Consider the following 51798-nt stretch of genomic DNA (forward strand, 5'->3'; position numbering starts at 1 on the left):
CCACCGGCGCAGCCGGTTAGTTCAACGCCCGCCTGCGGAAAGCGTGCCCCCCATCCCGGTAGCGAGATCGGAGGGCCGAACCCTGACTACTAAACAAAAAAGCCTGTCGACAAAGTCGACAGGCTGAAACATACTAAGATTAGTATGTTTCTTTTGTTGTTGATAACGAGTCACTTTTTCTCGATTTCCACATATTTTCATTGAACACCACTTTCGTCTACCACGAGTATCTATAAATAACAAGACACATTCTGGATTAGCGCAGCGGTGTATATAGCTTAATTGACCTGATTTAAAAAGGGTTAAGGCATCTAATGCAATCAAGGAAACTAAAGCTTTTTCGGGCTCTCCAATTGGAATAAGAATTAATTTATCGTTTAGCAATTGATAAGTAAAGGGGGCTTGTTTAATGAATAATTCTAGATGAGTGCTCCAATCAGATGAAAGGATTTTCTCGTCTGCCATTTTTTCATAATTCTCACGAAGAAGTGAACGTACTTTACGTAAAAGTGGTAATGCATCCTCCGCCCAATGGTTGATATCCTTATTAAATTGTTGATTAATGATGATGCTTTTTTTGGTTAAAGTATGAAACCATGCTATAACATGCTCTGGTTGAGTAAGCAAATCATGCCGAGTGCCGTGGCGGACGACTTCAGTGTTAATCAAATCGATTGAGATAATCCCTGATAGGAGTGGGAAAGTTACTTCATTTGTCACGTGAATTACCCTCCTTTAATCATTAACCTTTTGTAACATATTTGACAGGTTAAAGAAAATGAGCTATGTTATTAACTATTAAAAGTATATTTTAGAGGTTAATTTATGGGGTGGGTTAATAAATAGAAAGGGTGAATTATAAAATGAGTCATTATCTATTTCAACAGTTGAAATTTGTACGTAAGGCTACAATCGATTACGTGAAAGGTGTGAATGAAAGCAGAATGGAAGTTGTACCTGCAGGAGTGAATAATAATATCAAATGGAATTTAGGTCATATATACGTGGTAACTGAAAAATTTGCTTTGCAACTTACAGGTGAAAAAGTTACCGTACCTGATAAATTCCCCGAGCTTTTTAATCCATGTACATCTCCGAAAGATTGGTCGTCTATCGACACACCAATGAAAGAAGAATTAATTATTTTACTAAATGAACAAATCGTGAATGTGGAATCATTATTATCAGAGAGAATAGGAGAACCAATTAAACAAATATATAATACTTCTACAGGACTACAAATAAGCAATGTTGCTGAATGTCTAAGCTTTTGTCTATATCATGAAGGAATGCATTTTGGTGCAATAAAAGGTATCAATCAACAATTACAAAATAAAGAATCATAAAGTGGAATCGATCGATTTTATAAAACGAACCAATTCTTTAGAATATACACAAGCTCATTTTGATCAATTTTTCTTCAAAATGAGCTTTTCTCCATTGTTGACAAAGGTCCTGAATGGAATGTTTTTATGTCTAAACTTCTTAAGAGTCTAAAGTATGATTGGACTCAATAAAAACATTTTTAGCAGCAATGAGAAACTCTTTTACAGCTGGAGATGCTTCAGAAATGGCAGAACAAGCTAGTGCAACATCGCGATAATTTGTTGAATGTAGCTTTCCTATTTTGATGTTTTGTTGTGTTTTCAAAAATAACTCTGGACCTATGGTGACACCAAGCCCCTCTTGTACCATGTTAGCAATAGTAGTGCAATCGTGTACTTCAAAACGGATAGTCGGTTTGATTTGTGCTTCTTCAAATAACTCCTCTACATGTGATTGGTACATTCCAGTTGGCATGATGAAATGCTCTTTTTCTAAATCCTGCATATCGATCGTTTCTTTGTGGAGAAATTTGTGCTCGGGATGGAAAGCTACAACCATTTTGTCTTTTATGAGAGGTACTAGATCAAAGCCAGGATTTGATTTGCCTTTTACAACAAACCCAATGTCTATAATTCCAGATTGTAGCCATTCCGTAATTTCCTCATATGTCCCTTCATAAAACTTAAACTCTATTTTAGGATGTTTTCTCTGAAATTTTGCAAGTAATTTAGGTAATAAGCAGGAAGACGCGCTTGCAAAAGTACCAATACGAATAATCCCTGTTTCTAAGTTCGTCGCTAACGCAATTTCTTGGTTAATTGCTTCAATTCTTTTCAACACTTCTCTTATATGAGGTAGTGTTTTTTGCCCTATTTCTGTGAGTGTTATTCCCTTTCTACGATCCCGAATTAATAATGGGACTCCCCATTCTGTTTCTAAACTAGAAATAGCATGACTAACAGCTGATTGAGTCATACTTAATTTTTCAGCGGCTTTTGTAAAACTCCCTAACTCTATTACTCTAGATAAAATCTCGAAACGAATGATACTCATGAGTGATTACTCATCTCCTTGATTAAAAATATCAATTTTACTTATGTTAACACGCCGTTTAAAATGAAATCAACTAATAGTAAAGGAGATGTACAAGTTGGCAAAGAAGGTCAATCCATTTATGATTATACTCTTAGCTTTAGGAGCTTTTGTTACAGGGACAGCAGAGTTTGTTGTTTCTGGAATATTAGAAATCATTTCTTTTGATTTAAATGTATCGATCTCATCAGCGGGGCAGTTGGTAGCCGTTTATTCGTTATCATATGCAATAGGGGCATTGGTACTGGTTTTGTTAACAGCGAAGTATGAGCGAAAAAAAGTATTATTATATGCTATTTTTACTTTTATTTTAGGTAATCTCATAGCTGTTTTCAGCTATAATTACATCTTACTTATGTTGTCAAGAGTCATTATGGGAATGAGTGGTGGGCTTTACATTGTCGTTGCAACAAATTATGCTGCTCAAATTGCCACTGCAGAAAAACGGGGTAGTGCCATGGCAACGGTTATTACTGGCTTTACTGTCTCATTAGTTCTAGGTGTGCCTATCGGGACATTTTTAGCTGCTCATTTGAATTGGCGTTTCATTTTTCTGATCATTGCTTTCGTTACAATCATTCTTTTCCTTCTACTTCACAAATTATTACCTAGAATAAAGGGAAATGATCCCGTACCATTTAAACAACAAATACAAATAATCAAAGATAAACGAGTAATCACTGTATTAACAACTACTATCTTCTGGATATTAGGTTACACCATGGTGTTTGCTTATATTTCTCCCTTGTTAAGTAATTCTGCAGGTTTTTCAATAGAAATGACTAGTATCGCCTTGTTTGTTTTAGGTACTTTTGCTTTTATTGGCTCACGTTTTGGTGGATATACTGTAGACAAGTGGGGACCAAATCGAACGATATCCATTAGTTTATTCGTTCATGCAGTTGCTTTACTTGTATTCACATTTACACAGTATTCGGTAATAGGTGTATTTATAACGTTGGCAGTTTGGGGAGCAGCGACTTGGACAACAACACCTGCAAAGCAATTTTATTTAATTTCACTAAAACCACAATCATCTGAAACGGTACTAAGTTTTAATACAGCATTAATGAATATTGGGATGATGCTAGGTTCGGCTTTAGGAGGTATCATTATACAATATACTAACATTTTAAATTTAAGTTGGATCGGTAGTTTATTTGTTATTCTTGCTCTCGTTTTTATCAAATACTCGTTTCATCTAAATGAATCAGATTCTAGGAATATTGAAATGAGACGACAAACTAGTCAAAAGAAAGATATTTGAATGGAATTTAACCATCACTAATACCAGTTGATTATCCTCTAATACAGCCTTTTATTTAATTTCTGTCAATAAGCTCTTGAATTTGTATCTGACTTCCTTTATATTAAAAGAGACTGAATGGTATCTTTTGGGAGGGTATAAATGAAAAAAGGTGAATTAACAAGGCGTAAAATTATTCGGAAATCTGCTCTAGTTTTTAACCAAAAAGGTTATATGACAACATCGATGAGTGACATTATTCAGGAAACGAATATTCAAAAAGGGGGGATCTATCGACATTTTAAGGATAAAGAGCAGCTAATGGTTGAGTCTTTTCATTTTTCTATCGAAATCATGCGAAATCATTTAATGACGAGTGTTTCACAACACGACAATGCACCGGACAAATTAATCGCATTTGTAGAGGCTTTTTTACAATTAAGTGAAGGAGAGCCGATAGTAGGTGGGTGTCCTATTTTTAACGCAGCGATAGAAATGGATGATTTAGAAGGAAGTGGGTTGCTGCCATCGATTAATGAAGCAGTGGATATGATGGTAACATGGTTGGTGAAAATCATAGAGGAGGGTATTAGGCATCAAGAGTTGAAGCAGTCCATACAGCCATATGACACTGCGATATATATTGTATCAACACTTGAAGGTGGGCTCGTATTAGACCGATTAAAGCAAGATGGGCAAATAACGAAGATCATCATAAATAATTTGAAGCAATATATTTCAATGATTGCTACCTGAGCGGCATTAAAGCCGTCTTTTTTATAATCAAAAAGAGACTGTTTGGTATCTTTTATGGAGGGGTTATGATGAAATATGTATTATTCATTTCTTTCGTAGTCGTTGTTTTACTTTTGAGGAGCTATATCATTCGTTATATTTTCACACCGAAACAGAAAGAGGATAAAAAGTACCCGAATGCGACTTATGAAAACATTGAAATTGAGCGGGGTATTGGGAAAATTCGAGGATGGCTTATTAAAAGTGAGAGAGCAAGAGGATGTTTTCTGCTTGTACACGGATGGGGCTCTAATAAATCAGACATGTTACGATATGTCGATCCCCTATTAGCTAGCGGTTATGACGTAATAATTGTCGATGTTCTTGGTCATGGGCAAAGTGATTCATTACAAAAGCAAGTGAGTATTGAATCGTTTGTCCAAAGTATCACATCAATGATTGACTATGTGTCGGAGAGGTCAGATATGAATAGTCATGCAATCTATGTTTTAGGGCATTCAATGGGTGGGGTAGCTGCAAGTATTGTGAATGCTACTGATTTAAGGATACAAGCACTCATTACCGATTCAATGCCTACATCATTAGAGAATATTAGCAAATCAATGGCTGGAAAAGTAACACTACCTTATATTCCCTTTGGTTGGCTATTGATCAGTTGGTTTTTATTACGAGGAGGTGTTTTTTTAAAAGCTAGAAGAGAATGGTGTCTAGAAAAAATATTGAAAAACCAACAGTCGCCTGCTCTTGCCATACACTCTATTCAGGATCAAAGAGTGCCGATTTCAAATGTCGATGTTCTATTAAATGATAGCAACTTTAAACAAGTCATTAAAGTTGAAACAAAAGGTCATCACAATTGTGTGAAGGATCAATATTTTTGGGAGAATGTTTTTCATTTTATAGCAAGTAATGAGGGGGGAGATAGTAGATGAAGTATATTGATACACTAGTGATTGGTGCAGGTCCGGGAGGATATGTGGCGGCTATTCGCGCTACTCAAATGGGGCAAAACGTAACGATTGTAGAGAGAGAGTATTTAGGAGGAGTTTGCTCAAATGTCGGTTGTATTCCATCAAAAGTGATGATTTCAGTAGGTCATCGCTTTGAGCAAGCAAAGCATTCAGGTGATATGGGTGTTGTTGCACAAGAAGTACAACTTAACTGGACAAACGTGCAACAATTTAAAAAAGGCGTTGTTTCTAAATTAGTAGACGGTGTTGAACGTCTATTAATAGGCAATAAAATCGATATTGTAAACGGTGAAGCACACTTCGTAAATGCAAACACTGTACGTGTACTTGACGGTGCTAACAGTCAAACTTACACATACAAAAATGTCATCCTTGCAACGGGTTCTCGTCCGGTTGAAATTCCAACATTCACATTCACTGAACGCGTAATTAACTCAAATGGTGCACTTTCTTTAACAGAAGTACCAGAAAAATTAGTAGTCATCGGTGGTGGTTACATCGGGACGGAGCTAGGTTCTGCTTACGCTAACTTAGGTTCTCAAGTAACAATCATTGAAGGTGGTAAAGACATATTAGCTGGTTTCGAAGAGCAAATGACACATATTGTGAAAAAAGGCTTAAAGAAAAAAGGCGTAGAAGTCGTTGTTGGCGCATTAGCTAAAGGAGTAGAAGAACATGAAGAAGGTGTAGTTGTATCGTATGAAGCTGGTGGGGAAGAAAAAACAGTTGAAGCTAACTATGTATTAGTAACGGTAGGTCGTCGTCCAAATACAGATGAAATGGGTCTTGAAGCAGTAGGCATCGAATTCGAAGAGAACGGGTTACTAAAAGTAGACAAACAATGCCGTACGTCAGTACCAAACATTTATGCAATAGGTGATATCGTATCTGGTCCGCAACTTGCACATAAAGCATCTTATGAAGGTAAAGTAGCTGCTGAAGCAATTGCAGGGGAAAAATCAATCGTTGATTATTTAGCAATCCCAGCTGTATGTTTCACAGATCCAGAGCTTGCAACGGTTGGCTACAATGAAGAGCAAGCAAAAGCAGAAGGTATCGAAGTGAAAGCAACGCAATTCCCATTCGCAGCAAACGGTCGTGCAGTAGCTTTAAATGCAACAGAAGGATTTGTGAAACTTATTGCACGTAAAGAGGATGGCCGATTAATTGGTGCGCAAATCGTAGGTGCTGGCGCATCAGATATGATCGCTGAAATGACCCTTGCCATTGAAGCGGGGATGACTGCAGAAGATATCGCACTAACCATTCACGCTCATCCAACTTTAGGTGAAATGACAATGGGTGCTGCTGAGGTCATGATAGGGAGACCGATTCATGTAGTGAAGTGATTAAGCTATTTTTATTAGTAATAGGAATATCCATAAAAAGAAACCGTTTTAAACAATCTTTGTTCAAAACGGTTTCTTTTTATACACTAGGTTTCAAATTATTAAGCTTTAGAGATATTTGAAATAATGATCGGGATAAGATAGTTCGCATCCAAGCTCACTCCACATATCAAAGCGGATCCTCGTTGATATTGCCAAGGTAACCCTATGAAATATAGACCTTTAATATTCGTTATACCCCTGTTGTGTATGGGTTTTCCATCATCAGAAGTAACACCTTCTATAGTCATCCAATCGTAAGAAGGAACGAAGCCAGTAGCCCAAATAATACTAGTGAATGTCCTCCGAGTGTTATCTTTAAATTGAACTTCATCATCAATGACTTGGGTAACTTTAGGCTTTACATCAACTTTATTATGTTTAATAAGATTCTTAAGTTCATTTCCGAAAATGGGGTCTTTCTGTTTTTGGAACCATTTCCCTTTCAGCGTATCTTTGCCTGCATACAACAGGCCGAATATTTCCAACCAATGAAAAATACTTCTTCCAAGAAAGGTTAAAGGTAGAAATTTGAATTTGTGTCCAACTGCTATTGTGACATTGTGATCCTGTGCTAATTCCACAGCAATTTGTGCCCCAGAATTACCGCCACCTATAACTAATATATCAGTGCCCTTTACTTCACTTGGTGAATGATATTCAGAAGAGTGAAGTTGGAATATACTCGTCTCATTTTTAATGACATTAGGTATAAAAGGTTTTTGAAATGCCCCAGTTGCTACTACTACTTGCTTAGCATTAATTTTCCCATGATTCGTTTCTACGAGAAATGATCCACCGGACTGTTTATTTAATTTACTAACGTTACTATTAAACATGATAGGAAGATCAAAAAGCTCTGCATAGCTATCCAAATAATTCGCAATATCATCCTTCGTTGGAAATTCTTTCGATAAACCTTCCATCTCCAATCCAGGTAAACAACTATATGTATGTGGTGTAAATAAAACTAGGGAATCATATCTGTTTCTCCAAGAATCACCTACACGGTCATTTTTATCTAAGATAACAAAGGGGATACCTTCCTTTTTTAGATAATAGCCCACAGCTAATCCTGCTTGCCCGCCACCGACAATGACAACTTCATAGTCAAGCATCGTTAAAATCCTCCCTTCAATACTACTTATATTCAAATGGATATTTGAATATAAGTATAGATGAATAACAGATAAAGTAGAAGTAAATTCAGTATTCTCTCCGCTTCCTTTAGAAGCCACTGAAAAGTTGATTTATACTTTTTCAGTAGCTTTATAATTCCCACATTTTTTTGAGAAGATCGGACTTTTTCAATGGCATAGCGGTACCGTCTCTTCTTCATTAAGTTGTGCTGCGACTTGATGGAACGTCATTCCGTTATTTCCTTTATACAGACTTTATTCCGGTTATTACGGATCCTCGTTCCGCTATTTGGCCATTTGCGCTTCGTTTTGCTCGTCTTTTGGCATATTAACGGAATGACGTTCCACTTCGAATGCAAAAATAGAATATTCGTCTATTTAACGGAATGAGGTTCCGCTTGGCACAAGGAAAAGACCGCTTTCTTTCCGAGGATCCTTTTTCAGCGGACTCCTTCCTTTAAGCGGTGAGTGGTTTGTAATGATGTGTGTATCACAGATCGTTTTAAAAGAAGCAGGAGCCTCAAAATAGGATTCCTGCAACGTTTATTATTGCTTAGGAAACTGAAGCATAGGAGCTTCAACAGCCTTAACATCAATTCGAATAATGATAAGTAAGGAAATCAGAAAATTTTAGTGAATGGGTATGTGATTTAGAATATCTTATAATATCAATCCGAATTATGAAAAAAATTCAATCCCCATATTAGCTAAAATAGCTATAATAAACCCAGTTACACCTACACTGATGCCACTGTATAGCCATAATTGTGCTCTGTTAAATTTCAAAGCCTTCGCTATGATTCCTATAACCCAAACACCAGTTACTGGAGTAAGGATTATTATAAAGAAAACACCGTACTTCTCCATTCGTTTTCGCCATTTTCCGTTCAAAGATTTTTCACTAAATTTCTGCATAAACTTAAATTTCATTAACCAAGTATAAAAAAAGTCAATTAACGGGATCACCATCCAATTTCCAATTGATGCCCAAAGAAATGCATCAAACCAATTAAGTCCTATTGATAACCCTAGAGGAACGGCAAGATAGATTTCAAAATGTGGAAAAAAACCCGCAAACCAGGTTGTGGCTGCTAAACTAATGTATTTTAATAGCTCCATCAAGCATTAACTCCCTTCCGAAAGAAATTTCAAAGTAAATGGTTTTCTTAACGTTATGACAATTTAAGTGAAGAAAACATACATAACTTCCTTTCTTTTTATAATTAATGTACACTTAGTTCGTAAATGAACATTTTGTTCATCTTTATTGTAAATGATTTATAATTTGGGAGTAAATCATCAAACTTAAAGAAATGTACGTTATGAAACAAACGATAGAAATTGTTCGAAATGAGGGAGTAGCATGAAAAATAATGAATTCGACAGAAGGGTATTGAAAACCCGTCAAGCTATCAATGAGGCTCTAATATCACTGATGGAAGAAAAAAAATACAGTAAAATTACGATTCAAGATATTATTGATCGGGCTAATGTAGGGAGGTCAACCTTTTATTCACACTTCGCTACCAAAGATGAACTGCTGTTTAGCAGTGTAGAGGATTTCCTCGAAATACTTAATCAATATATAAAGAGCTATATTGAACAGGATGGGGATAAACCAAGAATGATATCTGTCATAGAACTTTTTGAGCATATACAGGAAGACAGTAAGACCATTAAAGGATTATTTAAAACAGATGGTGCTGACTTGTTTTTTGAAAAAGTTGAGGCTTACTGGAATGATGGAATAGAGGAATACCTTCAATCGAAGCTGCCTTTAGGGGAAGAACCTAAGGTTCCTATAAAAATCTTAACAAACCATATTTCGAGTACCTTAATGAACTTGTTAAAGTGGTGGGTTAACAATAACATGTCCTATACTCCATACCAAATGGAGCAATATTTTAGATATTTAGTCAATCCATGTATTGATTCGGTTATGTATAACAATCCAAAGGAACGTTGAGAGGAAACAAGGGATAATGGTTAATTAACCATTATACAGCCTGTCGACAAAGTCTCGCAAAAGCGAGACAAGTCGACAGGTTTTTTTGATTCGTAGTCAGGGTGCGGCTCTTCGACCTCGCTACCGGGATGGGGGGCACGCTTTCCGCAGGCGGGCGTTGAACGAACCGTCTGCGCCGGTGGATTTCAACCTGCCCTTTTCTCCTGCAGGAGTCGGCCCTCCGGTCCGCTATGTCTATAATATAATTAAAAAAAATGGATAGAGGGAATGGACAAGGATGTCTAAAAAATTGCTTTACCCTTTTTCAGTGGCCTCATGAATTCTCTTTTTTGTTGTCTGAAAATATATACTATTACAAATTATCTTTACATAAAAAAGTAGATCATGCATAATGTTAGTAAAAGTAATGATTACGATTATCGTTATGTGAAGATAAGAATTATAAGTCAGGGCTGTTTTTTAAATCGTATTCACGAGGAGGCGGCGTCATGGATATTCAATTAGCTCCTTTAGATAGTCAGGATAAAGACTTGGTTTGTACTCTTTACAATGATGAAAATATCATTAAGAATGCAGTGCTAGGGAGTTGGAATCCTCATAGTCTAGAGTATGCTAGTATTAGAATTGAACGTTGGAACAGTGACGATCAGCAACAACACTTTAAAATCGTTTACAACGGAGAAAGAGTTGGCTTAACTCAAATATATCAAATGAGCCCAGTTAATCGAAAGTGTGTGTTAGGGATATTAATTTTAGAAAGGTTTCAAAGGGCCGGGATTGGTCAAAACGTATTGAAAACAATGATTAATATGTGTTTCCAGCAGTTAAATTTACGCAAGATAGAGGTTTCAATATTAAGCTATAATGATCAATCGATTCGACTAGTTGAAAGAAATCAATTTAAAAAAGAAGGTGCTTTGAGAAAATCAGTGTATAAAGATGGAACTTACCATGATGTCTACCTTTATGGTCTATTAAAAGAAGAATGTGATGAATTCAAATAGTCATACAATAGTAGTCGTATGTATAACATTGTAGGAAATGATATAGTTTATATATCGTAATGATTACTATTATCATATATTTATAAAATGCTTATTCAAGCAGAAGCTTAGATTGAATTGCGACATCATGTACAGCAAAAGATAGAAAGAAATAGTGGAACGAACATACCAAAGCAAATGACAATGAGAGATTCATCGAAATCAAGATGAAAGAAGAGACATAGTGACCTTGTGAAATAGCGAAACAAAGAAAATGGAGGATGATGATGGCACATTTATTAATGATTGAAAGCTGGGTAGGGGCAAGCGGGAATCTGCTTCCTCCGTTATTGAAATCTTTAGGGCATACGTATACGTTTGTGACTCGTAAGCCTGAACATTATCAGAGTTCACTTAATACGGAGAAGCATCCAGTGTTACGGTATGCTGACAATGTCATAAAAACAGAAACAAATGATATTCCTGGTTTGATTCATGAACTACGTTCTGGTCGTTTTGATGGCGTTATTACCGTATGTGATTACTATATTGAAACCGTAAGAGAAGTGGCAAAGGCCTTTAACATTCCTTGTCCGTTTCCTGCGGAAGTAAAAACAGTACGGAATAAGAATCATATGCGTCAGGCTTTAGATAAAGCGAACTTAGCTAATCCGATTTACCGGTTGGCACATCGATGGGATGAAGTAGTCAATGCAGCAAATGAAATTGGTTACCCTTTCGTGTTGAAACCTGTGGATCTTGCGTCCAGTGCTTTTGTAAATCTAATTGAAAACGAACAAGCATTACAGGATGCCTTTCATGCATTAGAATCATTTCCGCTCAATTTTAGAGAGCAGGAGAGAGATTGTACATACTTGCTTGAAGCGTATATGCATGGTACAGAGGTAAGTGTCGAGAGCGTTTCATTCAACGGTGAGACGACGATATTAGGGATTACGGATAAATCAATTACAGGAACCCCTTATTTCATAGAAAATGGTCATATGTTTCCAGCTCAACTAAGTGAAGAGCTACAGGAAACGGTGACACAATTTGTAAAAGATGCATTGGATGCTGTAGGTTTTGATCATGGTATTGCTCATACAGAAGTGATGATTACAGATGAAGGCCCTCGCATCATTGAAATCAATCCAAGAACAGCTGGAAACTATATTGTAGAACTTATCGAACGCGTGACAAATATTGATTTGCTTCATGTCTTTGTCGATCTAGCTCTAGGTTTGAAGCCAAACATAATAAGAAAGGAAAGCGGCGTCACTAGTGCGGGTATTATGTTTCTCGTTCCTCAGCAGGGTGGTACCATTTCTGAGATTGAGGGTACGGACACGCTAGCTTCAGACGAACATGTCGTTAGATATAAGGTTGAAGACTGTTTAGGAAAAACGATTGCAGCTCCGATCGATAATGCTTGCTATTTAGGTCATGTTATGACAGAAGATACTGAAGGGTTGAAGGCGAGAATCTATGCAGAGGAAGCTCTTAACCGTATTCAATTACGTTTTTCTCAGTAGGGGGAGTGTATGTGAAACGAACAAAAACATCAGAATCACGTTATGTTAATGAGTTGAGAGAAAAGATTTTGAATGGGGAGCTAGGACCTAAACCAGAAGATTTAACGGTGACGGGGGCCTCTCATATTTACCAAACTACCCAATTCACCTCATCTAAAAACAAGTATCACAATTATTATTTACTGTTGAGAGTAGAAGATTACTTTGGTGCGTGCTCTCATACACATGAACAGGTCGATATGCGTGTTGCTGCTGAGTTGTCAGGTATTTCTTTAGATACTGTTTTACAAGATAAGAGATTACCAGTCCAAATTGCAGGAATGGATGCTTATCTCGGTATAGTCAAACCTCATAAACAATCTTGTACAAAGGTCGTCGATCTCCCTGAAGGGAAACCACTAGAAAAAGCCAAAAGGCGCGATGAGTTTATAACGGATGTGACGAACATTCATCCTAATGAGAAGGTAGCGCTCGTAGGGGTCGTTAACCCGTTAGTTGAGGCTATCAAGGAACGCGGAGGTATTTGTTTACCTTGTGACTTGAGCTTAGAAACAACAGAAGCGGGCCAAGTGGTTGAAAGAGATATGGAGAAAGTACTTGATCGCGCTGACCGCGTTATATGCACAGCGATGACGTTAGGAAATGGAACATTTGACCGTGTGCTAACGAGAGTAAGGGAAAGAGGAATTCCGTTGACGGTTTACGCGCAAACAGGGAGTACGGTTGTTGCTCAATTTATGAATGAAGGTGTGTCTGAACTTGTAGCAGAACCTTTTCCATTTTCCCAATTTAGCGCATTAACATCACGCTTGTATCACTATACAACTAGAAAGGAGGTCGAAAACGGACATGCATCTCGAAGTGAATACTGAAAATTTCTTACATACAAACCCTGACTTATATATGGCCTTTCATTCAGACTCAGACCATCGGATGGGACAATTCATTCATAAATTATTAGATACGTATAAGGTTGGAAATCGGATATTGGATATTGGCTCTGGTCTTGGTCGAGAGGTGGCATATCTTCAACATGCAGGTTATGAAGCAACGGGGTTAGATAACTCGCGGGAAATGATTTCATGGGCAACAGAGCATTATCCTGATTCGACCTTTGTTTATGGAGAGCAATCAAACTTTTCACTTGATCAAACCTTTGATGCCATTGTTTGTGTAGGGAGCACGTTTTTATATAACCTTACAAATGAAGAGGCACGTGCGAGCTTGAAATGTTTCCGAAATCATCTGCGTAAAGGAGGAATTCTCTATCTTGACATGCGAAATGCGTCCTTTTTCCTCACGAAAGAAGGACAGAACTGGTTAACGGATGAGCTGGTTGATCATACTAGCTTCGAGGACAAAGTGGTTACGCTTAGGACAAAATTTAGCATTAACCTAGCCCGTCAGTTATTAGAGCGTGATTATTGCTGGACGGTACCAGGCTATGAGCCGGTTGTGGAGCGTTTACAGCACCGTTTGTATTTCCCACAAGAAATGGTCCATTATGTAACGTCTAGTGGTTTTCGTCTTATACAGCTGTTTGATCAACCAGAACCACATATTAGTAAATTTGATAAAGAAAAATCTTTAGATTTTAGCGATGATTTACAAGGAAGGCGTATGCAAATTATAGCGCAAGCGATATAGCAGAAAATACGGATGATGGAAGGTTTAAATCTGTTTTACGATGACGACCATTGTACGTTTCGAATTGTAAATATAATAAAGAGTTGAGGGGTCACATATGAAGAAGTCGATATTATTTATGTTCATAATAAGTATTTTTGGAATTTTAATAGGTTGTCAGAATGAAGATACTTCAGTAGAGCCTAATGACACAGAACAAGAACAAGAGGAAGAAGCAGGAGAGGTAGGAGAAGCAGAAGAGGAACTTGTTATTGTAGGTCAGGAGATTGCTGTAAGCCTTAATACAATGGAGCCGTTAACAGCAAGTTATCTGAGAAGTATAGGGGCAGCAGAAGCACTATTTGAAGTAAATGCCGATGGAGAGGTTGAACCTTCTCTTGCAAAAAGCATAACACAAATAGATGATACAACTTGGGAAATTGAACTTAGACCTGATGCCCAATTTTGGAGTGGTAAAGTCATAGATGCTCATGCTGTCATTGCTTCTTTGGAACGTTCAAAAGAAGAAGACCTACAGGCATTACCATTTCTAGAAGAGCTAGCATTTCATGAAGTGGATGAAACGACGATACGAGTAGAAACGCTTCGAGAACGAGTGCCAGTTCCGCTAAATTTATCTTATTACCAGACAGCTATACAAAATGTAGAAGCAGAACAAGATTCAATTGATACGATGGATCTAACTGGTATGTACAAAGTCGTCGAGTTTATCCCAAAACAAAAGATGGTTTTGGAAATAAACGAGAATTATTGGGGAGAGCAACCAACCATTAAGACGGTTATCCATAGAGAAATAAGTGATGAGCAGACGCGCTTAATGTCTGTATTAGAGGGTTCTAGTCATATAGGTTTGAATATCCCTGTGACGAGTCTCGATCAGTTGGAACAAAATGAAAACGTAGGAATTTCTGCTACTCCGGCAGCAAACACTCAAACGATTTATTTAAACTTAGATCAACCACAATTACAGGATGTGAAGGTAAGACAAGCATTATCTTGGGCCTTAAATCGGGAGGAATTGGTCATACTTGCTGCAGAAGGTCATAGTACACCTGTAACAACATGGTTGGGCTCTAATCCAGTCTTTGAAGAAGCAAAAAATGCTGTTTACGACAAGTTTGATGCAGATCAGGCGGCTCGACTGCTTGATGAGGCTGGATGGGAATTAGAATCAGATGGATTGAGGTACAAGGATGAACAGCTTTTGACTTTAAACTTAAGGACTTGGGGTGGTGACAAAGCCTTAGGAGAAGCCTTACAAAATCAATGGACGCAAGTTGGGATTCAAGTAGAGGTGCAACATGGTGATTATAGTTTAATTCAAACGGCACGTGAATCAGGTGAGTGGGATGCGACAATTGAAGCATGGAGTACGTTTGGCAGTCCTCTTTCCTTATTAGAAGGGCAGTTTTCTCCTGAAGGAAGTGCTAATTATGGTGGTTATGATGATCCAGAAACGAATGACTTACTAACACAATTAAGTGAAGCGAGTGATGATGAAGAAAGCCATGAATTGGCTTTAAAGGTAAATGAGAGAGTGGCTGAACAAGCAGCTGTGATTAGCTTATTTCCACGTCCACAAATTACGGCTGTTCATCATTCTGTTCATGGGTTTGAGGATCACTTTAGGCAGTTTGAACATATTGTCCATGCTGGCTTGTCATTGAAAGATGGAGAATAAAAGTAGGAGATTACATGTATAAGCAAATCGTACGTAAATGTGTGCAAGTAGTCATTACTTTATTTTGTGCGACATTGATTATATTTGCGTTAACCCATCTAGCACCGGGTGACCCTGTAAAACTGTTTTTGGGTCACCCAGGGGAGGTGGCTATGAATGATACAACAGCCTATGATGACAAAGTGCATGAGCTCCGTTCACAGCTCGGACTTGATCAACATATTGCCGTGCAATATGTCGAGTGGGTCAAACGTTTAATCCGCTTTGACCTAGGTACTTCCATCCATACAGGAAGATCGGTAAGCTCAGAAATAGCAGAAAGATTACCAGCCACGTTACTGCTATCGATCTGTGCTCTGTTTATTCAATTTGTATTGGGGATGCTGCTCGGTACATATTCAGCTATTAAAGCTGGGAAGACATACGATATGATCATTCGAATTATATGTGTGTTTTTAGCATCGACACCTGCTTTTGTCTTAGGGTTAGTGTTGATATTTCTATTTGCTGTCACGTTACAAGTGTACGAAATAAGTAGTGATGCGAGCTTAAGGAGGGTGTGGTTACCTGCATTGATTTTGGGGCTGATTGCTGCTCCGCAAATCATTAGGGTGACGAGAGCGAATATGCTGTCTGAACTAGGGCAAATCTATATTCTTTCAGCCATTTCAAAAGGCTTGCCCAAAAGACGAGTAGTCATTCATGCGATGAGGAATGTGATGCTTCCAATGATAACGATCATTGGTCTGTCATTTACGACACTTGTCAGTGGCGCGGTTGTCATTGAAAGTATATTCTCATGGCCGGGGGTTGGGAAGTATGCGCTAGATAGTGTGTTGCTCCATGACTATCCAGTTATTCATGGCTATGCTTTTGTCATGGTTGCGATTGTCATTGGTACGCATCTGTTTGTGGATTTGCTGTATGTCCTGTTTGATCCAAGGATGCGTAAAAGTAGAGAGACAGGGGTTGTCAGCAATGGGTAACATGAAATATCCGTTAAGCCTAATTTTTGGTATCGTATTACTCTCTATTCTCGTACTTCTGATCATAGGAGCACCGTTATTTACTGTCCATGATCCATTGGAACAACAAGTTTTAGAACGTTTAGTAAAACCGAGCCTTGAACATCCATTGGGGACGGATCGCTTCGGGAGAGACATTCTGTCAAGAACGTTATATGGTGGGAGAACGACGATTTTATTATCTCTACTTGCTCTTGGTTCCGCCGTCGTCATTGGTCTATTTGTGGGCTTGTTGGCGGGAATGTTTCATCGTACGCTGATCGACACTTTGTTAATGCGTGTGATTGATGTGCTATTAGCTTTTCCTTTCATGGTGCTTGCCATTGTTATTGCAGCTCTTTTTGGTACAAGTTTTATTCATCTTCTTGTGGCGGTTGTTTGTGTTTGGTGGGTTTCCTTTGCTCGTTTAACAAGAAGTGTCGTTTTAAAAGCAAAAAGTGATACATCGTTTGCTGCTGCAACGGTTCTAGGAGCAAAAAGTCATGTAATTATGGTACAAGAGTTGCTACCAAAGGCGTTGAGCCCTGTTCTTATTTTGGCCACTTTTGAGCTCAGCAGTCTGATTCTTTCCATTTCCGCCCTCTCTTTTTTAGGGTTAGGTTCTCAACCACCATCTCCTGAATGGGGGAGTATGCTAGCAGATGGCCGAGATCACTTTTTCCAAGCTCCACATATTTTGTTAGGCCCTGCTCTCTTTATTATCTTGACTGTTCTTGCTTTTAATTTAATTGGTGAAGGACTAAGAGATTGGCTTGATCCTTATGAAATAACTAAATTTTAGGAGGGGAGATAGTGACAAAAAGCACCAAAACGATTTTACAGGTGAATCAATTACACGTCAGATATCAGCAAAAACGTCAATCATTCTATGTTCTTCAAAACCTTACTTTTGACATAAAAGAGGGTGAAATTGTGACGTTGCTAGGCGAAAGTGGTTCTGGTAAATCGACGCTTGCAAAAGCTTTAACTGGGTTGCTTCCTCCTTCTGCTTATATCGATAACGGTACGTTGCAAATCGGTTCTTCGTTAAATATAGATCTTCGTCGTTCAGACATGGGATGGAACAACATTAGAGGTAAGGAAATCGGGATGATCTTTCAAGATGCACAGCAAGCCCTTAACCCTGTGTTAACTATTAGAGAACACTTTCGAGAATTGCTCCTCTATCATCAATTGGCGTCACCTGATGAAGTGATCACTGTCAGTACAAATTTACTAAACAAGCTTAATTTCACTCATGTACCAGACATTTTAAATTCGTATCCTCATGAGCTTAGTGGAGGAATGTGTCAGAGGATTTGTATTGCCCTCACTCTATGTCTCAAGCCAAAGGTTATGATCGCCGATGAACCGACATCGGCACTCGATACCGTGAATCAAAAGGAAGTCCTTCATTTACTTAAAAAAATGCAAGAAGAGTGGGGATTATCCGTTTTATTCATTACACACGATATTGCGGCGGCGAATGCCATCAGCCATCAAGTCATCGTTCTAAATAAAGGGGTGATTGTAGAAAAAGGTGATAGTAAGATGGTGTTGAATCATCCTCAATCACTTTATACGCGCCAATTACTCTCAGCTCGTTCTTTAATAGCTAATCATCATGGGAAATTCGAACGTTTGAAAAAGAGAGATCCTATTTTGGAAATCAAAGAAGTAGACAAGTCGTTTGATCAAAAGACACCTGTTTTAAGCAATGTAAACCTTACCTTACATCGCCATGAAATTTTAGGTATTTTAGGTCAAAGTGGTTGTGGGAAATCAACGTTAGCTAAATGTATTACAGGTTTAGAAAAAACGAATCAGGGTCAAATTTTATACAATGGAACAGACATTTGTCGACTGAAAGGGAAGGCAAAACGTGAAGTGTGTAAACATATTCAACTTGTCTTTCAAGATGCTAGAGCAAGCCTTAATCCAGGTCGAACAGCTTTACAGTTAGTACAGGAACCTCTTCGGTACTTTCATATTTGGAAAAGAAAGGAACGAGAGGATCTTGCAACATTTTACCTTAACCAAGTAGGTATTAGTGATGAAACACAAAATAGAAGACCCCCACAGCTCAGTACTGGTCAGTGCCAACGAGTCGCAATAGCACGAGCTCTCATACTCAAGCCAGACATTCTCATATGTGATGAGGCTGTATCCGCATTGGATATGACCGTCCAATCTCAAATATTATCCCTATTACAGCGTTTGCATAGCCAGTTTGGATTCTCCATTTTGATGATCTCACACGACATTCAAGTGCTACGGTATTTTTGTCATACTATTGCTGTGTTGCAAGATGGCCAATTTTCCAAAGTAAGTCCGGCAAATAGTTTAGCAGTTGAAAGTGAGCAATCGTCTACGCAACGATTGCTAAGCAGTGCATACGATTTGGAAGAAAGTTTAAAATGATAGGGGAGGAAAGGGAAATGTTTCCTACTATTTTGGATACAATCGGTAACACGCCAATTATTAGAATCGCTAATCTTAATCAACCGGATGAGGGACAAGTGCTGTTTAAATATGAGCGGTTTAATCCTGGAGGAAGTATTAAAGATCGATCTGCTATTTTTATGATTGAAGAAGCGGAAAAAAGGGGTTTATTAAAGCCAGGTGGGACCGTCATTGAATCATCTAGTGGAAACTTTGGAATTTCTCTAGCCATGATTGGTGCAGCGAAAGGTTATCGTGTAATCGCCATAGTCGACCCTAAAACAACAAGTTCGAACTTAGCCCTTTTGAAAAGTTTTGGAGCAGAAGTCATTGTTGTTAACGAAAAAGATGATTGTGGTAGTTATCATAAAACGAGAATTCTCCTTGCGAACAAACTCGCCAAGGAGATTAAAGATTCTTATCGTCCAGATCAATGTTTCAATCTTTTAAATCGTGAGGCTCATTATCAAAACACGGCACGTGAAATGATTGAACAGTGTGGAGGGAAGTTGACGACTTTTATTACAGCCGTTAGTACGGGAGGCCAGTTAGGTGGAATCTCAAAGTATCTCAAATCATTTTTACCTGAAGTACAAATTATCGGAGTCGATGCTATGGGGTCCATTATTTTTGGAGGGGAGCCTCATTCATATCGGATTCCTGGTGTAGGCCTTGGCTGGACACCTCATAATCTAAATTTGCAACATATAGATTGTGCCTATAAAATCCCCGATGAACAGGCTTTCCTCACCGCTCGAGCCTTTGCACGTTATGAGGGTATCCTAATGGGGCCTTCAAGTGGGGCATGTGCACTTGTTGCACTGAAAGTTGCTCAAAATCTTTCAGCGGAGGGCAGAGTTGTTTGTATGATTTCGGATGGTGGAGATCGATATATTCAAACGTTATTTAATGATGAATGGATGAAAGAGCAAGGGTTTTCCTTACAGGTTGATATTGGAACGATTCGTTTAATGGCAAAGCAGCTGCAACCGCTCAAGGTTTCAGTGCCTGATAATGACAATATGGGTTTAGATTTAATGAAATATTTAAACGTTCCAACGACCACGTTGCAGATGAATGAAGAGCTTGGTCAATAAAGTCATTGTTATAATCGAATACGAATAACAACGCACAGGTATTGACTTCTCTGTGCGTTGTATGCTTTATAAATCTGTATTTTAAAACGGATCGTAAAAACGTTACTGGCTTTGGCGGGTGATGGAGGAAATCTAACAAACGAACAAGCTAATTGAATAGAAGTGAAGTCTAAGAATGAAAGGAAATGTTTTTAGCAATTGAGAAGAAGTCGCTAGCTCTTGTGTGTGATATGCTAAAGAAAATATAAGAAGGGAGAAGATGATATGAAACAAACGCAAAATCATCTTCAATTACCAAATGTCGTATCACGAGACGAATGGCTTGTGGCTCGTAAGGAATTACTGGACAAAGAGAAGGAATTTACTAGAGCACGAGATGCGTTGAATGCCGAGCGCCGTAGAATGTCAATGGTTGAGCTTACTAAGGACTATGTCTTAGAAGGTCCGAACGGTAAGGTCGGTCTACTTGATTTGTTTGAAGGACGTCCTCAACTTATCGTGCATCACTTTATGTTTGATCCTGATTGGGAAGCAGGTTGTCCGGCTTGCTCATTAGCTGCGGATAACATCGGCCATCTTGCCCACCTGCATGCACGAAACACGTCACTGGCACTCATATCACGTGCTCCATTTCCAAAGCTTCAACGTTACAAGGAACGGATGGGTTGGAACATTCCTTGGTACTCGTCCTTCGAAAGTGACTTTAACTATGACTTTCATGTTACGTTGGACGAATCGGTTGCTCCGATCGAATATAACTATTTGACCAAGGACGAGCTTATTCAGAAGGGTGTTCCCATTGATTCTGGACAGTCAATGGAAGTGCCTGGTGTGAGTGCTTTTCTTCGTGATGGCCAAAAGGTTTATCACACATATACGACATACGCCCGTGGAACGGACCTAATAATTGGCACCTTCAACTACCTAGATTTAACAGCTCTTGGAAGACAGGAGGACTGGGAACAGCCACCTGGACGAAGTGACGGCAATGGCAAGACATGGCTTCGTCGTCATGATGAATATGAACACTCTATAGCTTCAAATGCCTGTTGTAATTCAGGAAAGGATAGCTTGTAATCAAGGTTGTTAAACAATTCCAATTAGTAGTAGCAAATAGATGTTCCGATCATTAGGGGCTCTAATACGTGCAAAAAATAGGACATAGTAAGAAATTATTTGATGGAATCAAAATCCAACACAAAATAAACTATCTTGGATTAAGCGAGGTTACAAGCCGTTGAATAGGCTAACGGATTGTAACACCGCCCACTGCTCGGGTCATGCAAAGGAGGAACATTTAATGCAAAACAATGAACATTCCATGGAACAGTTGTTTCAACCAATACAGATTCGTAACTTATCTCTTCGTAATCGTACTGTTATGGCACCAATGACAAGGGGGTTTTCTCCTGAAGGAGTACCTAATTCCGAAGTTGCTGCCTATTATCGGCGTCGTGCTGAAAACCAAGTAGGTTTAATTATAACGGAAGGGACAGCGATTAATCACCCTTCTGCGGTATCTGGAGCAAGTATACCGACCATCCATGGAAAAGCAGCATTAAACGGCTGGTCACAAGTCGTTAAAGAGGTTCATGAAGCCGGAGGGAAAATCATCGCACAACTTTGGCATGTTGGAATGGCACGAAAAATCGGAGACTTGCCTAATTCTGAAGCATTACCCATTGGTCCATCAGGTCTTAGTTTGGATGGTGAAAAGGTCACTGATCCTATGACAACAGAGGAAATTGATGATGTAATTGAGGCTTATGCTAATGCAGCAGCAGATGCGAAGCGTATCGGCTTTGATGGCATTGAAATTCATGGAGCTCATGGCTATTTGATTGATCAATTTTTTTGGAAGAAAACGAATAAAAGAACCGATCGTTATGGTGGAGATATCGTTGGACGTACTCGCTTTGCCGTTGAAATCGTTGAGGCATGTCGACAGGCGGTAGGAGTGGATTTTTCGATTGTGTTTCGTTTTTCACAATGGAAGATGAATAATTATAAAGCAAAACTTGCGGAAACTTCTGATCAGCTTGAAAGCTTTTTGATTCCTTTGGCAGAAGCAGGCGTAGATGTCTTTCATTGCTCAACACGTCATTTTTGGGAACCGGAATTTGAAGGGTCTGCCCTCAATTTAGCTGGCTGGACGAAGAGAATAACAGGTAAACCTACCATCACTGTCGGATCAGTCGGTCTCGATGGAGCATTCGTCAGCAATAATGGTATGGAAAATGCTAATACTTCCAATTTAGACAGATTGATTGAAAGGTTTGAAAATGAAGAGTTTGATCTAATAGCTATAGGTCGATCGCTTTTAATTGATCCTGCATGGGTAGTAAAAATACGTGAAAATCAAAAGGAGGAGCTAATTCCTTTTAATAAAGAGGCACTCCGAACATTATATTAATTCAAGGGTACAGCAAGATTCGGGATTTCAGAGGTCGCTATGGAAAACAAAGCATTGCACACCGTTTCCCCCTTTAGATAGGATTATCTAAAGGGGCGTTCCGTGTTTCTATTCAGAGAATCATTGTATTTAGTTTACGAATGATCGTTTCCTATTCTAATTTATCATGGTTCAACTGCTGCATATGTGTAATATATTCTCCGCTATAAGAGCCGCCTCCACCGTTACGAAACGTATAATCAAGGTTTATCGCTTCTCGGATACCATTGTAAGCCTGCCATTCGAATTGATAGTAATGGCTAGTAGGCAAGAACTCTGAATCAGACGGGTTTAGATCGAATGAACGGATGATTCCCTCCCACTTTTCTGGTAGTTCAACAAATCCGAAGCTTTCATTCTCTACCTCTATCGTATGTTTCACTTGTATTCTTGGCATATATACCTCTAATGGGTTCTCACTATTGGCATTGGCTACCGTGTAGCTTCGCTCAGATGTCAAATAGAAGTCCCATTCATGAATCTCATCACGAGGGTGGACATTCCAATAGATATAGGAGTTTCCATTATTGGTCACGATTTGAGGATCAGAGGCAGTACTCGTCCCTACACTTTGCCATTTTCCGAATCTCCATACCCAAATACTTGAACTATACGAATTCTCCGTTGATAAAAATGGGACAAAGTAGGTTTTTTCATCTAGCTGGACAATGTCTAGAATTTCTTCGTCTAGTGTTCCATGCGTTATCTCTTCTAGGAGCTCTTCTTCTGTATAAAAGTCGTTTGGGATCATGAATCGATAAAAAGCATAAGTGCTTACCGTGATAAGTCCAAAGGTGATAAATAGAAGGACGATCGTCTTTTTACTCATTCTTCATTCCCCCTTTCTTCTAGGAAGGAAGCCGTGTCAGAGCGAAAGTAGTATTGGTGATCTTTTGTGGTAATAAGTAAACCTTTTCCATCCGATTCCACATAAATTCGAACTTCTTTTCCTGCTTGTGCCCCCACACCCGTTAACAGATACGGAAACTTTTCTTGTACGCTCTCTGGATTGATGTACTCTTCGGACGGCCGCTTTTGCTCCCTAATATCTTCATACCACTGTACGGCGTCCAAATGTTCACGCTCGAAGGAAAATAAGGATTCTTCAAGCTGTGTAACGTTCATGCCCACTTCTTGACCTGATGGATGTATAGATAACAATTCGGCTTCCGATAGATCAGCAAGATATGTTTTCACGTCATCTATCGGATAAAGCACACCTGTTAATAAGATAGCGAGTATAGCCGTTCCCAAAAAGATATAGTTCCCAAAAAAGCCGATCCACGCATACTTTCGATAAGCTTCCCAGCGCTTTTTTCCCTGTAGCACGCCATATAAAATCAAGACCCCAAGAGGAAGGATCGCTATAGAGAATAGCTCGGAGAATAAAGTAAGATTAATAGAAAAAGAAAAAAGCCCAATTAATACAGCTATTATTATTTTCCATAGCTTTGGTCGTTCATCACTATTTTGTGTATTGTAGGTGCCTCTTATTAGAACGGCAAGGATCACCCACGCAAGAATGGTACTTGCTACCCCAATCATATTCATCTCAAAGTTCCAATTAATCACTAATCATTACACCCCAATTGTTATATGAAATCTTACTATTATTCTACTTCATTATATCAGTTATGTTTATTTACATATTTAAAATTTAACCGAAAATGAATAGGTTTTCAAAATTGTGTAAAGGCTCTATTACGGTCACACTTTTCTGGAGACGGAGATGACAGTACAAAATTAATTACTTATTGATCTTAAGGGGGTTCGTCAGTAAGTGTTGATAATCGAGAGTGGTAGACTTATACTTTTAATTGAACAAAGGTCAATTAAATTGGAGCGGTTGAATAAGCGGAATTGTTTTACAGTTTAGTTGAGGGAGATTTTGGAATCTTTAATAAAACGTTGGATACATTTATAAAAGTGAATATGGAAATTGAAATTAAACTGAAGAGGATTTTGTTAAGCTATATTGAATTTGATATCAAACACCCAAACCATTATTAAATTATGTTCCTGTTACAAGATGATGACTGATAAAGCGAACTTCGATAAGAACCAAACTTGACATATGGCACTGTGTCGAAGTAAAGTGACCCCGATGATTATTTGGTCATTGTTCTTGTCTTTACACGGTTTTGTTGTACATTACTGTGGACAACCTGAACAAACATATGATGATGTGAAAGGAATAGCAGATTCACATGTCAGGTTTTTGGTGAAGGGGCTGTAGTAAATTTAATTGACCGATGTTCAATAAAAGGGAGGATATCAAATGAAAAGTGCGATGATTTTACGAATTGAGGGGATTATGGCTCTAGTGTTGAGTGTTTATTTTTACTTTGTCATTCTACAATTTAGTTGGATTGTGTTTGTCATCTTCTTATTAGCACCTGATTTATCAATGATTGGTTATTTGAAAAATAACAAGGTTGGATCGGTGTGGTACAACCTATTCCATACCTATAGTATACCAATGTTAATCATAATCTGTAGTGTGCTGATGGATAGTCATATTTTATTAATGATAAGTTTGATTTGGGTTGCTCATATTGGAATGGATAGAATGTTTGGTTATGGATTGAAGTATCCGACAAAGTTTCAAGATACTCATTTGGATCGTCTCTGAGCTTGTAGGTTAAATAGACTCCCTTGTTATCTAAGTATCATAAAGGGAGTCTCCCGCCAGTCTTTTGAAAGAGGACTGGGAAATTTCGATTTTTACTTTTTGGTGCCCTTTGAGGAATGAGTGAAACCGTTGCCTGTTTTGAAAAGATTGATATAAGTGGATTTTTCGTAGCAATCGATTTTTCCAAAAACAGAACAAAGCATCACGTTTCAAGTCTAAAAAGAACAAGGTTCAATCGTACTTATAAAACAAGCTCTGAAATTCCCCAATGATATAGGAATCTCAGAGTTTGATATGTCTATTCTGTTTTAGTCCGGGTGTTACGTCAAAATGTAATATAAGATTATTCTACATAGCCATCTAGAAATTTACTTGCTTCACTATTAAACTTCCATATTATTCCAAATTTATCGACTAACATTCCAAAACTTGCTGACCATGGCGTAGAAGATATCGGCATGATCACAGTACCACCTTCTGAAAGCCCTTCAAAACATTGTTTATTCATTTCGGGATCAGCATCAATAATACTGATTAGGACGGTATTCCCATTTGTAATTTCACCTGTCGTAGCTTGCATAAAAGACGGAACATCAGAGATCATTAAAATATTCCCTGAAAACTCAATACGAGATTCCATAATCATGTTTTGTTCCTCTTCTGTTAATGGGGCATTTGGATCTTGGCCAAAATCACCAAATCTCACCATTTTCACACTAGTTGCTGATAATGCCTTTTCATAAAAGGCCAACGCTTCTTCTGCTCTTCCATCAAATTGTAGATAAGTTATTACTTTCATATTTTATTCCTCCTTTTCATATTTGAAGTATAATAGGGCATAGGCGACATATGTATGTCGTATATTGGAGGGAAATATGAAAAAAATTGAGCGACTTATCTCGATAGTGATGATTTTGTTACAAAAAGAAGTAGTTTCGGCAACAGAATTCAGCCGACTTTTTCATGTGACGAAGCGAACGATTCAACGTGATATAGAAACATTAAGTTATGCAAACATCCCTATTTATGCGGAATATGGTGCTGAAGGGGGATATGCGCTAATGGAAGAGTATAAATTCGATAAACGATTACTAAATCACAACGATATTGAAAATATACTTATAGCTTTAGGTGGCTTTGAGGGATTGATTACCAATCAAGAGATTCAAACGACTATTCAAAAAATCAAGGGAATGACCAGCGCAGATATTTCTCCAATACTTGATTTAACTTTCTATGATTGGCCGGGAAGAAGCCAAATCAGCGAAGAAATTTTATTTATCAGGCAAGCAATTGAGAACAATTGGTTATTAAAATTTGAATATGTGGATCAAATAGGAAACAAAACGTATAGACTCGTAGAACCCTATAAGGTACATTTTAGGGAGATGCATTGGTATCTTTTTGGTTATAGTTTAGAACGGAAAGACTATCGAACATTTAAGTTGACGAGGATATTAAATATCCAAAAAGACGGTTTTTTTGTTCCAAGGACTAATCAGGAATTTCAACATGAAAAACAATACAATGAACAAAAAAAGTTGGTTAATGTACATCTATCGATAGATGTTGCTGTAAGGGATCAATTTATCGAAAGATACGGGGAAAATGCCGTTATAAAAGAAACTGCTAGAAGTTACCTTGCCACAATTGAATTGCCTGAGAATCAATATGCCTATCAATTTCTAGCCGGATTTGGTAATAAAGTTAAGATTATAAAGCCAAAAGGTTTTGTTGCGAAATATGTAAACTTTTTGGAGGGAGCAGTGAAACTTTACAAATAAAGTGTTCATAGGTGGTCCTAGGAAGATGTGGAAAAGTGCAAAGTCTGTCCTTTTAAAGAAGGGTGTTACAAAGAAGGAGCCAAATCCAAAACCTACTCGGTATCGATTAAATCCAGTGAGCACTTGGAAATCCAATTCCTCGGGTCTATTTGGAATGGAAATTCAAGGAGCAACTACGATATTTGTGGTCAACCTCAAACGAATTCGAATTTTGGAGATGGTCTTCCTGTTCATGTCTTGAAAGCCTTGTATGACGTAAAATTGACAATCACACTTTTTCAGCTATCATGTTCATTTTCGATACTTAATGAATAACCATATATTTGATTATTACTTTTAACTAAATATCCACTTGGTTGAAAATCAATGGTTAGTTTATCTTCTAGGAACATTAAAGTGGATCGTTCTGTATAAATAGGAATCCAATTCGTTGATATGTTTACATAGCTAGAGGGTATAGTCTTAGTCAACTGTAAGTGAATAGTACCATCAAGTGGGCTGCCACATCCGCCAACTTCATAGATGATACATATATAATTCGAGTATGATTTTTCTAATAAGTTATGAATGGCTTCTTCTGTAAAGTGAATGTTCATTTTTTCATCCTCTTTCATTTTGGATTATATGGAGAGTACTCTAAAAAATCCCATTGATACTTTAGAGCATGCTTTTTCTCTATTACACCTGTTATGACGTACTCTATTAACCTTTTTGCTCCAGGATATTTTAGTTTTTCATCCTCCGTTAGATTCCAGATGATTTTTGAGCTTCCAGTTAGTTGTAACGTATGCCCTTCCTGAAAATTTGTAAATAATAACCCGGTTTTGGCATTCTCAATCATATTACCTAGTGTGTTAAACATCATATTACCAACGTAATCAGGATAGATTAGTGTCGTTTCATCTATGACTCGAATAAAGCCTGCTTGGCCGCCTCTGTGAGAAACATCTGTTTTTCCTAACGAATTTGAACTTGAGATAAAAAATGTATCCGACCGCTCTATCCATGATCTTTGGTATTTATTTAAATTCATACTGTGTAAGGTTTCCAATTTTTTTGTTTCATTTATATTATTTAATTTTATATGTCTTGATTGAATGTATTTAGGGCAGTTACCATATATCTGCTCTGTTTTAACTTCTATCGTTTCTTCATCAAGAATAGTCGCAACACCATTGATTCTAATACGAATCCTTGTTGAAAATTCAATGACAATCATTCCAACATTTAGATTAGACTTTAGGTTTGTTAACAATACATCATTGCTTTTTTCCATCATATGAATCTTTATCGTTCTATTATTAATCACTCGAATGAACCCACGGTCACCACAAATGAGTGAACTCCATAATCCTCCCTTTGCATCAGTAGAGCCAATGATAATGACGGACTGTGATTCGATAAAAAATTGATAAGACTCGTCAATAAATGGCTGAATCATTTGTCCGACTAAATTTGCTTTATTGATGACGCCAATCTTAGATTGAACTTTACGTTCTCCTGAATGAAATATTTCCATATTGTGTAACACTCCACTCCTACCGTTAATGAAATTTGTTTCCATATATCACGTCAGCACTTGTATATTTAACCGTTAAATTATATGTTTAGTGGTTAATAATATATAACACTTAGTATTAACCTGTCAATAATGATATAATGGGTTAATGTGAATTTTATTAACTTGCAAGGGGGACAAACGTGAGTCATGACAACCAATTCCCGCTTATAACAGGGGAAATTTCGCTAGATTTAGTTAATACGGAAATGATTCGATACGGAAAGAAACATGATTTGCTTGCTTCTGGAGAGGATCTTATTGCGTGGGTGGTTGCTTTACAAAAGCAACAAGCTTTACATGATAGACAGTTCTCGGGAGAAGTGTATGAATGGGCTGATGAAGCATTACCTCTTTTAAAGAAACTCCGTGTACATCTTCGACAAGGTTATGAACAATTGGCTGATGATACATCGCTTCCTCGTGAGTGGATGAATCATCTTGAGCTTTTAATCGATAAAGCCCCTTTTACTTATCGTTTAGTCAATGGAGCATTGCTAGCTGTGCCGAGTGGGAAGTCGACTGATGCCCTTATAGCATTGGTAGCTTTAAATGCAATGAATCTTTTTGTCACTAATGAACTAAGTCATATTCATCGATGTGCGAATAAGGATTGTACTCTATTATTTATCGACAAGAGTGGAAGACGTAAATGGTGTTCAATGAAAATTTGCGGAAATCGGAAAAAAGTAACGCGTCATTTACGTCGTAAAGAACAGGAGCAACAGAAGTAGCTGTGGACTTCCGGCTTATTTTAATAAAATAAGAAAAGAAGGAAAGTAATTAGATGATAGATAAACAAAACAAACCGTATTACAAAAGGACTTGGTTTCGAGTGGGCCTAAGCTTGACTCTTATCGCTTCCTTATCGTTAAGAGTCTATTTCGAAACGAATACCATTAAGGTAAATAAAGTGCAATTACAAAGTAATAAGCTCCCTGAAGAATTTCAGCTCAATGTTGTACAGCTGACAGACTTGCATAATAAAGTATTTCCAGATCAAAATCAGAAGCTATTGGAAGCGATTGAACAAGCTGAGGCAGATTTCATCGTAATTACGGGCGATTGGATTGACCGAAAGACCGTAGACACGAGTCATGCCTTAACACTCGTCGATCAAATTAAAGCTATCCATGATCATGTCTATTATGTAACAGGAAACCATGAATGGGAGAACGCTTTGTTCAGTCGTTTCATGGATGACTTGGCAAAGCGCGGCGTGATCATCCTGCACAATCAACATGTCACACTGTCCTTTCGAGGAGTTGATATTCAGTTAGTAGGAATTGATGATGCCTCGACAAATCATGAAAATCTAGTAACGGCATTCGAGAGCATTGATGAGAATCTTTATACGATTTTACTTTCTCATAGCCCAGTCGTAACAAAAAGATACCCAAACGTTTCAGCTGACTTGGTCCTTAGTGGTCATACTCATGGGGGACAGGTTCGCTTCCCATTAATAGGAGCGTTAATTGCACCTGATGATGGGTTGCTTCCTACACTAGACAAAGGGACATTCCCATTAGGTAATGATAGGTATTTATATATTGATAGTGGTCTAGGTACTACGGGCGCTCCACTGCGACTGCTTAATCAGAGTCAAATTAGCTTAATTGAGATTTATCCATTTCACGATTAAATGGGAAGAATTGAATTATTAGATCAATACTCTATAAACCCCTTCAATTAAGCAATTGAAGAAATCTTCAGTAGACATAAGTGATACTTGTAATCAAGGTTGTTAAACAATACTAATTAAAGGAGAAGCTAATTCCTGTTAATTATGATGCCCCTTCAAATAGTACTGAAAGGGCATATCTTTGGTTTTAAAATCAATTTGTCAACGGGAAATTTAAGCCCGCTTGCATGTATTGAGTACTATCTCCTCAACCTCTTGCAAATACTGTTCCCTTGCTTCTGTACTTACGTGGTGTACGGCGGGAAAAATTTTATGCTCCAACACTTCCAAGTCGCAGTACTGTAATATACCGTTACCAATAGTTATGTTCATTGCTGATATCATATCTCTGGCAACTAATGCCTCTAACGGATCAGAGGCCGTTTGAAATACAAGTGCCTTCCTTCCCCCTAGTAAGCCCTCTGGACCGTTCTCAGTGTAACGAAACGCGAAGCCTGTTGAAAAAACCCGGTCAACATACCCTTTTAAGAGAGCAGGCATGGAATACCACCACGTTGGATACACAAAATATAAGTGATCAGCCCATGAAATGTAGTTATGCTCCTCTTGAATGTCAGCAGGATATTCCCCTTGAAAAAACAACTGAAGATCTTCTTGTGACAAGACAGAATTAAACATCATGTCATATAGATTTCGCACTTTAATATCATGCCCTTTGCCTTTCAAGGTTTTTTCTATCTTATTTTTGATTGCACCATTAAAACTATCTTTGCTTGGATGAGCATAAATAATTAAGTTCTTCATCAAATTCCTCCTCGTAGTACACACCATGAGTTGAATGAATATAGTAGCCGGCCGGCTGTTCATTCAATGTACACTGTGCTATAATGTAACTGTATGGTTACATTAAATGATTATATGTAACCTTATAGTTACATGTCAAGTCATTTTAAAAAAGTGCCATTCTAGTGTAATGGGAGTGACATTGAATGTTGACTAAACAGCACATTTTAAAAGGTAATATCAGTCCTTTCTCCGAGCGGGAATTAGCAGACATTGCGAAACGACTTTACTCGTTTGATAAAAGAAGCAGGAAGGGGCTTGGACGATCAAATTATTGCAGATGTTAGAGAAGGTGTCAGGTGAAAAGGCAGCAAATCTTAAGGCGACGATGAACTGGGAGAATAAAGAAATCCTTAAAAGACAGGTACGTAATCTGAAAGAACTCGGCTTCACAATCAGTCTCGGAATAGGTTGCAATTTATCGCCGAGAGAAAAAGCCTTTCTGAAGCATGAAAACGCTAGAGATAAAGGATAATGAAATATGAAATATGAACATATTGAAAATTTGATTTTTAAAGCTCTCGCTGATCCGAACAGGCGTCTACTGCTTGATATTCTTTTTGATACGGACGGCCTTACATTAAACAGTTTATGTACGCATCTTGATATGTCCCGTATTGGAGTCATGAAGCACCTAAAAATTTTGGAAGAAGCAGGAGTTATTACAACGAGAAAAGTTGGTAGAGAAAAGCTGCACTACTTAAACCCAGTACCGATCCATCAAATTCATAACAGATGGGTCAGTAAATTTGCTGAACCGTGGGTGTCTGGTTTAGCTTCATTCAAAAATTCACTGGAGCGTGATTTTACTGTGGGAGAAAAGCCTAAGCATGTTTATCAAATATTGATTAAAACAAATCGAGAACAACTGTGGAACGCACTGACTGATCCGAAGATGACGAGCCAGTTTTGGTATAACTGCTACATTTATTCGGACTGGAAAGAAGGCTCAACGTATACATTGACGAATGAGACAGGAGATGTCCAGGCTCAGGGCTACGTGCTGGAATGTGTGCCGTTAAATCGGTTGGTCGTCACATGGGAGTGGTTTGTCTTTGAGGAGACAAGTCAGGAAAAAGCTTCCCGAATTACTTGGGAAATTGAAGAACATCCGAATTTAACCGACGTGTGCGTGTTGTCTGTGGTTCATGATCAGTTTGGTGGGGCTCCAAATACGTACCGCATCATAGAAAGCGGATGGCCAACTGTGCTCTCAGGCCTTAAAACACTGTTGGAGACCGGGGAGCCTCTAGGGCGTTAATATCTCTTCGGGCATGTTAATAGAAGTGTTGTAAGCGAGAAACTAAGCTTTTTACAGTATGGCTGACTTACTATGGATAAAATATCGAGCCCTGAAAGTCTTGTTGTAGTATGATTACCGTAATATAAGTTCTACTAACTCAAGAGCATAAAAATTAAAAGGTGCATTATGGGAATACCGTCCGACGTCAGGGAAATGTGGATGTTCAACGCTAAGCCCATTTTCCTTCATGGTTCCCCCGAGCCAATATTGAAAAAGCGAATAATCCAATTCCACGTAAAAGCAGTGAAGGAATCGGATTATTCGCTTTATAAAAGGGTAAAATACTTATGGCAATGGGAAAAAATAGAGATCATAAATGAGATCCGCCCGTAGCATCGAGCATTTGTGCCGTGACCCATCGTCCGTCGAAAGACGCGAGAAATGCAACGATGTCAGCAATATCTGAAGGTTCCCCGACTCTCCCTAGTGCAGACATTTCACTCGCATACTTTTGTCCATCGGGAGTATGCAGCCATGAAGCGTTAGCGTCTGTATCGACAATGCCAGGAAGAACCGCATTCACTGTAATGCCTCGTGGTCCAAGTAGTTTTGCAAGGTGAAGTGTGAATGTATTGATTGCCCCTTTGGTAAGGTTATAAGCCATAATATGTGGATAGGCAATCCGTGTCACACCAGACGATATATTTATGATTCGTCCTTCATCACGTAGACGAGATAGTGATTTTTGCACTAGAAAAAAAGGTGATTTGACGTTGACGATAAATATTTCGTCAAAGGAATCCTCTGTTGTTTCTTCAATGGTTTCTGAAGTGCCGATTCCAGCATTGTTGATCAAAATATCAAATTGGTTGCTACCCGTTCGTTGATTGAGTTGTTCATCCAACGATTGAATCAATTCTTCTACACCTGCAACCGAGTTAAGACTTGCACCTACAGCAAATGCTTGACCCCCATTCGCTTCGATGGTACTAACGACTTCCTCCGCTGCGGCAAAACGACTACCGTAATGGACCGCAACCAACGCTCCTTCTTCTGCTAGCCGTAACGCAATTCCACGGCCAATTCCTCGACTTCCACCTGTCACTAAAGCAACTTTTCCTACTAAACGATTCATACTTTTCACTCCTTGTTGATCGATTACTATCACTTTACACACTCCACCATAGGGGAGAGTCAACACATAAGCATAAAAAAATCTTTCATCATTTCCTTTTGTATGGAATGATGAAAGATTTAGCTGTTTAAACATGTTCAACCGGTACGAGCAATTCAGCCATTCGAAGCTTCCCGTACAGATCTTTATCCGCTGTCAGGTAGATTTCTCGGATCGGATCCATTTCACTTGGCCGATACCCATTGGATGATATCCATGCTGCTACTTCAGCTAAAGCTGGACAAGAAGAGTGATATGGATCACACCGATGGACAAGCGAAGCAACATTTTTTAACTCAGGCCAGATATGGACGTTCACTCTGTTACTACTTGGAATATTCTTTGCAATTGGTAAAGCGACCTCTACATCGATCGAATTCTCTTCGTGGTCGTTGTTGTGCCATTGAATGTTTAAAGGGCGGTTTTCGTCCTCACCATGCAAACGTACATATTGTTTGATTTCGTCCAATAGTAGACATAAGTGTGTTCGAGGGATGATATCACGAATCGATGCAACGAACTGAGGCTTTACATCTCGTAGTACGATCGAAAAAGGCGATAATTGATTGTCCAAATCTTTAACACTCTCTAACCCTGAATGGATCTCCTTTAATTGGCGCTGTGCTTCCTCAATGGAATGCTGGAGCTCTAGTTGTTTTAAGGTAAAGGATTTTTCTACATCGACAGGCGTTAAATTTTCAGCTAATAATAACCTAATCTCTTCTAGAGTAAAACCTTGGTTCTTTAAAGAAATGATACGTTGTATGGTCAACAGTTGTTCCGCTGAATAATATCGATAGCCGGAAAATTTATCGATCGTGGCTGGTGTCAACAACCCCCGTTTATCGTAATAACGTAATGTTTTAATAGAAACTCCACTTAATTTAGAAAATGCACCGATTTTAAACATCCCTAAGTCCACTCCTTTCTTATTTCGTTTACTTATTAATTAAGAGTTAGTTTTGTATGAGACCCTCTTCCACCATCATATCCAGCTTTATATCCTATATCAATTATCCAAACCGCTCGACAACGACAAGTTTGAAACCAATCACATTTGAATAGCTCGAAATGAACATTTTTTAACGAATGAGTACCATTGACTCGCATTCGTACGATGAACAGTACTATGTACGAAAAAAATAAGTACTTTTTTATCATGATTATTCATGAAATAATCGCTGTATTAATAAAACATACAAAAGGATGATGAAGATGAAAATACTTGTTATTGTTGCCCACCCAGATTTGGAGAAATCAAGAGGAAACCGTGCCTTTATGGATCAGCTGAGGCAGCATGAGACTATTACCGTAAGAGATCTATATCAAAATTATCCGAACTGGGAGATTGATATTGAACAAGAGCATGAATTATTGGTGCAGTATGACCGCATTGTTTTTCAGTTTCCGTTCTATTGGTACAGCTGCCCACCCTTATTGAAAAAATGGTTTGACGATGTCCTCACTTACGGATGGGCATTTGGAACTGAAGGCAACCAGCTAAAAGGTAAAGAGTTTATTGTGGCTATTACAGCAGGCGGGTCCGAGAATGCTTACCGTTCCGGTGGTGATGATTGGTTTACGATCAGTGAATATTTACGTCCCATCCAAGCAACCATTCTTCGTTGTAAAGGAACGTATTTACCAGCGTTTATTACGTACAACACAGATGCAGGTACAGACGACTACTTGGTTGCCCAAGCAAGTCAATATATTGATCATATTTCTAGTTTACAAAAAGACCTTATTATGTAATTCTGAAAGAAAAAAGTAAGGAGTTGCTGGTGATCAAAAATCGAAAATACCCGATTGAAGTAACACTCGGTACCATCGGTGGAAAATGGAAGCCTTTAATTTTATTTATCCTTTCGGATGAGGGAACAAAGCGGTTTGGTGAGCTGAGAAAACAACTGGCTGGCATTACACAGGGGATGCTAACCAACCAGCTTCGAGAGTTGGAACAAGATGGGATCATTCATCGTGAGGTATATAAAGAGGTCCCGCCGAAAGTAGAGTACTCTCTGACCTCATATGGGAAGTCACTAGAGACAATTCTGAATGAGATGTGCAAGTGGGGAGCACAACACGAACAGCAGAAATTCCTGAGGACGGAAAATTGACCCTGCTGCAGGAATTGGGACAAGAACCAGCACACATTAATATTCACAGGATACATTGAAATAACGTTTGATCGTTTTCCCCCTTTGGTTAATTGTCTGAAGGGGTGTATTTATGCAGTGAATGATCAAAGTTACTGAAACAGCAATCGAAAAGAAGTGATACAAAGAGGGCTATGATATATTTGAAGAGGAAAATTATCTTTATGGAGGGAGTGGATTTATAATGGGAAATTCAAATCAAAAAATAACGACGTTTTTAACTTTTGAAGGAAGTGCTGAAGAAGCAATGAATTTGTACGTTTCTTTGTTTGACGATTCAGAAATCACTAGTATTGTTCGATACGGGGCGAATGAAGTCGGCAAAGAGGGAAGCGTGCAGCATGCTACATTTTCAATAAATGGACAAGAGTTTATGTGTATAGACAGTAGTGTTAAGCATGAATGGACATTTACTCCCGGAGTATCATTGTTTGTAGCATGTAAAACTGAACAAGAAATTGATCGACTCTTTGAAAAGTTATCACAGGATGGTTTCGTGCACATGCCATTATCTAATTATGGTTTTAGTGAAAAATTTGGGTGGATTGATGATAAGTATGGTGTGTCGTGGCAATTAAACCTTGCAAATAGCTAACTGTTTAGCCTTACCGTGCGATCGTTGCTGGCTACTCAAATAATTAAAGGAATGTCATCCTTTCGTTATTTAATAAGTGAAAAGGATGCCATTTCTTTAGTGTGCCGTGAAGTTTCGAAATCGTGTTGCTCGTAAACAATCGGCGCCATATAAGTTGTATCATTAGTTTTTGAAAAAGTATAGGTTAAAAACTTTCATAAAAAATTAAATTAATGCAGGAATTTCCACTAGCGAAATTGAAGAGTCTTTTTGTAAGCGTTATCAAAAGGAGGTATAGGAATGATTTCAAAACAGGATCGTCTAGTTAGAAGGTTGTTCTTTTCTACATTATTAGTATTTTTCTTTATGATCTTAGCTCATGATGACAGCTATGCAGAAGAGGTGGTGAATGCAAGGGATTTTGGTATGACGCCTGGAGTTGAGACATCGCAAACCGAGGCACTGCATGCGGCCATGCGTTATTTTTATGACAGAGGGGTGGAAGGAACGGTTTATATTCCTGCTGGAACGTATGCTGTAGATGAAGCGGTTAGATTCCATCAAGGAGTGAATTTGATTGGTGATGGTATTGGGGAAACCGTTTTAAAGAAGACTGGTACTAGGAATAATTATGTTGTCGGTAATCCGATCATGAGAAGTGGTAATCACCTTAATGTCACCGTATCTCATTTGACGATCGATGGCGATCGCGGAAATCGAGCGAATCAAGGACTAGGGCAAATTGGCGGGATGAATATTGATGCGGATGTCAGTCATTTAACGATTGAGAACGTTGAAGTTCGAGACGTGACCATTGGCTTACTCTTAAGACGATTGAAAAATTCTACAATTAGTGACAGTATTATTGATCAATCAAGTGGGCATGGGATAGCCTTTGGAAGTGAAAGCCACGCTGTGGGCGATGTTCATAGTAATCTCATTACACGCAATAAGATTACAAATTCCATTGGTGGTAGTGGCATTAATTTATCACGAGCTACGTATACAACGGTTACTTATAATCAAGTGATCAATGATGTACAGCAAGGCGATAGTTATGGAGGTATAAGAATTCCAAATAATGGTGCCTATAATACAGTAGAACATAATGTGATAGAAAATTATCCAAGAGGCATTTTTGTTTTAAGTGGTGCTCATCATAATACAATTGCGAGCAATACCGTTATAAATTCACGTATACACGGGGTATTAATTCAATCGGATCACAATATTCTAAGTGATAATGTGATTCAGCAATTAGACCCAAGCTTAAACATTGAATCGATTATTCGTTTAGCTCCAGGTAGCCAAAACCAAATTTCAGATAATAAAATCGAGACATTTTCAAGCTTTAGTAATCCTGGTATTCGATTAACAGGTTCATCGAATCAAAATACGATTAGTGGTAATCAAGTAGATACGTCTGGGACGGCTGTTAGTATCGAAGGGGGAAGCGGTAATACAAATACGAATAATGTGAGAGTAACAAACCCTATTCAATTTGATGCCCAGGCGAGTTATGAGCTTGTTAATCGAAATAGTGGCAAGCTATTAGAGGTTGAAAGTGCCGGGACGGAACCTGGTGATAATGTTCAACAATGGGAGCGTAATTTTCACCCTTGCCAACGGTGGACAATCATTCAAAATAGTGAGGGTTATTATGAGATTATCAATCGTAATAGCAATCAGGCATTGGAGGTCTTTGACTGGTCGTCATCAAATGGGGGGAATGTTGTGCAATGGACTCACTTAGGTGGGCATAATCAACAATGGACAATTGAACGAACGAGCGATGGCTATTATACGCTAGTCAACCGCTATAGCGGAAAAGCGTTAGATGCGTACAATCGATCTTTACTCAATGGTGGTAATATTGTTCAATGGGATTTGAATAACGATTTTAATCAACAATGGAATATCATAAAAGTGGATTAAACATAAAGAAGCAGGTCGATCTGACCTGCTTCTTTATACTATTTTTTTGTCAATATGGGACTAGGTTATGCTGATTGTTTGAAAAACATTAGAAAGAAACCTCTCTATAAAGAAAGTGACAATTATCACTAACAAATATTCGTGCATCGATGTAATGTACACAATATAACTCATGCCGAAAGGAGTGTTAGTGATTCTATGAAACGAAGTAAATTTGACAGTCGATTGATCATATTTTTTTGCATGATAACACTAGGAGGCTTTACCATTTCCCATATTGAGTCTATTAGTGGACGGTATGAGGTAATGGAAGTGCGAGCCTTGTTAATGAGTATTACCCTCGTATTGATTTTACTATTTTTAAAATTGAAGTCGAATAAGGTTGAAGAATGGAGTTTATTCTACAGAGGGCGATTAACTATAGTGGTTTCTTCAATAACTCTTGGTTTTTTCGCTTGGCTTTTACCGACAATAGTTGTCATTGGAGGCTCAATAGCATTAGGTTGGGCAACAATAGAGATGGAAGTGTCGATAACAGAGATATTATTCCAAGCGCTCCCTATTCTCCCGCTTATGCTTTTGGCCTATATTTTACCAGAGGAATGGGCTTTCAGGGGCTATATCTATCGAATACTGGTAAAAAGAAGGTCGATGTGGGTAAGTATTTTTATACAGGCGCTATTATTTGCTGTATGGGGACTGCTCGCCAATGGTCAATTAGAAGGTTTCATTGCATTCTTGGGATTTGGTTTGTTTCTTGGGTTGTTGTGTCATATGACAAATACAATCTGGCTTGGTGTTGGGTTACGACTAGCTGCAGCAACGGTGCCTTTACTACTTCATACAATAAATTATGAGATCATTTACATGGAGGGCTTACTTAACTTTTTACTAGGAATTCTAACAATAGTAGTAGCTTATTTAATTATGATAAACGTTAAACGGCAACAACCTAACGAAGTTTTGAATAACTTAAAAAAAGAACATCCTAACATAGGATCAGAAAATAGCAAAAACTTAGCACAAAGAGGAATTATTTATGATGTTGGTTCAAGCTATGCTCCTGGGCAGTCTTCAAAGGAAATATGGAAAAGTGAAGCTGTGAAGGATGATCTACAAATCATTCGCGAATCCCTTCACTGCAATGCAATAACCATAATGGGAGATAATCTTGAACGTTTGGAGGAAGCTACTCACTACGCTTTAGAACACGATTTATTTGTATGGCTGCATCCTACTTCTTTTGGATCTAATCCTCAAGAAATGCTTTTACAACTTAAAAACGGTGCAATTTTAGCCGAAAAAATAAGGGAGAAACACCCAGACAAAATTGGATTGAAAGTTGGTTTAGAGCTGAGTGTATTTACTTCAGGAAGTATCCCTGGCAAAGATTTTGGGCAGCGAGCACAAAATTTAAAAGGGTTCGGACTTCTCTTACCGTTGTTTAATAGCCGACTTAATGCGTTACTAAAACAAGCAGTAGCAGTGACACGGGATCATTATAGAGGGGGGATTATCTATGGAGCTGGGTCATGGGAGGAAGTTAATTGGGACTTGTTTGATTTTATAGGAGTAAATTATTATTTAGATTCGTCAACTGCGACAAATTATGTCGAAGGGTTACGCCGTTACCAACAATTTAATAAACCCATTATCATTACTGAATTCGGTTGCTGTGCTTACAAGGGAGCTGAATTAAGAGGGGGAGAAGGTGGTTGGATTCAAGACTGGAGTAACCTTAGTGAACGTAAATTAGACGGCGAATATATGAGAGATGAACAAGTTCAGGCAAACTATATTGGTCAGCTAATTGAAGTTTTTGAAACAGAAAATGTTTATGGAGCCTTTATCAATCAATTTATTGAAGAAGATCATCCTTATTCAGATGAGGCTCTATATGACCTGGATATGGCTAGTCTAGGCATTGTAAAGGCCTGTCCTCAGACAACTAATGAAAGAGGTTGGATAGCTAAAAAAGCTTTTTACGAGATTGCAAACCGTTATTCTCAATACAAGAGTAGTCAATAGATTTAAGAGACTTTTAATAAAGCTGTTGATCTAAAAACATTCCTCAACAAATCGATTATAATAACATTGGCTCTGTTTTCACCTCTGTAGAATGATTGTCTAAAGGGGTGTTTTTTGTTTTTGTGTTAAAAAACATTTAAAATTATCGCCAGTGCGGAGTGTGAGGGAAACATATTGAAACCCCGAAACAAGACCCTTTGAAAGCTTTACTATCTTAATTCATTAATATGAGATTCTTACAAGTATATACAAGATTTAGTTGGCAATTGCTAACTAATGCTAGTAAAGCACAACCTGATATTGTGATCAAGATTTGAGAGATACGGGAGAAAGGAATATCTGGTGTTAGTATCCTCTATCAAAGGAAATCAAACATCAGAAAACTGTAGTAAAAGAAAAAACATTCGAATATTCCTTTCGAGGTATATTTAAATCATGAAAACAACATTGAATGCTCTTGCTGAGCCTAACCGACTACAGATTGTGGAACTCTTGCGTGACGGACCTCTCACAGTAGGGGAAATTGCTGATCGACTTAGTCTAAACCAGCCTCAAGTTTCCAAACATCTTCGAGTACTTAGTAATGCAGAACTCGTCGAGGTGAATGCTATTTCTAATCGACGGATCTACAAGCTGAAGGCCAAGCCGTTTATAGAGCTTAATTCATGGTTAGAGTCCTACCGTCACATTTGGGAAGAGAGATTCGACCTCTTGGACGACTACCTGCAGGATCTACAAAGAAAGGGTGTGAACCATGACGACAAATAGGAGTCCAGCTTTTGACTTAAGTAGAAAATCGAAAAGCTTTTTAAATAACATTGCTGGATCCTATGTTTTCTATGATAGAAAACATCCAAAAATAAGTTAACAATAATTTATTGGGGGGAACTAGAAATGCCCAAAAATGCTATGGTATCAAGGGTTGAAAGCGATCGGGTGCTCGTGCTGGAGCGTATTTTCGACGCACCGCGCGACCTCGTCTTCAAGATGTTTAAAGATCCGAAGCATCTCAAACGCTGGTGGGAGCCCAGAGGTTGGGAGCTTCCTATTTGCAACGTCGATTTCCGTCCGGGTGGCGTTTGGCACTACTGTATGAAGTGTGTTGATCAAAACCTAGGTGAATATTACGGAATGGAATCTTGGGGTAAATCGATTTATAAGGAGATCATTGAACCTGAGAAGATCGTCTACATCGATTTCTTCTCGGATGCTGAAGGTAATTCGAATGATGCTATGCCATCGACTGATATTACATTGGAATTCATCGACCTGGGCGAAAAGACGAAGCTGATCAATCGTGCTGAATATGCATCGGCGGAGAGCCTCAAGACCGTCATGGATATGGGCATGCTTCAAGGAATCACCGAAACGTGGGACCGTCTGGAAGAGGCTCTTAAGCAGATGCAATAAGAAAATATTAAGAAGTTCATCAAAGAATACATGTACGATAGTAAGGATTAGGAACAGTGAGTTCGGTAATTTAATAAAAGGGAGTGGAAAAATCAATGATTAATAAAGTTGGTCAAATTATGTTGTATGTAAATAACCAAGATGAGGCAATGGGTTTTTGGACTGAAAAAGTAGGGTTTAGTGTCATTTCTGAAGAAAATAACGGTGAAATGAGATGGATTGAAATTGCTCCAACAAAAGGTGCAGAAACAAGCATCGTTCTGCATAATATGGAACTCATTGCTAAAATGAGCCCAGAATTAAATCTCGGTACACCTTCGCTAATGTTCTTTTCAGAAAACTTCGATGAATTATATACTAATTTATCCAACAAAAATATCAAAGTCGGTGAAATTGTAAATATGCCTTCTGGTCGGGTTTTTAACTTTTCTGATAATGAAGAAAATTACTTTGCAGTCATGGAAAAGAAGTAATCCACAATAAAAAATAATTAAGTAATGAAAAGAGGGTGTCCCAAAAGCCTAGCTTTTGGTGACACCCTCTTTTCTTATACTAATTAATTGATGTAAACGTAATGGGTTCGCTCGAATCGTTCTATGCGGACGCTTTCCGCGGGCAACGCTTCAGCCTTCCTTCGGGGAAACCACCCTGTGGAGTCTTCAGCTGTTGCTTTTCCCGCTGGAGTCGCCGCCTGCCAATCTTTCGAGCTTTTTTAATAAAATTGAATAATAAAGAAATCGCCCCTTTGGTATAATTAAAGCACCACACCAAAACCATACTAGGAGGCGATTTCTTTATGAAACATGATCATATTTCTTTCCAAGATTATAACATGGATCAGTTTTACTTACCAATGGATCTTGAAGTTGAAATCCCAATCCATCACGTTTGCCGTATTATCAATCAAGCCGTTGAAGAACTGGATCAAACTATTCTCTATCAATGTTACGATGGCGGCGGTCGTCCTCCTTACCATCCCAAAATGATGTTAAAGATTATCCTCTATGCCTATATGTATAATGATAATAAAGTTATTGAATTTTGATTAATAAAAGCTAAGAGCCTTACTACATTCTACGTAGCAAGGCACTTTAAAGTAGTTTCAAATTACTTCCATCTGTTTATATAATACTAAAAAATGAATAATAAAGTTGTTTACTTCTTATTGAACTAACGCATCTTTTCGTTTAAGTGTAACTCTTTACATTTATTTGATATTATATAGGTGAATAGAAAGATAAATTAATATTTAGTTTAGTAGTTGTAAAAGTAGATTATTTATATGATTCTCTTATAATTTTTCAAAAAGGAGAGTTTATGAAAAAGATTATTGTTTTTGTATTAATGATATTTATATTATTCTCAGGATTCGCAACACAAAGTTATGCGTTATCAGATTCGAAATCTGCGGCAATACAAGCGTTGCTAGATGATGCCTGTCGTATATCGGGTGTGCCAGGAATGTCAATCTCAATACTTGCTGATGATGAAGTGTTCTACTTTTCTTCAGGGTATGCAGACCGTGAAAAGGGGTTGTCTGCAAGTGAAAATACACTCTATGAGTTAGCCTCGGTCAGTAAAGCTTTTACCGGAATGGGTATTATGCTGTTGGAAGAGCAAGGGTTGCTCTCAATGACTGACCCTGTCCAAAAATATTTACCTTGGTTTACGTTAAAGTATCAAGGGAAACCTGTTGATATGCAAAGCCTTACAATAAATAACTTTCTTCACCATACCAGTGGTCTAACAAATTTTAGGCATAGTCAAAATATTCCACAAGGCAATACGCCGGATATGTTGCAAAAGACTGTGGAAACGCTCGTAGATGCTGAATTGGCGTTCCCTCCCGGTGAACAGTATAACTATGGAACCGTTAATTATGACGTATTGGGTTTAGTTATTGAGATTGTGTCGCGACAAAGCTATGAAGACTTTATGAGGGAACAGGTATTTCAGCCGTTAGGTCTTCACCAGACGTATGTTTATAAAGAAGATGCCGAAGCCACTGGACAGTTGGCACAGGGCTACCGTTCTTCCTTTTTTATGACAACTCCATTTAATGCTCCGGATTATGCTGGGAATAAACCCGCAGGCTACATCATTTCTAATACTAAAGATATGGCGCGTTGGATGGGCATACAGATGGGTATGGTGCATGACATACCCGAAATATTTCACACGGTTATCGAAAAATCACATAGGGGTGATATGTCTGTTTCTGCTGTCAACGATATGTATTATGCGGCAGGCTGGTTGGTAAACGCCGACCAAACGATTATAGAACACACTGGGGGCAATCCAAATTTCAGAACCGAAGTAGCCATACTGCTAAATGAACGAACAGCCATCAGCTTGCTGAGCAACGGCGCAAATACCAATACAAACCTGGTACTAAAAGTTAAAGATATATTAGACGGCAATCTAACTCAGTCATATGAAATAAGCGGCACACAGCTTTTGGATATCATTTTGTCGTCTATCACAATTATTCTTTGCCTATTGGCCGTCCTGCTATTTCTTTTAGGATTACGCAGAAGGAAAACGAATGAGCGGCAGCCAATGACAAAAAAGAGAATAATCGTAACAGTTATTTTCCTGATCGCTACGATTGCCCTGGGGATACTGTGCTTTACTTTCGATTGGTCAACGATACTTATTTGGCAAACATATAGTGTTCTTACAGCTTTGATTTCGTCAGCATTATTAACAGCAAGCATTACATGGTTTGTATACACTCACCGATAAAAATACCTCGCTCCCAAGATATCTTGCATCGATCCAAGGTTATGCAGAATTATTACGAGATACAGACGTTTCTTTGCATCAGGTGATATAGAGCATATATTTGATCGTTATTACCGTGGAACAAATACGGAAAATAGTAAAGGATCAGGACTTGGGATGGCGATTGCTCGTGACATTATTAAAGCCCACGGGGCAGAAGTTGAACTCTCAAGTCGAGTTAATCAAGGAACCATTGTGAAAATAAGATATGAATCGTCTCACGAATAAGAAAAAGGGGTTGGTGACAATAAGAATGTCCTTGCGATGAAAAAGAAAGGCTGATTAAAAAGGCACTAAAAAAATGTAAATCCACACTTTTCCAGTGCCATCATGATTTAGGTACATGAAGTCTAATTTTTTATTTTGTGATAATATACTCATATAGGGTATATGAAAAAGGAGTGTCGATAAAATGGATAGTTCCAAAAGTACAATCCAACCGAACAAACAACAGCTACTTAATCGTTTGAAAAGAGTGGAAGGGCAAGTGAGGGGGATCCACAACATGGTTGAGAACGATCGCTATTGTGTAGATATTTTAAATCAAATTGCAGCCGTCCAATCCGCAATGAACAAAGTGTCGCTTGCACTTATGGAAGACCATACTCATCATTGTGTTGCTAATGCAATTAAAAATAATAAAGGTGAAGAAGCGATTGACGAGCTTATGACGGTCATGAAAAAAATGATAAAATAATTTTAAGATCACAGGAGTGTGATCTTTTTTCTGAGGGTATATATGACAGGATCTATTCTCCGTTGTAGTTTACAGTTCTATCCCTTTTTTGTTTTTGCTAGTATACAAAAGGTTTAACATCATCATGATAGGATAGACAAAGTCTAATGGTGAAGCACATTCATAGCGCTTTAAAAAATAAGCAGAAAGGTTGAATACTATACCGGGGTATTGTATAATGGTATTAGATCGTAATATAACAATAAGGAGGAATTATTCATGGAACAAAAAACATTAATGGTTAAAGGGATGTCTTGCGGACATTGTGTAAGTTCTATAGAAGAAAGCGTTGGAGGACTTGAAGGCGTGAGCAAAGTCAACGTACATTTACAAAGTGCAAGAGTAGACGTTCAATATGACATAGATAAGGTCACGCTTGATACCATTAAAGAAGTCATTGAAGAACAAGGATACGATGTAGAAGGTATCGAAAACGCGACTTCCTAAAAGAATCCTTGACATTACGTCGAGTATACCCCTGTACTGTATATGATTAATCGGGAGTGGTGGAAATGGAGCAAAAAGAAGTCTCAATGAAGGTATCAGGTATGACATGTGCCGCATGCGCTAACAAGATAGAAAAAGGATTGTCTAAAATGGAGGGTGTTCAAGAAGCGAATGTCAACTTCGCCATTGAGACTACCAAAGTCATATATGACCCCCAATATACAAATCCAAAGGATTTTGAAAATAAAATTGAGAAGCTTGGTTATCACGTTCTACATGAAAAAGACGAATTTGATATTTCTGGTATGACGTGTGCTGCATGCGCAACAAGGATTGAAAAGCGAATCAACAAAATGGAAGGTGTTTCTAAAGCGAATGTCAATTTTGCTTTAGAAACCATTTCTGTGGAATATGATTCAGAAAAAGTGAGAGCATCAGAGATGGTAGATGTCATCAAAAAACTAGGTTACCGCTTGATTCCTAAACAAGAACAAGAGGAAAAGATTGATCATAAAGAAAAAGAAATTGAAAAACAGTATGGAAAGTTTTTGCTTTCCGTAGTTCTCACTTTTCCTCTTTTATGGACAATGGTGACGCATTTTGAAATGACGTCTTTTCTTTATATGCCTGATATGTTTATGAATCCATGGGTTCAACTGGCGTTAGCTACCCCGGTTCAGTTTGTAGTAGGAGCTCAATTTTATCGTGGTTCGTATCATGCGTTAAAGAATAAGAGTGCTAATATGGATGTGCTCGTTGCTTTAGGGACGAGTGCTGCCTACTTCTACAGCATCTATTTAGGATGGGAGTGGATGAGTACAGGAAGCCAAGGAATGCCTGAATTGTATTTCGAGGCTGCCGCGGTCATTATTACCCTCATTGTTCTTGGTAAGCTATTTGAAGTTCGTGCAAAAGGGAAAACGAGCCAGGCCATACAGAAGCTGCTAGGTTTACAGGCTAAAACAGCATGTTTGATTCGAGACGGGGAAGAAGTCGAGGTTCCAATAGAAGAAGTGATGACTGGCGACCTTTTAATCATTAAACCAGGTGAGAAAGTACCTGTCGATGGTGAGATCATGGAAGGTCGATCAGCTATAGATGAGTCGATGATTACAGGGGAAAGTATTCCGATTGACAAGTCGATTGGAGATCAAGTGATCGGAGCTACAATCAATAAGAATGGCTCTATTAAAGTAAGGGCAACTAAGGTCGGAACAGATACGGCTTTATCACAAATTGTCAAAGTAGTTCAAGAGGCACAGAGCTCAAAGGCAGATATTCAGCGTATGGTTGATAAAGTATCAGGTATTTTTGTCCCGATTGTTGTAGTTGTTGCGATTGCTACGTTCTTAATTTGGTATTTCGTCGTTACGCCTGGAGATTTACGCTCTGCGTTAATCCCGATGATCTCTATTTTAGTTATTGCATGCCCTTGTGCACTAGGACTCGCTACTCCGACATCGATTATGGCTGGGTCAGGTCGATCCGCAGAAATGGGGCTCTTGTTTAAGGGTGGTGAACATCTAGAAAACACACAATTGATTCAAACCGTCGTGTTAGATAAAACAGGTACGGTAACAAAAGGTGAGCCGGAGCTAACTGATTTAATGGTTGCGAATGGTTTTTCTAATGATGACGTGCTTTATTATGTTGGATCAGCAGAACGTAACTCAGAACATCCTTTGGCACAAGCGATCGTAAAAGGAGTAAAAGCAAAGAAAATCAGATTAGGAAACCCCTCTGACTTTGAGGCTATACCAGGATTCGGTATTAAAGCAACAGTGGATCAGAAGACGATTTATGTGGGAACTCGGAATCTTATGAGAGAAAACGACATCGCTTTGGAAGAAAACGTTGTTGCACAAATGGAGTCTTTAGAAGGTCAAGGGAAAACAGCAATGTTAATTGCTGTTGATCACCGTCTTTCTGGGGTTATCGCCGTGGCAGATACCGTCAAAGAAACGTCGAAAGACGCTGTAAAACGAATGACAGACCTTGGTTTGGAAGTCATTATGTTAACAGGTGATAATGAACGGACAGCACAGGCGATCGCGAAGCAGGTTGGAATTAAACACGTTATTGCTGAAGTCATACCTGAGCAAAAAAGTGATGAAATTGAAAAATTGCAGAAAGAAGGAAAGAAGGTCGCCATGGTTGGCGATGGAATCAATGATGCACCAGCATTGGCGATGGCCGATATTGGAATGGCGATTGGAACAGGTACGGATGTTGCCATCGAAGCTGCAGACATCACCCTTATGCGCGGGGATTTAAACAGTGTCGCTGATGCGATTATGATGAGCCGTAAGACGATGAGGAATATTAAGCAAAACCTCTTCTTCGCCTTCATCTACAATACTTCTGCAATCCCAATTGCCGCAGTTGGTTTGCTCGCTCCATGGGTTGCAGGTGCTGCAATGGCTTTTAGTTCCGTATCAGTTGTATTAAACGCCTTACGACTACAGAAGGTGAAGCTCGTTAAGAAGGAGGCGGCCTAATGAGTAACAAAAAGTGGTGGTTGCTTTCAGGTGTGATCTATTTGATTCTTGTTATTGGAGGCTACAGTTTGGTGACTGGAGCAAATCCATTGGAAAGTGGTAATATGCATAGTGATCACAGCGAGGAGTCACATGAAACGTTTGAAGATCACAATGAGAATGCAAGTATGGATCACCATGAACACCAACATGATTCTCACAGTCACTTCGGAGAATCTCAATCTCAAGTAGAAATTCATATTCATCAGGCTAATCAAAAACTGATCATCCATTTTGAAGATGAAGAGGGCGATGTTCCCGAGCTAATTGAAACACATGAAAAGCTCATGCACCTCATTCTAGTGAGTGGTGATTTGGAGGAGTTCCATCATTTTCACCCAGAAGAAGTAGAGAGTGGCACGTTTGAGAAAGAAACAGATCTCCCTGATGGTCACTACTATGCGTTTGTAGATATTCACCCAGTAGGTAAAAGTTATGTGGTCGAGCCACAAGAAGTGATGATTGGCGAGCATCATGGCGAAAGTGGAGAAATGAACCTTCAGCCAGATAGTGACTTAGTTAAAAGTAAAAGTGGTAAAGAAGTAGAGCTCGTCACAACTGATCTCAATGCTGGTGAATCCGTTGAATTAGCATTTGACTTAAAGGGTGAAACGCCTGAGCCATATTTAGGAGCACTTGGCCATGTAGTTATCATTGATGAGCGTGTCGATCATTTTATCCACGTGCATCCTAAGTCAGATGATTCAACCGAATTTGAAGCTTACTTTCCACACGAGGGAGTTTATAAGCTATGGGCTGAATTTAAATACAATGATGAAGGCGTCATGGCGTTTCCTTTTGTGCTAGAAGTCGAATAATTTGAATGCGAAGGACCTTGAGTACCAAGAGAGGTTTATAGTTTAAGACAACAGTAAAGGCCCCCACTTTGAGCATCTCGATAAGGTAAGTGGGTAAAATACATCTATAATGGTTTTCCCGCTGATTTACCCATTTTAGTCTGTGATGAAATAAGCCTCTCACGCTCATTGACCGTTACAAGGTTTTCTAGTTCCTTTAAGGCATGCCGGCCGATCCATCGTTCATGTTTGGATGCGCTGTTATGGAGCTCATAAGCAAGGGTGAGAGCTCGTTCCAAAAGGTCGGCGTGCTTCTTTCCTATTTCTCTCAAGGCCCAGCTAACTGCTTTTTTAACATGAGTGCGTTCATCGTCTGCATGTTTACGAATGATGTGTAAGTAGTCATCGATATCTTCACGTGTCAGCTGAATTTTGCTAGAGGGCACACAAGAAGCAGCCATGAGGCAAAAAGCAGCACGTTTGTAATACGTTTTCGTACCGTCACACCATTTGTGGATATATTCTCGAAACTTCGGTTGAAGGACGATTAGGTTTTTACAAACATGGTCGCACAAATCCCAGGAGTGGATTCCCTGCATGAACCGTTCGATGTCTGCTTCATTCGTCTCAAAGGGATCGACCAATAAGACGGCAAGAAGCTTTCCCTCATGATACCCACTCTGCCACAAGGAAAGTCCTAATTTATGTGCCTCATGGGCAGTCACCAGTTTGTTTATTTTTTTTGCCAGCTTTCTCACTTCCCCAGTTGATACCCCAATGCTATTGTGCTCGGGTATCCCCATTCTAACTACATTTTGTTGGTACTTAATCGAACTTTTCTCTTTTAAGCTGTTGATGATATCATCTCTCTTCACTTCTTTCACCTCCCTATGGCACAGCCACCGAGCACTGAGTTGCTCAGAAACTGTCGTTGTATTTTATATTATTACATAACTAGCAGGCTATTATAAATCGACTATTTTAATTGAATTTTAAACTTCATTTAATTTCTCTTTAGTTTGAAGTGATAGTCTATGTACAAGAAGGTGTCGATTACTGAACAACAGGCAGGGAAGGATCAATCATTTTTTTATAGGGAGGAGATTTGTGTGTTGGGGAATCGAGTTAAGATAGGCTTACTTATTTTGGTTATTATATTTATTTTTACTTCATTTTATATAATTGCGTACAATGGCTTAGCGAATGAACTCGAATTTGCCTCAGGAAGCGGAGAGGTGGATGATCCATATATAATCGAAACAGCCGAACAGCTTAATAACGTCCGCTTTCATTTGGACGGACATTTTGATTTGGGAGATAATATTGATTTAAGCACTTATTTATCACCTGGTGGAACGGGGTATGAGCAATGGGAGGAAGCTGGATGGCTGCCAATTGGTAGGGGATCAGGATCATTCACTGGCACGTTCAATGGTGTTGGTTTTGAAATAAGTGGGCTAAAGATTAACGGTAATGGAGCTGGGTTGTTTGAAGAAATTGGGGAAGAAGGGGTCGTTGAAAATCTTGTCCTTTCTGATGTAGACATTGTGACAGAATATACAGCGACGGGGAGTATTGCTAGACATAGCAATGGACTTATTCAACATGTGACCGTGGATGGTCTCCGAGTGACTAGAGATACTGCGACGGATAATAGTACTCATGTACTCTATATAGGCGGTATTGTAGGGGGCAATAGTGGGACTGTGCAATTTGTTACGATAAAAGAGGGGGTTATAAGTAGCGGATATCGAATTGTTGGTGGTGTGGTCGGTAGGAATGCTGGATTGATACAGCATGTTACTTATGAAGGTTCACTCCAGAATGATGGTGGACATATAGGTGGTATCGTTGGCCGGAATAATGCCGGTACCATTCAATTTGCTCAAGCCTCAGGGGAAGTGATATCCTCAAATACTGGTGTAGGTGGACTGGTAGGCTTAAATGATTCTTTTAGTGGTAGAGCGGTTATTCAATATTCACATACTAATACTTTCGTTCAAGGTGAAAGCGAAGTCGGTGGTTTAGTAGGGCGAGATATAAATAGTAGTATTATTGAAAATGTATATACGATCGGTAATGTTGAAGGAAGCAAAAGTGTTGGTGGAATTGTTGGAGAAATGTCAAGTGGAAAAATAAACAAAGGGTATTCAATCGGTCATGTGATGGGAAGCGAAAATGTTGGTGGTGTAATCGGTTTTGATTTTCGTAATAATGTAAAGGTTGAAAACAGCTTTTATTCCGATGGAGAGGTTGATAACGGTTACGGCACATTTAAATCAACGAGTGAATTGCAAGATGTTGTGACTTATACAGATGTCGATGTAGAAGGACTTGATGAGCCGTGGGATTTTGATTTGATTTGGAAGATCGATTCGACAGGGAATAATGGGTATCCGCATCTTCTTACAACGGTAGATTTGACGTATGCTGCCAATGGTGCAGAAGATGGCTGGTCAACAGATACTCAAGTATATCCGTATCCTAAATACAAAGACGTAACCGTACAAGGGGCAGGTGGTTTGACGAAGAGCGGCTATACGTTTGACGACTGGAATACCGAAGCGGATGGAAGCGGTGAATCGTATCGAGAGGGCGATACATTTAGCCTCGGGATAGAAGATGTAACACTATATGCGCAGTGGTTGATTAATCATTACGAGTTACGTTATGAAGGGAACGGTGAGGAAAGTGGAAGTGCACCAGAACCGGAAGAGATTGTGTATGGAAGTGAAGTGGAGATAGCGGATTCTCATACGCTGAGTCGAACGGGCTATACGTTTGTCGGCTGGA

53 protein-coding genes and 1 pseudogene are annotated in these 51798 nt (G+C 38.6%); 41 read left to right on the forward strand and 13 right to left on the reverse strand.

The features are described 5' to 3' along the window. Window positions 1-21 precede the first annotated feature (21 nt). Entirely contained in the window at window positions 22-720 is a 699-nt protein-coding gene (locus MW695_RS20430; protein ID WP_247107338.1) for a CGNR zinc finger domain-containing protein, read from the reverse strand. A gap of 143 nt (window positions 721-863) precedes the next feature. On the opposite strand from MW695_RS20430, the gene MW695_RS20435 reads away from it, so the two are divergent. Next, window positions 864-1346, forward strand: a complete 483-nt coding sequence (locus tag MW695_RS20435) for a DinB family protein (protein ID WP_247107339.1) — start codon at window positions 864-866, stop codon at window positions 1344-1346. A 139-nt stretch (window positions 1347-1485) separates the two neighbouring features. Here the strand turns inward: MW695_RS20435 and MW695_RS20440 are convergent, their stop codons facing one another. Next, on the reverse strand, window positions 1486-2379 hold the full coding sequence (locus MW695_RS20440; protein WP_247107340.1) for a LysR family transcriptional regulator: 894 nt from the start codon (window positions 2377-2379) through the stop codon (window positions 1486-1488). Between the two features lie 88 nt (window positions 2380-2467). Between MW695_RS20440 and MW695_RS20445 the strand changes: the two genes are divergently transcribed. The 4 genes from MW695_RS20445 to lpdA all read left to right on the forward strand — a co-directional run bounded on the left by MW695_RS20445 (window position 2468) and on the right by lpdA (window position 6740). Continuing rightward, window positions 2468-3685: an MFS transporter gene (locus MW695_RS20445; protein WP_247107341.1), complete on the forward strand. Its 1218-nt coding sequence runs from the start codon at window positions 2468-2470 to the stop codon at window positions 3683-3685. 141 nt (window positions 3686-3826) lie between these two features. Next, entirely contained in the window at window positions 3827-4420 is a 594-nt protein-coding gene (locus MW695_RS20450; RefSeq protein ID WP_247107342.1) for a TetR/AcrR family transcriptional regulator, read from the forward strand. Window positions 4421-4488: 68 nt separating this feature from the next. Beyond that, window positions 4489-5352 carry an alpha/beta hydrolase gene (locus MW695_RS20455; protein WP_247107343.1) on the forward strand — a complete coding sequence of 288 codons (864 nt, stop codon included), beginning with the start codon at window positions 4489-4491 and terminating at the stop codon, window positions 5350-5352. Further along, window positions 5349-6740 (forward strand): dihydrolipoyl dehydrogenase, encoded by a 1392-nt coding sequence (gene lpdA / locus MW695_RS20460; RefSeq protein WP_247107344.1) that lies wholly within the window; start codon window positions 5349-5351, stop codon window positions 6738-6740. Before MW695_RS20455 ends, lpdA begins: the two co-directional genes overlap by 4 nt. A 101-nt stretch (window positions 6741-6841) precedes the next feature. On the opposite strand, the gene MW695_RS20465 is transcribed toward lpdA, so the two are convergent. Beyond that, a complete protein-coding gene (locus MW695_RS20465) occupies window positions 6842-7897 on the reverse strand; it encodes a flavin-containing monooxygenase (protein WP_247107345.1) in 1056 nt (351 codons plus the stop codon). 227 nt (window positions 7898-8124) lie between these two features. Here MW695_RS20465 and MW695_RS22785 point away from each other — a divergent pair, with 227 nt between their 5' ends. Continuing rightward, window positions 8125-8250, forward strand: coding sequence for a hypothetical protein (locus MW695_RS22785; protein WP_260505943.1), 126 nt, complete (start codon window positions 8125-8127; stop codon window positions 8248-8250). A 346-nt stretch (window positions 8251-8596) separates the two neighbouring features. Here MW695_RS22785 and MW695_RS20470 read toward each other — a convergent pair whose 3' ends face one another. Further along, window positions 8597-9037 (reverse strand): small multi-drug export protein, encoded by a 441-nt coding sequence (locus MW695_RS20470; RefSeq protein ID WP_247107346.1) that lies wholly within the window; start codon window positions 9035-9037, stop codon window positions 8597-8599. A 244-nt stretch (window positions 9038-9281) separates the two neighbouring features. Here MW695_RS20470 and MW695_RS20475 point away from each other — a divergent pair, with 244 nt between their 5' ends. The 12 genes from MW695_RS20475 (at window position 9282) to MW695_RS20530 (ending at window position 22683) form a co-directional block, all read left to right on the forward strand. After that, the gene (locus MW695_RS20475) at window positions 9282-9884 is read left to right on the forward strand and encodes a TetR/AcrR family transcriptional regulator (protein WP_247107347.1); all 603 of its coding nucleotides are present in this window, start codon (window positions 9282-9284) and stop codon (window positions 9882-9884) included. 488 nt (window positions 9885-10372) lie between these two features. After that, window positions 10373-10888, forward strand: coding sequence for a GNAT family N-acetyltransferase (locus MW695_RS20480; protein ID WP_247107348.1), 516 nt, complete (start codon window positions 10373-10375; stop codon window positions 10886-10888). 266 nt (window positions 10889-11154) lie between these two features. Further along, window positions 11155-12399, forward strand: coding sequence for an ATP-grasp domain-containing protein (locus MW695_RS20485; RefSeq protein WP_247107349.1), 1245 nt, complete (start codon window positions 11155-11157; stop codon window positions 12397-12399). Between the two features lie 11 nt (window positions 12400-12410). Beyond that, on the forward strand, window positions 12411-13271 hold the full coding sequence (locus MW695_RS20490; RefSeq protein WP_247107350.1) for a Rossmann-like domain-containing protein: 861 nt from the start codon (window positions 12411-12413) through the stop codon (window positions 13269-13271). Further along, window positions 13249-14046, forward strand: a complete 798-nt coding sequence (locus MW695_RS20495; protein ID WP_247107351.1) for a class I SAM-dependent methyltransferase — start codon at window positions 13249-13251, stop codon at window positions 14044-14046. Before MW695_RS20490 ends, MW695_RS20495 begins: the two co-directional genes overlap by 23 nt. Window positions 14047-14143: 97 nt before the next feature. Then, window positions 14144-15727, forward strand: coding sequence for an ABC transporter substrate-binding protein (locus MW695_RS20500; RefSeq protein WP_247107352.1), 1584 nt, complete (start codon window positions 14144-14146; stop codon window positions 15725-15727). A gap of 14 nt (window positions 15728-15741) precedes the next feature. Further along, window positions 15742-16713, forward strand: coding sequence for an ABC transporter permease (locus MW695_RS20505; RefSeq protein WP_247107353.1), 972 nt, complete (start codon window positions 15742-15744; stop codon window positions 16711-16713). Next, entirely contained in the window at window positions 16706-17533 is an 828-nt protein-coding gene (locus MW695_RS20510; RefSeq protein ID WP_247107354.1) for an ABC transporter permease, read from the forward strand. Before MW695_RS20505 ends, MW695_RS20510 begins: the two co-directional genes overlap by 8 nt. Window positions 17534-17544: 11 nt before the next feature. Then, window positions 17545-19152, forward strand: a complete 1608-nt coding sequence (locus MW695_RS22990; protein WP_247107355.1) for an ABC transporter ATP-binding protein — start codon at window positions 17545-17547, stop codon at window positions 19150-19152. Between the two features lie 17 nt (window positions 19153-19169). Then, window positions 19170-20270, forward strand: coding sequence for a cysteine synthase family protein (locus MW695_RS20520; protein ID WP_247107356.1), 1101 nt, complete (start codon window positions 19170-19172; stop codon window positions 20268-20270). Between the two features lie 264 nt (window positions 20271-20534). Further along, on the forward strand, window positions 20535-21347 hold the full coding sequence (locus MW695_RS20525) for a DUF899 domain-containing protein (protein ID WP_247107357.1): 813 nt from the start codon (window positions 20535-20537) through the stop codon (window positions 21345-21347). A 223-nt stretch (window positions 21348-21570) separates the two neighbouring features. Beyond that, window positions 21571-22683 (forward strand): NADH:flavin oxidoreductase, encoded by a 1113-nt coding sequence (locus MW695_RS20530; RefSeq protein WP_247107358.1) that lies wholly within the window; start codon window positions 21571-21573, stop codon window positions 22681-22683. Window positions 22684-22834: 151 nt separating this feature from the next. Here MW695_RS20530 and MW695_RS20535 read toward each other — a convergent pair whose 3' ends face one another. Continuing rightward, window positions 22835-23551, reverse strand: a complete 717-nt coding sequence (locus tag MW695_RS20535; RefSeq protein WP_247107359.1) for a hypothetical protein — start codon at window positions 23549-23551, stop codon at window positions 22835-22837. Continuing rightward, window positions 23548-24294, reverse strand: a complete 747-nt coding sequence (locus MW695_RS20540; RefSeq protein WP_247107360.1) for a hypothetical protein — start codon at window positions 24292-24294, stop codon at window positions 23548-23550. Before MW695_RS20540 ends, MW695_RS20535 begins: the two co-directional genes overlap by 4 nt. A gap of 706 nt (window positions 24295-25000) precedes the next feature. Here MW695_RS20540 and MW695_RS20545 point away from each other — a divergent pair. Then, window positions 25001-25354 (forward strand): DUF4260 domain-containing protein, encoded by a 354-nt coding sequence (locus tag MW695_RS20545; RefSeq protein WP_247107361.1) that lies wholly within the window; start codon window positions 25001-25003, stop codon window positions 25352-25354. Window positions 25355-25697: 343 nt separating this feature from the next. Here MW695_RS20545 and MW695_RS20550 read toward each other — a convergent pair whose 3' ends face one another. Next, window positions 25698-26153 carry a VOC family protein gene (locus MW695_RS20550; RefSeq protein ID WP_247107362.1) on the reverse strand — a complete coding sequence of 152 codons (456 nt, stop codon included), beginning with the start codon at window positions 26151-26153 and terminating at the stop codon, window positions 25698-25700. A 76-nt stretch (window positions 26154-26229) separates the two neighbouring features. Here MW695_RS20550 and MW695_RS20555 point away from each other — a divergent pair, with 76 nt between their 5' ends. Then, window positions 26230-27138, forward strand: coding sequence for a helix-turn-helix transcriptional regulator (locus MW695_RS20555; protein ID WP_247107363.1), 909 nt, complete (start codon window positions 26230-26232; stop codon window positions 27136-27138). 24 nt (window positions 27139-27162) lie between these two features. Beyond that, window positions 27163-27379 (forward strand): annotated as a pseudogene (locus tag MW695_RS20560) (hypothetical protein); the annotation flags it as partial. Window positions 27380-27416: 37 nt separating this feature from the next. Here the strand turns inward: MW695_RS20560 and MW695_RS20565 are convergent. Together MW695_RS20565 and MW695_RS20570 are read right to left on the reverse strand one after the other, a co-directional pair. After that, window positions 27417-27752 (reverse strand): iron-sulfur cluster biosynthesis family protein, encoded by a 336-nt coding sequence (locus tag MW695_RS20565; protein ID WP_247107364.1) that lies wholly within the window; start codon window positions 27750-27752, stop codon window positions 27417-27419. Beyond that, on the reverse strand, window positions 27749-28657 hold the full coding sequence (locus MW695_RS20570; RefSeq protein WP_247107365.1) for a pyridoxamine 5'-phosphate oxidase family protein: 909 nt from the start codon (window positions 28655-28657) through the stop codon (window positions 27749-27751). The genes MW695_RS20565 and MW695_RS20570 overlap by 4 nt, the downstream gene beginning before the upstream one ends. 182 nt (window positions 28658-28839) lie before the next feature. Between MW695_RS20570 and MW695_RS22995 the strand changes: the two genes are divergently transcribed. Together MW695_RS22995 and MW695_RS20580 are read left to right on the forward strand one after the other, a co-directional pair. Next, window positions 28840-29430 (forward strand): CGNR zinc finger domain-containing protein, encoded by a 591-nt coding sequence (locus tag MW695_RS22995; RefSeq protein WP_247107366.1) that lies wholly within the window; start codon window positions 28840-28842, stop codon window positions 29428-29430. A gap of 53 nt (window positions 29431-29483) precedes the next feature. Continuing rightward, on the forward strand, window positions 29484-30338 hold the full coding sequence (locus tag MW695_RS20580; protein WP_247107367.1) for a metallophosphoesterase: 855 nt from the start codon (window positions 29484-29486) through the stop codon (window positions 30336-30338). A gap of 213 nt (window positions 30339-30551) precedes the next feature. Here MW695_RS20580 and MW695_RS20585 read toward each other — a convergent pair whose 3' ends face one another. After that, the gene (locus MW695_RS20585) at window positions 30552-31142 is read right to left on the reverse strand and encodes an NAD(P)H-dependent oxidoreductase (protein ID WP_247107368.1); all 591 of its coding nucleotides are present in this window, start codon (window positions 31140-31142) and stop codon (window positions 30552-30554) included. 319 nt (window positions 31143-31461) lie between these two features. Here MW695_RS20585 and MW695_RS20590 point away from each other — a divergent pair, with 319 nt between their 5' ends. Both MW695_RS20590 and MW695_RS20595 read left to right on the forward strand, forming a co-directional pair. Next, the gene (locus MW695_RS20590) at window positions 31462-31656 is read left to right on the forward strand and encodes a hypothetical protein (RefSeq protein ID WP_247107369.1); all 195 of its coding nucleotides are present in this window, start codon (window positions 31462-31464) and stop codon (window positions 31654-31656) included. 6 nt (window positions 31657-31662) lie between these two features. After that, window positions 31663-32442, forward strand: a complete 780-nt coding sequence (locus MW695_RS20595) for an ArsR/SmtB family transcription factor (RefSeq protein ID WP_247107370.1) — start codon at window positions 31663-31665, stop codon at window positions 32440-32442. A 352-nt stretch (window positions 32443-32794) separates the two neighbouring features. On the opposite strand, the gene MW695_RS20600 is transcribed toward MW695_RS20595, so the two are convergent. Next, window positions 32795-33559 (reverse strand): SDR family oxidoreductase, encoded by a 765-nt coding sequence (locus MW695_RS20600; protein ID WP_247107371.1) that lies wholly within the window; start codon window positions 33557-33559, stop codon window positions 32795-32797. Between the two features lie 127 nt (window positions 33560-33686). Beyond that, window positions 33687-34508, reverse strand: a complete 822-nt coding sequence (locus tag MW695_RS20605; RefSeq protein WP_247107372.1) for a MerR family transcriptional regulator — start codon at window positions 34506-34508, stop codon at window positions 33687-33689. A gap of 305 nt (window positions 34509-34813) precedes the next feature. Here MW695_RS20605 and MW695_RS20610 point away from each other — a divergent pair, with 305 nt between their 5' ends. The 15 genes from MW695_RS20610 (at window position 34814) to MW695_RS20680 (ending at window position 49026) form a co-directional block, all read left to right on the forward strand. Next, a complete protein-coding gene (locus MW695_RS20610) occupies window positions 34814-35353 on the forward strand; it encodes an NAD(P)H-dependent oxidoreductase (protein ID WP_247107373.1) in 540 nt (179 codons plus the stop codon). Between the two features lie 29 nt (window positions 35354-35382). Beyond that, window positions 35383-35718, forward strand: a complete 336-nt coding sequence (locus MW695_RS20615) for a winged helix-turn-helix transcriptional regulator (protein ID WP_308446106.1) — start codon at window positions 35383-35385, stop codon at window positions 35716-35718. Window positions 35719-35941: 223 nt separating this feature from the next. After that, complete coding sequence (locus tag MW695_RS20620; protein ID WP_247107375.1) at window positions 35942-36352, forward strand: VOC family protein; 411 nt, start codon at window positions 35942-35944, stop codon at window positions 36350-36352. A gap of 279 nt (window positions 36353-36631) precedes the next feature. Next, entirely contained in the window at window positions 36632-38266 is a 1635-nt protein-coding gene (locus tag MW695_RS20625) for an RICIN domain-containing protein (RefSeq protein WP_247107376.1), read from the forward strand. A gap of 198 nt (window positions 38267-38464) precedes the next feature. Further along, the gene (locus MW695_RS20630; protein ID WP_247107377.1) at window positions 38465-40294 is read left to right on the forward strand and encodes a CPBP family glutamic-type intramembrane protease; all 1830 of its coding nucleotides are present in this window, start codon (window positions 38465-38467) and stop codon (window positions 40292-40294) included. Between the two features lie 435 nt (window positions 40295-40729). Further along, window positions 40730-41062, forward strand: a complete 333-nt coding sequence (locus tag MW695_RS20635; protein WP_247107378.1) for an ArsR/SmtB family transcription factor — start codon at window positions 40730-40732, stop codon at window positions 41060-41062. A gap of 126 nt (window positions 41063-41188) precedes the next feature. Then, a complete protein-coding gene (locus tag MW695_RS20640) occupies window positions 41189-41704 on the forward strand; it encodes an SRPBCC domain-containing protein (RefSeq protein ID WP_247107379.1) in 516 nt (171 codons plus the stop codon). Window positions 41705-41799: 95 nt separating this feature from the next. Further along, window positions 41800-42177, forward strand: a complete 378-nt coding sequence (locus MW695_RS20645) for a VOC family protein (protein WP_247107380.1) — start codon at window positions 41800-41802, stop codon at window positions 42175-42177. Between the two features lie 323 nt (window positions 42178-42500). Next, the gene (locus MW695_RS20650) at window positions 42501-42749 is read left to right on the forward strand and encodes a transposase (RefSeq protein ID WP_247107381.1); all 249 of its coding nucleotides are present in this window, start codon (window positions 42501-42503) and stop codon (window positions 42747-42749) included. A gap of 272 nt (window positions 42750-43021) precedes the next feature. Beyond that, window positions 43022-44449, forward strand: a complete 1428-nt coding sequence (locus MW695_RS20655; RefSeq protein ID WP_247107382.1) for a serine hydrolase domain-containing protein — start codon at window positions 43022-43024, stop codon at window positions 44447-44449. A gap of 87 nt (window positions 44450-44536) precedes the next feature. Then, window positions 44537-44716 (forward strand): sensor histidine kinase, encoded by a 180-nt coding sequence (locus tag MW695_RS20660; RefSeq protein WP_308446107.1) that lies wholly within the window; start codon window positions 44537-44539, stop codon window positions 44714-44716. A gap of 184 nt (window positions 44717-44900) precedes the next feature. Beyond that, entirely contained in the window at window positions 44901-45185 is a 285-nt protein-coding gene (locus MW695_RS20665; RefSeq protein ID WP_247107383.1) for a metal-sensitive transcriptional regulator, read from the forward strand. 258 nt (window positions 45186-45443) lie between these two features. Beyond that, window positions 45444-45671, forward strand: a complete 228-nt coding sequence (copZ, locus tag MW695_RS20670; protein ID WP_247107384.1) for a copper chaperone CopZ — start codon at window positions 45444-45446, stop codon at window positions 45669-45671. Window positions 45672-45736: 65 nt separating this feature from the next. Continuing rightward, window positions 45737-48169 carry a heavy metal translocating P-type ATPase gene (locus tag MW695_RS20675; protein WP_247107385.1) on the forward strand — a complete coding sequence of 811 codons (2433 nt, stop codon included), beginning with the start codon at window positions 45737-45739 and terminating at the stop codon, window positions 48167-48169. Beyond that, entirely contained in the window at window positions 48169-49026 is an 858-nt protein-coding gene (locus MW695_RS20680; RefSeq protein WP_247107386.1) for a hypothetical protein, read from the forward strand. Before MW695_RS20675 ends, MW695_RS20680 begins: the two co-directional genes overlap by 1 nt. A 104-nt stretch (window positions 49027-49130) precedes the next feature. Here the strand turns inward: MW695_RS20680 and MW695_RS20685 are convergent, their stop codons facing one another. After that, on the reverse strand, window positions 49131-49880 hold the full coding sequence (locus MW695_RS20685; RefSeq protein ID WP_247107387.1) for a DNA alkylation repair protein: 750 nt from the start codon (window positions 49878-49880) through the stop codon (window positions 49131-49133). A gap of 237 nt (window positions 49881-50117) precedes the next feature. Between MW695_RS20685 and MW695_RS20690 the strand changes: the two genes are divergently transcribed. Further along, window positions 50118-51798, forward strand: a 1681-nt coding sequence (locus MW695_RS20690; RefSeq protein WP_247107388.1) for an InlB B-repeat-containing protein, incomplete at its 3' end; no start/stop codon positions are given.

It is taken from the genome of Halalkalibacter sp. APA_J-10(15), assembly GCF_023017105.1.
GTDB lineage: Bacteria > Bacillota > Bacilli > Bacillales > Bacillaceae_D > Halalkalibacter.

Excerpts from the sequence above, each read along its gene's own strand:
- MW695_RS20435 (WP_247107339.1), top strand. The coding sequence starts at position 864 with ATGAGTCATTATCTATTTCAACAGTTGAAATTTGTACGTAAGGCTACA.
- MW695_RS20440 (WP_247107340.1), bottom strand. The coding sequence starts at position 2,379 with ATGAGTATCATTCGTTTCGAGATTTTATCTAGAGTAATAGAGTTAGGG.
- MW695_RS20445 (WP_247107341.1), top strand. The coding sequence starts at position 2,468 with ATGTACAAGTTGGCAAAGAAGGTCAATCCATTTATGATTATACTCTTA.
- MW695_RS20450 (WP_247107342.1), top strand. The coding sequence starts at position 3,827 with ATGAAAAAAGGTGAATTAACAAGGCGTAAAATTATTCGGAAATCTGCT.
- MW695_RS20455 (WP_247107343.1), top strand. The coding sequence starts at position 4,489 with ATGAAATATGTATTATTCATTTCTTTCGTAGTCGTTGTTTTACTTTTG.
- lpdA (WP_247107344.1), top strand. The coding sequence starts at position 5,349 with ATGAAGTATATTGATACACTAGTGATTGGTGCAGGTCCGGGAGGATAT.
- MW695_RS20465 (WP_247107345.1), bottom strand. The coding sequence starts at position 7,897 with ATGCTTGACTATGAAGTTGTCATTGTCGGTGGCGGGCAAGCAGGATTA.
- MW695_RS20470 (WP_247107346.1), bottom strand. The coding sequence starts at position 9,037 with ATGGAGCTATTAAAATACATTAGTTTAGCAGCCACAACCTGGTTTGCG.
- MW695_RS20475 (WP_247107347.1), top strand. The coding sequence starts at position 9,282 with ATGAAAAATAATGAATTCGACAGAAGGGTATTGAAAACCCGTCAAGCT.
- MW695_RS20480 (WP_247107348.1), top strand. The coding sequence starts at position 10,373 with ATGGATATTCAATTAGCTCCTTTAGATAGTCAGGATAAAGACTTGGTT.
- MW695_RS20485 (WP_247107349.1), top strand. The coding sequence starts at position 11,155 with ATGGCACATTTATTAATGATTGAAAGCTGGGTAGGGGCAAGCGGGAAT.
- MW695_RS20495 (WP_247107351.1), top strand. The coding sequence starts at position 13,249 with ATGCATCTCGAAGTGAATACTGAAAATTTCTTACATACAAACCCTGAC.
- MW695_RS20500 (WP_247107352.1), top strand. The coding sequence starts at position 14,144 with ATGAAGAAGTCGATATTATTTATGTTCATAATAAGTATTTTTGGAATT.
- MW695_RS20505 (WP_247107353.1), top strand. The coding sequence starts at position 15,742 with ATGTATAAGCAAATCGTACGTAAATGTGTGCAAGTAGTCATTACTTTA.
- MW695_RS20510 (WP_247107354.1), top strand. The coding sequence starts at position 16,706 with ATGGGTAACATGAAATATCCGTTAAGCCTAATTTTTGGTATCGTATTA.
- MW695_RS20520 (WP_247107356.1), top strand. The coding sequence starts at position 19,170 with ATGTTTCCTACTATTTTGGATACAATCGGTAACACGCCAATTATTAGA.
- MW695_RS20525 (WP_247107357.1), top strand. The coding sequence starts at position 20,535 with ATGAAACAAACGCAAAATCATCTTCAATTACCAAATGTCGTATCACGA.
- MW695_RS20530 (WP_247107358.1), top strand. The coding sequence starts at position 21,571 with ATGCAAAACAATGAACATTCCATGGAACAGTTGTTTCAACCAATACAG.
- MW695_RS20535 (WP_247107359.1), bottom strand. The coding sequence starts at position 23,551 with ATGAGTAAAAAGACGATCGTCCTTCTATTTATCACCTTTGGACTTATC.
- MW695_RS20545 (WP_247107361.1), top strand. The coding sequence starts at position 25,001 with ATGAAAAGTGCGATGATTTTACGAATTGAGGGGATTATGGCTCTAGTG.
- MW695_RS20550 (WP_247107362.1), bottom strand. The coding sequence starts at position 26,153 with ATGAAAGTAATAACTTATCTACAATTTGATGGAAGAGCAGAAGAAGCG.
- MW695_RS20555 (WP_247107363.1), top strand. The coding sequence starts at position 26,230 with ATGAAAAAAATTGAGCGACTTATCTCGATAGTGATGATTTTGTTACAA.
- MW695_RS20565 (WP_247107364.1), bottom strand. The coding sequence starts at position 27,752 with ATGAAAGAGGATGAAAAAATGAACATTCACTTTACAGAAGAAGCCATT.
- MW695_RS20570 (WP_247107365.1), bottom strand. The coding sequence starts at position 28,657 with ATGGAAATATTTCATTCAGGAGAACGTAAAGTTCAATCTAAGATTGGC.
- MW695_RS20580 (WP_247107367.1), top strand. The coding sequence starts at position 29,484 with ATGATAGATAAACAAAACAAACCGTATTACAAAAGGACTTGGTTTCGA.
- MW695_RS20585 (WP_247107368.1), bottom strand. The coding sequence starts at position 31,142 with ATGAAGAACTTAATTATTTATGCTCATCCAAGCAAAGATAGTTTTAAT.
- MW695_RS20590 (WP_247107369.1), top strand. The coding sequence starts at position 31,462 with ATGTTAGAGAAGGTGTCAGGTGAAAAGGCAGCAAATCTTAAGGCGACG.
- MW695_RS20595 (WP_247107370.1), top strand. The coding sequence starts at position 31,663 with ATGAAATATGAACATATTGAAAATTTGATTTTTAAAGCTCTCGCTGAT.
- MW695_RS20600 (WP_247107371.1), bottom strand. The coding sequence starts at position 33,559 with ATGAATCGTTTAGTAGGAAAAGTTGCTTTAGTGACAGGTGGAAGTCGA.
- MW695_RS20605 (WP_247107372.1), bottom strand. The coding sequence starts at position 34,508 with ATGTTTAAAATCGGTGCATTTTCTAAATTAAGTGGAGTTTCTATTAAA.
- MW695_RS20610 (WP_247107373.1), top strand. The coding sequence starts at position 34,814 with ATGAAAATACTTGTTATTGTTGCCCACCCAGATTTGGAGAAATCAAGA.
- MW695_RS20620 (WP_247107375.1), top strand. The coding sequence starts at position 35,942 with ATGGGAAATTCAAATCAAAAAATAACGACGTTTTTAACTTTTGAAGGA.
- MW695_RS20625 (WP_247107376.1), top strand. The coding sequence starts at position 36,632 with ATGATTTCAAAACAGGATCGTCTAGTTAGAAGGTTGTTCTTTTCTACA.
- MW695_RS20630 (WP_247107377.1), top strand. The coding sequence starts at position 38,465 with ATGAAACGAAGTAAATTTGACAGTCGATTGATCATATTTTTTTGCATG.
- MW695_RS20635 (WP_247107378.1), top strand. The coding sequence starts at position 40,730 with ATGAAAACAACATTGAATGCTCTTGCTGAGCCTAACCGACTACAGATT.
- MW695_RS20640 (WP_247107379.1), top strand. The coding sequence starts at position 41,189 with ATGCCCAAAAATGCTATGGTATCAAGGGTTGAAAGCGATCGGGTGCTC.
- MW695_RS20645 (WP_247107380.1), top strand. The coding sequence starts at position 41,800 with ATGATTAATAAAGTTGGTCAAATTATGTTGTATGTAAATAACCAAGAT.
- MW695_RS20650 (WP_247107381.1), top strand. The coding sequence starts at position 42,501 with ATGAAACATGATCATATTTCTTTCCAAGATTATAACATGGATCAGTTT.
- MW695_RS20655 (WP_247107382.1), top strand. The coding sequence starts at position 43,022 with ATGAAAAAGATTATTGTTTTTGTATTAATGATATTTATATTATTCTCA.
- MW695_RS20665 (WP_247107383.1), top strand. The coding sequence starts at position 44,901 with ATGGATAGTTCCAAAAGTACAATCCAACCGAACAAACAACAGCTACTT.
- copZ (WP_247107384.1), top strand. The coding sequence starts at position 45,444 with ATGGAACAAAAAACATTAATGGTTAAAGGGATGTCTTGCGGACATTGT.
- MW695_RS20675 (WP_247107385.1), top strand. The coding sequence starts at position 45,737 with ATGGAGCAAAAAGAAGTCTCAATGAAGGTATCAGGTATGACATGTGCC.
- MW695_RS20680 (WP_247107386.1), top strand. The coding sequence starts at position 48,169 with ATGAGTAACAAAAAGTGGTGGTTGCTTTCAGGTGTGATCTATTTGATT.